The 57671-nt window shown below is 41.8% G+C and carries 47 protein-coding genes, 1 pseudogene and 1 riboswitch (1 of these 49 running past the window's edge); of the genes and pseudogenes, 16 read left to right on the top strand and 32 right to left on the bottom strand.

Annotated features, from left to right (window positions below; translation table 11 throughout):
* From ppsA to MUS1_RS06085, 4 genes are all read left to right on the top strand, one after another.
* Positions 1–1662 carry the 3' portion of a phosphoenolpyruvate synthase gene (gene ppsA, locus MUS1_RS06100; protein ID WP_036160230.1) on the top strand. Its footprint begins 738 nt before the window's first position, so only the last 1662 of its 2400 coding nucleotides appear in the window; its start codon lies off the left edge, out of view; it ends in the stop codon at positions 1660–1662.
* 487 nt (positions 1663–2149) lie between these two features.
* The gene (gene nspC / locus MUS1_RS06095; RefSeq protein WP_036160228.1) at positions 2150–3247 is read left to right on the top strand and encodes a carboxynorspermidine decarboxylase; all 1098 of its coding nucleotides are present in this window, start codon (positions 2150–2152) and stop codon (positions 3245–3247) included.
* A gap of 33 nt (positions 3248–3280) precedes the next feature.
* Positions 3281–4519 carry a saccharopine dehydrogenase family protein gene (locus MUS1_RS06090; RefSeq protein ID WP_036160226.1) on the top strand — a complete coding sequence of 413 codons (1239 nt, stop codon included), beginning with the start codon at positions 3281–3283 and terminating at the stop codon, positions 4517–4519.
* Between the two features lie 276 nt (positions 4520–4795).
* Entirely contained in the window at positions 4796–5581 is a 786-nt protein-coding gene (locus MUS1_RS06085; protein WP_036160225.1) for an SHOCT domain-containing protein, read from the top strand.
* A 180-nt stretch (positions 5582–5761) separates the two neighbouring features.
* On the opposite strand, the pseudogene MUS1_RS16375 reads toward MUS1_RS06085, so the two are convergent.
* Positions 5762–6025, bottom strand: a pseudogene (locus tag MUS1_RS16375) (LysE family transporter); the annotation flags it as partial.
* A gap of 622 nt (positions 6026–6647) precedes the next feature.
* Between MUS1_RS16375 and MUS1_RS06075 the strand changes: the two are divergent.
* The 3 genes from MUS1_RS06075 to MUS1_RS06065 all read left to right on the top strand — a co-directional run bounded on the left by MUS1_RS06075 (position 6648) and on the right by MUS1_RS06065 (position 12012).
* The gene (locus MUS1_RS06075) at positions 6648–8258 is read left to right on the top strand and encodes a glucan biosynthesis protein G (protein ID WP_245595762.1); all 1611 of its coding nucleotides are present in this window, start codon (positions 6648–6650) and stop codon (positions 8256–8258) included.
* A gap of 2 nt (positions 8259–8260) precedes the next feature.
* Positions 8261–10390, top strand: coding sequence for a glucans biosynthesis glucosyltransferase MdoH (gene mdoH, locus MUS1_RS06070; protein ID WP_036160223.1), 2130 nt, complete (start codon positions 8261–8263; stop codon positions 10388–10390).
* Positions 10391–10749: 359 nt separating this feature from the next.
* Positions 10750–12012 (top strand): hypothetical protein, encoded by a 1263-nt coding sequence (locus MUS1_RS06065; RefSeq protein WP_036160222.1) that lies wholly within the window; start codon positions 10750–10752, stop codon positions 12010–12012.
* 52 nt (positions 12013–12064) lie between these two features.
* Here the strand turns inward: MUS1_RS06065 and yccS are convergent, their stop codons facing one another.
* From yccS to MUS1_RS06025, 8 genes are all read right to left on the bottom strand, one after another.
* The gene (gene yccS, locus MUS1_RS06060) at positions 12065–14266 is read right to left on the bottom strand and encodes a YccS family putative transporter (RefSeq protein ID WP_036160221.1); all 2202 of its coding nucleotides are present in this window, start codon (positions 14264–14266) and stop codon (positions 12065–12067) included.
* Positions 14267–14536: 270 nt separating this feature from the next.
* Entirely contained in the window at positions 14537–15355 is an 819-nt protein-coding gene (locus MUS1_RS06055) for a M23 family metallopeptidase (RefSeq protein WP_051436136.1), read from the bottom strand.
* Between the two features lie 349 nt (positions 15356–15704).
* Positions 15705–16931, bottom strand: a complete 1227-nt coding sequence (locus MUS1_RS06050) for a sirohydrochlorin chelatase (protein WP_036160220.1) — start codon at positions 16929–16931, stop codon at positions 15705–15707.
* Positions 16932–17002: 71 nt separating this feature from the next.
* Positions 17003–20914, bottom strand: coding sequence for a cobaltochelatase subunit CobN (gene cobN, locus MUS1_RS06045; protein WP_036160219.1), 3912 nt, complete (start codon positions 20912–20914; stop codon positions 17003–17005).
* A gap of 14 nt (positions 20915–20928) precedes the next feature.
* Positions 20929–22011, bottom strand: a complete 1083-nt coding sequence (gene cobW, locus MUS1_RS06040) for a cobalamin biosynthesis protein CobW (protein ID WP_036160218.1) — start codon at positions 22009–22011, stop codon at positions 20929–20931.
* Between the two features lie 2 nt (positions 22012–22013).
* The gene (cobM, locus tag MUS1_RS06035) at positions 22014–22805 is read right to left on the bottom strand and encodes a precorrin-4 C(11)-methyltransferase (protein WP_036160217.1); all 792 of its coding nucleotides are present in this window, start codon (positions 22803–22805) and stop codon (positions 22014–22016) included.
* 32 nt (positions 22806–22837) lie between these two features.
* Positions 22838–23614, bottom strand: a complete 777-nt coding sequence (cobJ, locus tag MUS1_RS06030) for a precorrin-3B C(17)-methyltransferase (protein WP_036160215.1) — start codon at positions 23612–23614, stop codon at positions 22838–22840.
* A 120-nt stretch (positions 23615–23734) separates the two neighbouring features.
* Complete coding sequence (locus MUS1_RS06025) at positions 23735–24115, bottom strand: MliC family protein (RefSeq protein WP_036160213.1); 381 nt, start codon at positions 24113–24115, stop codon at positions 23735–23737.
* A 272-nt stretch (positions 24116–24387) separates the two neighbouring features.
* A riboswitch (FMN riboswitch) is annotated at positions 24388–24574 on the top strand.
* Positions 24575–24694: 120 nt separating this feature from the next.
* On the opposite strand from MUS1_RS06025, the gene MUS1_RS06020 reads away from it, so the two are divergent.
* A complete protein-coding gene (locus tag MUS1_RS06020) occupies positions 24695–25183 on the top strand; it encodes a 6,7-dimethyl-8-ribityllumazine synthase (RefSeq protein WP_051436135.1) in 489 nt (162 codons plus the stop codon).
* A gap of 107 nt (positions 25184–25290) precedes the next feature.
* Here the strand turns inward: MUS1_RS06020 and MUS1_RS06015 are convergent, their stop codons facing one another.
* Positions 25291–26532 carry a leucine-rich repeat-containing protein kinase family protein gene (locus tag MUS1_RS06015; protein WP_036160210.1) on the bottom strand — a complete coding sequence of 414 codons (1242 nt, stop codon included), beginning with the start codon at positions 26530–26532 and terminating at the stop codon, positions 25291–25293.
* A gap of 408 nt (positions 26533–26940) precedes the next feature.
* On the opposite strand from MUS1_RS06015, the gene MUS1_RS06010 reads away from it, so the two are divergent.
* A complete protein-coding gene (locus MUS1_RS06010; protein ID WP_051436134.1) occupies positions 26941–28437 on the top strand; it encodes a methyl-accepting chemotaxis protein in 1497 nt (498 codons plus the stop codon).
* 66 nt (positions 28438–28503) lie between these two features.
* Here MUS1_RS06010 and rsmS read toward each other — a convergent pair whose 3' ends face one another.
* Positions 28504–28653 (bottom strand): pleiotropic regulatory protein RsmS, encoded by a 150-nt coding sequence (rsmS, locus tag MUS1_RS15870; protein WP_084035566.1) that lies wholly within the window; start codon positions 28651–28653, stop codon positions 28504–28506.
* A 144-nt stretch (positions 28654–28797) separates the two neighbouring features.
* Between rsmS and MUS1_RS06005 the strand changes: the two genes are divergently transcribed.
* On the top strand, positions 28798–29436 hold the full coding sequence (locus MUS1_RS06005; protein ID WP_036160208.1) for a class I SAM-dependent methyltransferase: 639 nt from the start codon (positions 28798–28800) through the stop codon (positions 29434–29436).
* 125 nt (positions 29437–29561) lie between these two features.
* Positions 29562–31832, top strand: a complete 2271-nt coding sequence (locus MUS1_RS06000; protein WP_036160207.1) for a YgiQ family radical SAM protein — start codon at positions 29562–29564, stop codon at positions 31830–31832.
* Between the two features lie 95 nt (positions 31833–31927).
* Here MUS1_RS06000 and MUS1_RS05995 read toward each other — a convergent pair whose 3' ends face one another.
* The 19 genes from MUS1_RS05995 to iscR all read right to left on the bottom strand — a co-directional run bounded on the left by MUS1_RS05995 (position 31928) and on the right by iscR (position 50187).
* Positions 31928–32551 carry a hypothetical protein gene (locus tag MUS1_RS05995; RefSeq protein ID WP_036160205.1) on the bottom strand — a complete coding sequence of 208 codons (624 nt, stop codon included), beginning with the start codon at positions 32549–32551 and terminating at the stop codon, positions 31928–31930.
* Positions 32552–32815: 264 nt separating this feature from the next.
* The gene (der, locus tag MUS1_RS05990; RefSeq protein ID WP_036160204.1) at positions 32816–34153 is read right to left on the bottom strand and encodes a ribosome biogenesis GTPase Der; all 1338 of its coding nucleotides are present in this window, start codon (positions 34151–34153) and stop codon (positions 32816–32818) included.
* A 93-nt stretch (positions 34154–34246) separates the two neighbouring features.
* Positions 34247–35380, bottom strand: a complete 1134-nt coding sequence (gene bamB / locus MUS1_RS05985; protein WP_036160203.1) for an outer membrane protein assembly factor BamB — start codon at positions 35378–35380, stop codon at positions 34247–34249.
* Positions 35381–35382: 2 nt separating this feature from the next.
* On the bottom strand, positions 35383–36024 hold the full coding sequence (locus MUS1_RS05980; protein WP_036160202.1) for a YfgM family protein: 642 nt from the start codon (positions 36022–36024) through the stop codon (positions 35383–35385).
* A 59-nt stretch (positions 36025–36083) separates the two neighbouring features.
* Entirely contained in the window at positions 36084–37358 is a 1275-nt protein-coding gene (gene hisS, locus MUS1_RS05975) for a histidine--tRNA ligase (protein WP_084035565.1), read from the bottom strand.
* Positions 37359–37367: 9 nt separating this feature from the next.
* Positions 37368–38480: a flavodoxin-dependent (E)-4-hydroxy-3-methylbut-2-enyl-diphosphate synthase gene (gene ispG, locus MUS1_RS05970; RefSeq protein ID WP_036160201.1), complete on the bottom strand. Its 1113-nt coding sequence runs from the start codon at positions 38478–38480 to the stop codon at positions 37368–37370.
* A gap of 8 nt (positions 38481–38488) precedes the next feature.
* The gene (locus MUS1_RS05965) at positions 38489–39619 is read right to left on the bottom strand and encodes a RodZ domain-containing protein (protein WP_245595760.1); all 1131 of its coding nucleotides are present in this window, start codon (positions 39617–39619) and stop codon (positions 38489–38491) included.
* A 1-nt stretch (position 39620) separates the two neighbouring features.
* Positions 39621–40340: a hypothetical protein gene (locus MUS1_RS05960; RefSeq protein ID WP_036160198.1), complete on the bottom strand. Its 720-nt coding sequence runs from the start codon at positions 40338–40340 to the stop codon at positions 39621–39623.
* Positions 40341–40379: 39 nt separating this feature from the next.
* Positions 40380–41495 (bottom strand): dual-specificity RNA methyltransferase RlmN, encoded by a 1116-nt coding sequence (gene rlmN, locus MUS1_RS05955; RefSeq protein ID WP_156924865.1) that lies wholly within the window; start codon positions 41493–41495, stop codon positions 40380–40382.
* A gap of 143 nt (positions 41496–41638) precedes the next feature.
* Positions 41639–42046, bottom strand: coding sequence for a nucleoside-diphosphate kinase (gene ndk / locus MUS1_RS05950; RefSeq protein WP_024022239.1), 408 nt, complete (start codon positions 42044–42046; stop codon positions 41639–41641).
* A 152-nt stretch (positions 42047–42198) separates the two neighbouring features.
* Positions 42199–43356, bottom strand: a complete 1158-nt coding sequence (locus MUS1_RS05945) for an IscS subfamily cysteine desulfurase (RefSeq protein WP_036160196.1) — start codon at positions 43354–43356, stop codon at positions 42199–42201.
* Positions 43357–43453: 97 nt separating this feature from the next.
* The gene (locus MUS1_RS05940) at positions 43454–43879 is read right to left on the bottom strand and encodes a SufE family protein (RefSeq protein WP_036160195.1); all 426 of its coding nucleotides are present in this window, start codon (positions 43877–43879) and stop codon (positions 43454–43456) included.
* A gap of 121 nt (positions 43880–44000) precedes the next feature.
* Positions 44001–44531 (bottom strand): putative Fe-S cluster assembly protein SufT, encoded by a 531-nt coding sequence (gene sufT, locus MUS1_RS05935; RefSeq protein WP_036160193.1) that lies wholly within the window; start codon positions 44529–44531, stop codon positions 44001–44003.
* Positions 44532–44537: 6 nt separating this feature from the next.
* Positions 44538–44888, bottom strand: coding sequence for a HesB/IscA family protein (locus MUS1_RS05930; RefSeq protein WP_036160191.1), 351 nt, complete (start codon positions 44886–44888; stop codon positions 44538–44540).
* A 9-nt stretch (positions 44889–44897) separates the two neighbouring features.
* A complete protein-coding gene (locus MUS1_RS05925) occupies positions 44898–46115 on the bottom strand; it encodes an aminotransferase class V-fold PLP-dependent enzyme (RefSeq protein WP_036160190.1) in 1218 nt (405 codons plus the stop codon).
* Positions 46116–46126: 11 nt separating this feature from the next.
* A complete protein-coding gene (sufD, locus tag MUS1_RS05920; protein ID WP_036160187.1) occupies positions 46127–47386 on the bottom strand; it encodes a Fe-S cluster assembly protein SufD in 1260 nt (419 codons plus the stop codon).
* 3 nt (positions 47387–47389) lie between these two features.
* A complete protein-coding gene (sufC, locus tag MUS1_RS05915; protein ID WP_036160185.1) occupies positions 47390–48175 on the bottom strand; it encodes a Fe-S cluster assembly ATPase SufC in 786 nt (261 codons plus the stop codon).
* Between the two features lie 13 nt (positions 48176–48188).
* A complete protein-coding gene (gene sufB, locus MUS1_RS05910; RefSeq protein ID WP_036160184.1) occupies positions 48189–49625 on the bottom strand; it encodes a Fe-S cluster assembly protein SufB in 1437 nt (478 codons plus the stop codon).
* A 73-nt stretch (positions 49626–49698) separates the two neighbouring features.
* The gene (gene iscR / locus MUS1_RS05905) at positions 49699–50187 is read right to left on the bottom strand and encodes a Fe-S cluster assembly transcriptional regulator IscR (RefSeq protein ID WP_036160183.1); all 489 of its coding nucleotides are present in this window, start codon (positions 50185–50187) and stop codon (positions 49699–49701) included.
* Positions 50188–50488: 301 nt separating this feature from the next.
* On the opposite strand from iscR, the gene MUS1_RS05900 reads away from it, so the two are divergent.
* Positions 50489–51013: a hypothetical protein gene (locus MUS1_RS05900; RefSeq protein ID WP_036160182.1), complete on the top strand. Its 525-nt coding sequence runs from the start codon at positions 50489–50491 to the stop codon at positions 51011–51013.
* A gap of 75 nt (positions 51014–51088) precedes the next feature.
* On the opposite strand, the gene MUS1_RS05895 is transcribed toward MUS1_RS05900, so the two are convergent.
* Positions 51089–53110, bottom strand: a complete 2022-nt coding sequence (locus tag MUS1_RS05895; protein ID WP_036160181.1) for an NADPH-dependent 2,4-dienoyl-CoA reductase — start codon at positions 53108–53110, stop codon at positions 51089–51091.
* Positions 53111–53198: 88 nt separating this feature from the next.
* Here MUS1_RS05895 and MUS1_RS05890 point away from each other — a divergent pair, with 88 nt between their 5' ends.
* Positions 53199–53810: a TetR/AcrR family transcriptional regulator gene (locus tag MUS1_RS05890; RefSeq protein WP_051436133.1), complete on the top strand. Its 612-nt coding sequence runs from the start codon at positions 53199–53201 to the stop codon at positions 53808–53810.
* Here the strand turns inward: MUS1_RS05890 and MUS1_RS05885 are convergent.
* On the bottom strand, positions 53796–54704 hold the full coding sequence (locus MUS1_RS05885; RefSeq protein ID WP_036160178.1) for a DMT family transporter: 909 nt from the start codon (positions 54702–54704) through the stop codon (positions 53796–53798). The genes MUS1_RS05890 and MUS1_RS05885 overlap by 15 nt on opposite strands.
* A 111-nt stretch (positions 54705–54815) precedes the next feature.
* On the opposite strand from MUS1_RS05885, the gene MUS1_RS05880 reads away from it, so the two are divergent.
* The 3 genes from MUS1_RS05880 (at position 54816) to MUS1_RS05870 (ending at position 57565) form a co-directional block, all read left to right on the top strand.
* Positions 54816–55748 (top strand): LysR substrate-binding domain-containing protein, encoded by a 933-nt coding sequence (locus MUS1_RS05880; protein WP_036160177.1) that lies wholly within the window; start codon positions 54816–54818, stop codon positions 55746–55748.
* A 244-nt stretch (positions 55749–55992) separates the two neighbouring features.
* Complete coding sequence (locus MUS1_RS15865; RefSeq protein ID WP_036160175.1) at positions 55993–56151, top strand: YqaE/Pmp3 family membrane protein; 159 nt, start codon at positions 55993–55995, stop codon at positions 56149–56151.
* A gap of 433 nt (positions 56152–56584) precedes the next feature.
* Positions 56585–57565, top strand: coding sequence for an IS110 family RNA-guided transposase (locus MUS1_RS05870; protein WP_036160173.1), 981 nt, complete (start codon positions 56585–56587; stop codon positions 57563–57565).
* Positions 57566–57671: the final 106 nt, after the last annotated feature.

Raw genomic sequence — 57671 nt, 5'->3', positions numbered from 1 at the left:
AACCGTCCATCGGTTGTACGCAAAAGCCTTGGCAGTAAAGCTCAAAAAATGGAATACGCAGAAGTCGGCAGCGATGACGAATTTGTCAAAATCGTTCCAGTAGCACTAGATGACCAAAATCGCTTCGCGTTAACCAATGACGAGATCGAAGACCTTGCTCGACAAGCTTGCATCATCGAAGACCATTACAAACGTCCTATGGACATTGAGTGGGCGAAAGACGGCATCGATGGAAAAATCTACATTGTTCAGGCTCGACCAGAAACCGTCCGCAGCCAAGGCAATGCCCAAAGCATGGAACGTTACAACCTAAAACAAACCTCACAAGTGATGATTACCGGCCGCGCTATTGGTCACAAAATCGGCACAGGTGAAGTGAAAGTACTGTCTTCTATTGCTGATATGGATCGCATCAAACCAGGCGACGTATTAGTTACTGACATTACTGACCCAGATTGGGAACCTATCATGAAACGGGCATCCGCGATTGTTACCAATCGTGGCGGTCGAACCTGTCACGCGGCAATCATTGCACGTGAACTTGGTATTCCAGCGGTCGTTGGTTGTGGCGATGCTACTGAAGTTCTGAAAGACGGACAAAAAGTCACCGTGTCTTGCGCACAAGGCGACATGGGCTTTGTTTACCAAGGTGCATTGCCATTTGATGTCATTACATCGGAAGTAGGCAACATGCCAGAACTACCAGTGAAAATCATGATGAACGTGGGCAACCCAAACCGCGCGTTCGACTTCGCCATGCTACCAAACGCGGGCATTGGCTTGGCACGCTTGGAATTCATCATCAACCGCATGATCGGCATTCACCCTAAAGCACTGCTTAACTACGCTGACATGACGCCAGCATTGAAAGAAGAGATTGACCACAGAATCGCTGGCTACACTGGACCGGTCGAATTCTACGTCGACAAATTAGTTGAAGGTGTCGCCACATTGGCTTGTTCTTTCTCTAGCAAACCAGTGATCGTGCGTTTATCTGATTTTAAGTCGAACGAATACCACAACCTTGTTGGCGGCCCTCTGTTCGAACCAGACGAAGAAAACCCAATGTTGGGTTTCCGTGGTGCGGCTCGTTACATCGACGACTCCTTCCGTGATTGCTTCGCCCTAGAATGTGAAGCCATTCGTCGAGTTCGAAATGAAATGGGATTAACCAACGTCCAAATCATGATTCCATTTGTACGTACGTTAGAAGAAGCACAACAAGTAACCGAATTGCTTGCGGAACAAGGCTTGGCTCGTGGCGAGAATGGCTTAAAAGTCATCATGATGTGCGAACTACCTTCGAACGCATTGTTGGCGGATGAATTCCTTCAATACTTCGACGGTTTCTCAATCGGTTCAAACGACTTAACCCAATTAACCCTCGGACTTGACCGCGATTCAGGATTGATCGCAGACAAATTCGACGAACGAAATCCAGCAGTGAAAAAACTGCTAACGATGGCGATACAAGCCTGCCGTGAACAAGGAAAATACGTGGGAATCTGTGGGCAAGGCCCATCCGACCACGCTGACTTCGCAGATTGGCTTGTGGCTCAGGGCATTGAGAGCATGTCTCTTAACCCCGATACCGTTGTCGAAACCTGGCTGCATCTTGATGAAGTGTTGAAAGGCACTTCATTAGATCAGAATGCTGTGTAACCACAGCATGTGACCTTATTGTTATGTCACTCTCTAGTTTGATAGCCCCGCATTTGCGGGGCTTTTTTTTGCCTTTAGGAGGGGATTCTTTGTTGACTACGTCGCACTGTTTAGAACAAGGTAAAACCCAACACTCGACACTATCGTTTGACCTCACTCAAGGGACCCACTTTGATCTAAAAATAAGAGCAAGCATATAAATGAGCAGTTGGGTGGGGAATGGTCTGTTAGATTCTCTCATTCATACCAACAAAACCTACCATACGGTTGTTGCAGGTGGTGAAAACTGCGTTTTCAGTGTCTGATTGCGGTCGTTCCTCCCTTATCATGACCTTATTTTTATGTTTGGCGGGTATTCGAACTTTGACGGCAGCCGCAAGCACTGAAAAAAGTGCAGTAAAAGCTTCATTAAAATACTTTCGTTTACGCTAGAAAAAGCCCCCTCCTTTCACTAGAATACAGCGCTTTCACTAGCGGGCAGGTTGCCATGATTAAGACTCCTTATTATCTCATCGACAAAGCAGCTCTTTTAAAGAACTTAGAGAAGATCGCTTATGTACGCGAACAGTCTGGCGCTAAGTCTTTGCTCGCTCTGAAATGCTTTGCAACTTGGTCTGTGTTTGATCTTATGCAGGAATACATGGACGGCACAACGTCTTCTTCTTTGTATGAAGTGAAGCTGGGTAAAACCAAGTTCCAAGGCGAAACTCATGCTTACAGCGTGGCGTATGCAGATGATGAAATCGCGGAAGTGTTAGAACATTCCGATAAAATCATCTTCAATTCCATTGGTCAGTTCACTCGTTTTAAAAAGGCCAGTGAAGGTAAAACGCGCGGTTTACGTGTAAACCCTCAAGTAAGTACGTCTGAGTTTTTAATCGCCGATCCAGCGCGTCCATTTAGTCGTCTTGGCGAATGGGATCCTGAAAAAATCGAAACCGTCATTAATGACATTTCTGGCTTTATGTTCCACAACAATTGTGAAAACGATAACTTCGACCGTTTCTCTGACATGCTAACGCTAATCGAAGAGCGTTTTGGCCACCTTATCCAACAAGTGAAATGGGTCAGTTTAGGCGGTGGCATTCACTTTACAGGCGAAGGTTATCCGATTGATCAATTCTGCCAACGCTTAAAAACCTTTTCAGAAAAGTACGATATTCAAGTTTATTTGGAGCCAGGCGAAGCCTCGATCACTAAGAGTACAACTCTTGAAGTGACTGTTTTAGACACCTTATTTAATGGTAAAAACTTGGCGGTGGTAGACAGCTCTATTGAAGCCCACATGTTGGATTTATTGATTTACCGTGAAAATGCTAAAATGGCGCCCTGCGATGGTAAACACGAATACATGATCTGCGGAAAATCCTGTTTAGCAGGGGATATTTTCGGCGAATTTAAATTCAAGCAAGCATTAAAAGTGGGTGACCGTTTGTCTTTTGAAGACGCAGCGGGTTACACCATGGTGAAAAAGAATTGGTTTAACGGCGTAAAAATGCCTTCTATTGCCATACGTCAATTGGACGGTAGCATTGAACTCGTTAGAGAATTTGATTACAACGACTTTGAACAGAATTTATCTTAATTCTGTCCGACTCAAACCTTGGAGAATAGTTTAATGAAAAAGAATGTCCTAATAATTGGCGGCGGAGGCGTGGCTCGTGTTGTAGCCCACAAATGCGCCCAACACAATGACACACTGGGCAATATCGCAATTGCTTCGCGCAGCGTTACGAAATGCGACGATATTGTATCCAGTGTCCTCGACAAAGGCAGCATGAAAGTAGAGGGCCGCATTCAAGCATTCGCCCTAGACGCTCTTGATGTCACCGCTACGGTTAAATTGATCAAAGAAACTGAATCTGAAATCGTGATCAATGTGGGTTCCGCTTTTATCAATATGTCTGTATTGGAAGCGTGTCTTGAAACAGGCGCTGCTTACCTAGACACAGCGATCCACGAAGACCCAGCGAAAATTTGTGAAACGCCACCTTGGTACGCAAACTACGAATGGAAACGCCGCGAATTATGTAAAGACAAAGGCGTAACCGCTATTCTTGGCGTAGGTTTTGATCCAGGTGTTGTAAACGCGTACGCGGCACTTGCGTACAATGATTATTTCGACACTGTTAGCGATATCGATATTATCGACATCAACGCTGGCAGCCACGGCAAATACTTCGCGACGAACTTTGACCCAGAGATTAACTTCCGTGAATTTACCGGTCGTGTTTACTCTTGGCAGAATCGCGCTTGGCAAGAAAACAAAATGTTCGAGATCAGCCGAACTGACGATCTACCGGTTGTTGGTAAGCAAACGGCTTACATGACAGGCCACGATGAAGTGCATTCTATTTCTCAAAACCTAGACGTGCCAAACGTACGTTTTTGGATGGGCTTTGGCGAGCATTACATCAATGTATTTACTGTATTAAACAGTCTAGGTTTGCTTTCTGAGCAGCCAGTAAAAACGGCTGAAGGTTTAGAAGTTGTGCCACTTAAAGTAGTAAAAGCCGTACTTCCTGATCCTTATTCTCTTGCGCCTGATTACACAGGTAAAACGTGCATCGGTGATGTTGTGAAAGGCATCAAAGATGGCAAAGAAAAAGAAGTCTTTATTTACAACGTAGCGGATCATAAAGATGCGTACAACGAAGTAGGCAGCCAAGGTATTTCTTACACTGCGGGTGTGCCACCTGTTGCAGCAGCAATCCTTGTCGCTAATGGTACTTGGGATACAAAAGAAATGCGTAACGTCGAGCAGCTTGATCCAAAACCTTTCCTAGGTTTGCTTAACGACATGGGTCTTCCGACTCGTATTAAAGATGAAAATGGTGACCGCCCTTTTACGCTTTAAGCGTTAGTTTACAACAAGATAATGATAAATAAATAACCTCGTAACCTGTTAAAGGTTGCGAGGTTATTTTTTATACATCAGCTTCGTTATCGTGTTTACACCCATCATATTCACTTTTATTTTCAATATTATAAAGCCAATCAAAACTGTTCGAAAAATAAACAATTAAGTCGCATTTAGTTCATCATCATTATGATAGACTGCACGCACCGCGGAACCTGCTAACACACGAAGCTGAACAGCTCTCCGTTAATCAACTTATTTAGGGAGAAATGCATGCAAAACCTTACTCAAAGTGGCCAACAATTGGTTAATAGTCTTTGTAGTAAATACAACCTTAGTTACGACGCTGTCGTTCATATGCTGATCGCAGTCAATAACGGTTCTGGTAGCATGGCTCAATTTAACTGCCAAGAATTAGGTGGTGGTGGTCAATGGATGCGTGGTGGCATGACCATGGTTGGCGATATGTTTAATAATGGTTTAAAAAACACGGTAGACAACCTTTGTAATGACTTATCGAATGGCCTTGCGACTCTTGAAATATTTGTTCCTATTCCACAAGGGACACCAGGCAGTAGTCTATGGTGGCCAGAAGATTTAGGACAACCATTCAGCAGTGGTGCACAAAATAATATTCGCTACGCTGTATTTCCAAATCGTTTAGCGGTTGAACTTAATGGTCAAGTGACCGTTTATAATACCTTAGACAATAATATTGGTGGCGTAAGCCAACAACAAGGTGGTGATACGTCACTTACTTTTAGCAGCCAATACGGCACCATCTCTGTAAACAGTTTACCTATTATCTCAGGAGCTGGTATTGCACAGGTACCACAACGTAATTTCGCTGAACCAATGCAAAATACCTTTACGCCAGAGAACAACAGTGTGTCTCAGACAAGTAACCATGCCCAGCAAATAAACAGCAATATGCCTAATACATCTTCTGTTGATGAAACCATACAATTAATAGAAAAACTGGCTAAATTAAAAGACGCTGGTGCCCTTTCTGAAAACGAATATAACGCGAAAAAAACAGAACTGCTTAACCGAATTTAACGATAACAAGCATTGTGTAATCGGTTCTTTGACGCATTGGTTAAATCGTTTACTGTACTGAAAGCCATATTATCTATTGGGTTTTAATATCAGATAATATGGCCTTTTAATCAAATTATTTGATCTACGACGCTCTGGATTCGACGTCGTTAATCTACTATCTAAAACGCAATTCACTATCTAAAAAGCAACCCTATAAGCTCCCATCAATAACATGGCGCCGCCCAATATTCTGTCTATAAAGTGAATATAGCGATTGAATATAGGTCTTACCTTTGGAAGAGTAACAACGAAAATAAAGGTTAAGTACCATGCCATTTGAAGACAAATAATCAACACGACTACCAGTATTAGATTTGAAATTGACATATTTGGTGAAAGAACCACAGAAAACAAAGATATAAAATACACAGCGGCTTTAGGGTTCAATGCGTTTACAAAGAAACCACTCCAAAAAGCAGAGTTAGAGGTGCTATCGTTTTTTTTCTCACTTTCTGTAGCTGATTTTTTTAAAAGACCCCTTCACAATAGAGTATCCAAGATAAAAGCGGTTTGTCTTTTATCAAACCAGACGACGATATTGCGTTTAAACACTTTCAATGAATGAACAATGGTTATCACTCTTTTTTATCTGACTATTCCACTCCCGGCAACAGTGCAGAGCTTATTGAACTAAGAGATAAAATCACAAAAGTGCTTTTATATTCGATTTATTGGCGCGTTGGAGACAGCTTGAGCAATAAAAAATTTCGATCCGACTATAAAAATGAACTACAACTTATTCTAAGACAAATTAAGCAAACGATTACTCTTTTAGGCTCTCAAGAATAATTCAGATGACTTCTACTCGTCTCACTTAGACAAACAACGTAAAATCCCATGCTATCTGTTTGATAATGTGGGCTTTATTTCATCTTCCTTCTAAGAAAACACCGTGTACGCTCACTCTTTACAATTAACTGAAACTCCCCATCCCCAACCTTACAAATAGCTAAGATATGATAACTCTTAATTAAGTAGCCCTAATAAATGGCGAAGATTAAATACGGAATAAGGGAGTTTCATCTTGAAGTCATCTATTGCATTTTCTAGCTATCATTCTGTCAAATCATTGTTTGTTACTGTCTTTTCTATACTTGCGTCCTTCATGATCAACATATCAGTCCATGCAGAATCCTCGAGCACTGATATTTCAACAAGTACCAAGAGCACGGCAAATACAAAATCAACTGAAAATATAAAACCGATAGGGTCACCGTTTTCATATCAAACCGTGATTGACCTGGCCAAAAAACTGTCACAGGCACCAATGCAGCCCATCGGCAAAGCGCCACAATCTTTAATCGATATGGATTACAGCACTTATCGCCAAATCAACTTTCAACAAAACCAAGCCGTGTGGGGAAATACTCCAACTAAGTTTTCCGTACAATTGTTTGCGCCCGGTTTTTTATTCAAAGATTTAGTGTCAATTAATGTGGTTGAAAACGCGCACTCTTTTCCATTAGCAATGTCACCAGATTCTTTTTCTACACCAAATGAAGAAATCAGAAAGTTAATTTCTGAGGTCGGAAAATACGCCGGATTACGTTTGCATTACCCTATTAATCGCGAAGATTACAACGATGAATTTGTGGTTTTTCAGGGCGCAAGTTACTTCAGAGCCATTTCAAAAGGCCAAACATACGGTTTATCTGCTCGTGGTCTTGCTGTAGATGTAGCACAACCAAAAGGTGAAGAGTTCCCTATGTTCACACAGTTTTGGATTGAGCGCCCAGCATCAAGTCAAGACGCTATTGTTGTTCACGCATTGCTAGACAGCAAAAGCATTACCGGTGCGTATCGTTTTGGTATTTATCCAGGTAAACCCACTCGCATGGAAGTGAAATCTACCCTCTTTCCTCGAGTGGATTTACAGCATGTCGGGATTGCCCCTTTGACGTCGATGTTTATGCACAACAGCTCGCTTGATGCATCAGACATTCCTGATTATCGTCCAGCCGTTCATGATTCTGACGGTTTGCAAATCCTTACAGGGAAAGACGAAATGCTATGGCGTCCGTTAAATAATCCAAAAGATTTACAAATCAGTGCATTTTCAGACAAATCACCAAAAGGTTTTGGTTTGATTCAACGCAGTCGAAGCCTGTCTGACTATCAAGATTTAGAAGCACATTATCAAACACGCCCTTCCGCTTGGATTAAACCAATAAACGATTGGGGAGATGGGCATATTGAATTGGTTGAGATTCCTTCCGCTGCAGAAAGTAATGACAACATAGTCGCCTTCTGGCAGCCAAAAGATGGTTTGAAAAAAGACAACGCCTACACTTACCAATACTTGATGACATGGTCAAATGACACACCTGTATCACTTAACTTCCCTCGTATTGTTCGCAGCGCAAAAGGCACCAAGCTGTTTGGGAAAGATCCAGAAGTCGTTATTGATTTTAACAAGATGCCAGACGTCAACATTGATGATTTAACAATAGAGGCCAGTACGAGCCAAGGTAAAGTCGTTGAAGCGCACCTTACAAAAAACCCTTACAACAATGGCGTACGAGCTTTTTTCACCTTTGACCCTGAAGGCGCAAGCAGCACAGAACTACGCGTTCAACTTAAACAAGATGATAAAGCCGCAGCTCCCACTTGGTTATACCGCTGGTTAGAGGAATAACAATGTTGACTAAAGCGAAACTCGCATTACCGCAGGAGTCCCCTCTTAACATGCCTCGTCACGCAGTGAATGAGTCAAGTAAACCTCTTGGGACCATGTTTCAATCTTTTGCACTAACCACTTTTTTAGCACGATTATTTGTTGTCCTTATGACTATCGCGTTGTCTTGGTATGGCGCGACTGAAATGTATTTGGTACTTAGTATCAATGGCATCGCTGGATTACAGTGGTTATTTCTATTACTTTTTTGTATTAACTTTAGCTGGATTTCTTTTGCTTTTTCTCAAGCAACTTTAGGGTTATTCAGTCAGCTGTCTCCTTTTTCTCGTCGTCGAAAAGAGCAAGAAGTAGAAAATGTTACTGCCATTTTGTTACCTGTTTATAATGAAGATCCGCTTCGTATTCGCGCCAGTATTCAAGCAATGCATGAAGACATATCCAAAAAAGCACCGGGTAAGTTTGCCTTCTTCATTCTCAGCGATACGAATAAAGCCGACGCTTGGATAGCCGAAGAAGAAGCCTTCAACTCATTACTAAATAACGACCAGTCTATTTGTCCAATTTATTACCGTCGTCGTAACAACAACAAAGAACGTAAAGCAGGCAATATTGCCGATTGGGTCACTCGATTTGGTGGTGCGTATGAATGCATGATTGTTCTGGATGCAGACAGCTTAATGAGTGCTGATTGCTTCCAAAGCTTAACTCGAAGAATGAAAGCAGAGCCTTCTCTTGGTCTCATTCAAACCTTGCCAACATTGATTCGAGCAAACACTTTATACGGTCGTATTCAGCAGTTTGCTAATCATTGTTTTGGCCCTGTTTACGCCTCGGGTTTAGCGGCATGGCATGGCAGTGCCTCAAATTTTTGGGGGCACAACGCCATCATTCGAACCAAGGCCTTTTCTCAAGCTTGTGGTCTGCCAATTCTTGAAGGTAAAGCACCTTTTGGTGGTCATGTAATGAGCCATGACTTTATGGAAGCCGCTTTGTTACGACGTGCTGGTTGGGGGGTACGATTTGACACGGATTTACAGGCATCTTATGAAGAAGCGCCACCGTCACTTATCGATGTCATTGTGCGTGATAGACGCTGGTGTCAGGGAAACTTACAACACAAAGCCTTCGTATTTGCCAAGGGCTTTCATTTTGCTACGAGACTGCATTTAATCACAGGCATTATGTCTTATTTAAGCGCGATATTTTGGCTTTTATTGATAGCCGTAGGCTTTGCTTTGGCAGTACAGGCTTATTTTGTTCGCCCTGAATATTTCGCCAACCCCTCTCTTTTTCCGACTTGGCCAGTATTCGACTTCGAAAAAGCACGCTCTTTATTTGTGTTGTCTATGTCTCTGGTGTTAGCGCCTAAACTCTATGGCTGGTTTGCGGCCCTATTAAATATTCGCCGTTGCTTTGCATTTGGCGGTCCGATATTGCTGACATTAAGCATTATTGTCGAAACACTTTTGTCTGCTTTATACGCTCCGATTCTTATGTTCTCTCAATTCCAAGTGGTTTACGACATTCTACGAGGCCGTGACAGTGGCTGGAAACCGCAATCTCGTGATGATGGCGCTAACTCTTGGAAAGTCGTCTGTCGAGCCCACTATAGCCACACAGCATTAGGTTTAGCTTTGGCGAGTAGTGCTTTATTTCTAAGTCCTGAACTCTTCTACTGGTCTCTACCTATTACCTTTGGATTAACCTTTTCTATTCCTTTGTCTTGGCTAAGTGGTGGTAAAAACAGAGGCAACATTATTCGTTATCTAGGCTTACTAAGAGCACCAGAGGAAAAGCATACAAATGCTATTATTACTGCACTCAATAAACACGACAATGCTCTTAAACCACTTATTTCAGATGTGGAAATACCATCTTTGATACGCCTTACCTCTAACCCAGATTTGTTTTATTGGCATCTAGCGCAACTACCAGACGCCAATTTAGCGTCATCAAAACAAGAAGAATCTCAAAAAGAATTTTGCCGAACATGGATTTGTGCAGAATGGCAGATTATCCACAACCAAGACATTCACGGTTTGCTAAACCACCTAAAAGAAGACGAATGTTTAAGTATTTTACAACACCGCTCCTTATTGGAGTCCATGGAAAAATTTGTAGTGAAGGTTTAAAACACTAACGCTCAGTTTTAAACTATAAAAAATAACCCCATCATTTTATCAAATCATGGGGTTATTTTTATTAAGAGCCAAACGAAGGTTTTCATTTCTTATTTCTCTGACTATGATAGTCAAAGAGTTACTATCCAATAAACATTTACAACCTTCATCTAGAACTACCTGATGCCTAGGCCTAGCCTTTACCAAAGACCCAAACGATGACTAAATTAAAATATTCTTAGCTCAAAGCCTCATCGACATAACGTTTACATAAACAATAGAAATTGCACTTATTATGCGAATCTAAAACATAAAAGCTGAATCGCTTTCGCTTTTATTAGCAGACCTCAAACAAGGATTTTTTTCAAGTAGTGGACATTTTAAAGAAATACACTGGTTGGTTTGTACTCGGCACATTGATTTTTTACTTATTTTCAGTCACTCAATTCACCTCTGTACTGATACCGACTTTACTCGCTTGGTTCGCAAATACGGCCATGTGGCATACATTAGCACCGAGTGCGAAGCGCCAAGTGTCATGGCTAATGGGAATTGGCGTCGCCGCACTATTATTTGCAGCGACTCAAGGCGTGTGGATGTCTTGGCAACAAGTCTTTGCTGTCAATTTGCCTATGCTGGCAATGTTCGTCGCCGTGTCTTTTTTGGATCTTACCAGTTCAAAAGATGAAAGTAGACCACTACCCAAAGGCTTAAGTGCCATATTTAACACCGCTATCGGTGTTAATCTGTTAGGTGCTGTGATTAATTTATCAGTTATCATGGTATTTGCAGATCGCATGAAAGGCGCTCTTAAACTCACCCCAATACAGCAATTTATTTTAACGCGTAATTTTGCGGCAGCGGCGTGGTGGTCACCTTTCTTTGTAGCGACAGGCATAGCCTTAATTTACGCTCCCGGCATGGAATGGCAGAAAACACTTATTCCAGGAATAGCGATGGCTTTCGTCGCGATTGTATTTTCCAGCGTAGAAGCCTACCAACGCACAAAAGGCGATTTTCTCGGTTACCCGATTAGACGAGAAAGCCTATTTATTCCTCTTTTTATGGCGCTGGCAATTATATTGCTGCATTTTATTTGGCCGGATGTCAGCATACTGGTGCTGATTTGTCTCTTAGCGCCTAGTGCGTCTATTGCACTGATGCGCACACCCTCAAGACGACAAACCTTAACGCACTTTGTAAATAAGAAACTGCCACAAATCGGCAGCCAGTTTGCTTTATTTTTGGCCGCAGGGATTTTTTCAAATGGTATCAGTGCCATTATTCTGAGTTACCCAGAGTTTTTCAACTTAGATAACTTCACCTTCAGCCCAGTGTTATTTGCATTGACTTTAGCTGGCATGATTATCATCGGTCTTGTTGGCGTACATCCTGTTGTCAGTATTGCCATCGCCAGCCCAATGCTTCTGCCTTTAAATCCAGACCCAACTCAGCTGGGGTTCTTATTTTTAAGTGCTTGGGCCATTTCAGCAGGCAGCAGCGGTTTAACCGGTTTAGGCTTACTCATGACAAGTCGGTACCAAATACCAACCAAAGACATAGTCACCAACAGCGCGCCATACGCTATTGTTATGTGGTTACTCTGTTCGTTGGTAAATGGTTTTTTCCTATAGCTAGGAGCTCACTCTTTTTCAAAAAAAAGATTAAGCCAAACACCGTTCCCAATTAGTTTAATGCTTTTACTTTATCGCCATGAACCTGCACTTGCAGTTCATGTGTTAAGCGTCGAATCTCTTTTAATTGCCCAAATAAAGACTGTAATTGAGACTGTAAAAAATAACGTCGTTCGTCTTCATCTGATGCACAGTCTTCCAGTGTTTTCTGCCACAATTCAAACTCCGCTAGGCTAAATGCCACAGAATGCCGTTGCTCAAGACTCTCAGCCACTTCAAGTAAACTCTCAACAATATAATCACTCGCCTCCGCCAGTACTTGATTACTGGATTGCTCTATCAACATGCCGCGATGCGCACTAAAGGCCGCAATATAGTTAAACAAAGTATGACTACGAATCACCAAGCGTTGCCACAGTTCCGTGTCTGTTCGATAATGCCCCGGCTCTTGTTGCATATTCACCAAGGTAGACGTTAACAAAGCATCCGCATTGTAAGCACGACGGCGAGTATGCCGGTAAACCTGTTCATCTACGTTTTCTTCTTGATAAAAGCGCATTAGCTCTCGTAAATATTCCGCACTGCGTCGCATTCCTTCAGCAAAGGTCATTGGCAATTGTCGATACGCCCAATCCGGTAAAATAAAGAACACCGCCAGCCAAGAAATCGTACTGCCGATTAAGGTATCAATGAGCCTCGGAAAAATCACATTATAGCCATCCGATACCTGATTAAAGCAACAAACAACCATGAGCGTAATCGCCGCCGTCGCCAACACATAACGATGGGTACGAGTAATAAAAAACACCACGCCAGCAACGACCGCCAACACAAGCTGAACCGACTCCATCGGGAATAACGTAATCAAAGACCAAGCCGCAACCAAACCCACTATGGTTCCCGCAATCCTTTCATAAAGTCGTTTTCGAGTGGAACCAAACGTCGGTAAACAAACGAACAAAGTCGTTAACAACACCCAATAACCCACACTAATATTCATATTTTGGATGATGACATAGCCGCATGTCAGTGCAATAGACATACGAACGGCATGACGAAACACTTGAGATTTAGACGTTAACTGATCCGTTATTTGTCCCCAAATAGAACGTAACGTTACTCTAGGTTGAGGGATTTGAAGAGAAGCATCCGTCACAGATTCATCCTCTAGCTGGGGTGTCTTATCCAACTCTTTTTGCAGTTCAAGTACATTGTCTGTCAGCTGTTTTAAAGAACGGAACAAGCGCCACTGAACGGGTTGCGCTTCGCTTTCCAAATGCGCCATCGACTTTAAAACACCGGCAACCGCTTCTTCACTGTCGCGCAAATCAATCGAATGTTCACCCCGAATCGCTTCTCCTATTTTTCGACAACTTGTGCCCGATTCTGAAAGCTGGCGCTGCAAGCGGAACAAGATGTCGCTGTGAAAAAAAGTGTCTGCTAAATCGGAATAATTATAGTGGGAAGAACTCGCCCGCTCATGAATACTTTGCGCGATAAAATAGAAACGAATATAACGGCCTAATCGTGGATTACCTGGACTGCTACCAATACGGCTCACTAAAATCTCGCGCACTTTATTCAACGCCACTACCACTTGGCCATGTTGCTGCGCCAATTCTAGACGTAAAGTATCGACGGCCGCAGTAGAAGGCGGTGGAAAAAACTTAGACTTAAGTTTTAAGTACAAACCAATTTCAATATACAGAGAAGCCAATGCTTGACGTAACGTCACATGAACAAAAAAGGCCGCCCAAATCACTGACAAAATCCCGTACCACAACGCACCAGAGGTCAGTAGAACAGGCTCATACCAGATTGGCATTTCATGAGTTGATTGGTTGAGGCCAATCATGGTGTACACAGACAAAATGAGCGTCGCCTGAGCAATCACCGCATAACGACGACCCAGAGCGCCACCCATCGTCAATGAAAAAGCCATAACCGCAAGACAGCTACCAAACGCCCACGGATACGGCATCAAAGCTTGTACACCGAAAGCCGTCATCATAAACAGAACCAAGGTAATCAATAAGGTGCGAACCCGCCCTTTCCACCCATCTTCCGTTTCCGCTAACGCACTGGCAATAACCCCCAAGAAAAGAGGAATAATCCAATCGATATGATCAATACTCCAGCTCAATGCCATTGCACCACACAAAGCGATAAACACTCGAATACCATAAGATAACTGGCTTATCCCACCGACTTTACGCAATGCTTTTGGAGAAAGCTTAAAAGGATTCGTGGTCAAATTGCGTCTCCTAATCGACAGCAATTAATAGTATGTAACTAGCTTACTTGCAACAACATCATATCAAATAAGATCTTATTAAAAATAAGCCAAGTCATGATTTAAAAAGAATTCATCTTTTATTGTGAATTTTTAAGAATGTATTGCAGCTTACTAGGGTTGGATCACATAGTGATTTGTTTTAGGTGAGGTTTGGGAACAGAGTTGATTTGAATTTAACTCTGCCCCGATTTTTTCGATTTACTAATAATCCATTCTAATCCTTAGAAATTACTCTTTGATCCACAAAGCCGCGTCTACTCGGACATCACGAATATTCATTCGCCAATCAAGATGAGGACCGGTAGATCGACCAGTAGAGCCAACAGCTGCAATATGCTCGCCTTTCTTTACGAACTGCCCCACTTTTACATCAACACTAGATAAGTGCAAAAAAGTACTAAAGACCCCAGCACCATGATCTAAAATAATGGTTCCGCCGCTGTAATATAAATCCTCTTCCGCCAATACAATCTTGCCGCCTGCTGGCGCATAAACAGACTCGCCTTTCGGTGCAGCGATATCAATTCCCCAATGTGGACTGCCCGCTTTGCCATTATAAAAGCGCTCACTGCCATACACACCAGTAATCCGACCTTGTACTGGCCACTGAAACACATCGGTTCGCCAATAATCATAATCACCAATCTTAGCGCGCACATCTCGTACTTTTTTCGCTTCTGCCTGAATACGTTTTACCACCTCTGCAGGTGGCGTCACACGAGAAGTAGGAACACCGTTGACTCTTTGCACCTTATATTTTCGTGGTGTAATACGAAGTGTCTTGCGTTCAACCTCACCAGAAGGCGAAGTAATGGAAATACGCTTGTTTCCTGAGACTTCTCGGCTCAAACCAATGGAAAGATAACCTTTTGCATCTAACGTATAAGAAGTATCGAGGAACTCAACCATTGAATAAGGCGCCGCTTGAACAACAAGATAACCACCGCTCTGATATTGCTTTTCAGTAATCGTGATCAACTTCGCACTAAGCGGTAAACACACAAAGATACAACACAACGTAAAGGCGCACTTTAGATAATTAAGCATTCTTCCTCTTTCATTTTTTGATTTTTGACCTTTCAATGACCTCTTGAACCATCACTACAGGATACAAGAAGTTAATTTTATATACATTATATGCCTATAAAAACAGTCCAAGAGGAAACAATTGCAAAGCGATAAAGAAACACTCTTATCAGGGTTTCAAATGGTAGATTACGCTTCGCTAATCGCCCCTACAAGAGCCAGATATAACCCCATCTTCCGTCTTCCCCTTCCAAGACAAAGGGGAAGGAACTAGTGACAACCCTTGTCGCGATAAATCACGGCCTACAATTTGAAGACAAAAAAATGCCCAGCAAGCTGCTAGGCATTTTAGTTTTTATGTCACAAAAGTCTACTTGTGGGCAAAGGCCGTTTTCGTGCAGTCGCCGTCTATTTTGTCTTTTTCTTCTTCTAGGATTTCATCGGTGAATTGTCCCATGAAGCAGCAGCAGATGCCTTCTCCTATCATGGTTCTTGGTCCCATTGGGTGGCCGATGTGTTTGTAGATGCCGTGGGAATGTCCGTGGCTGTGGTCATGAGAATGACTGTGACCGTGCGAATGGTCATGGCTATGATCATGTCCGTGAGAATGTGAATGCGCTTGTGGTGTCAGTACAGACGATGGTTTGTTGTCCGTTGCTGCGAAGGTGGCGTGTTTCACGTCGAAGTCGGATAAGCCTTGTGTGTCGTCTTGTGGATCAACGAATTCAGCATGGTGATGATGAATGTCTACTTCGCCTGCGGCTAGGCGGCGTTTGAAGGAGTTCATTAGGCTTTCTTCGCCTGTTGGTAGTTCTGATTTCATGATTTCTTCGACGCGGTTTTGGAAGGCGTCGATGACTCTTGGGTGGTCGCTGAGGTAAGGCGTTTGGATAAATTCAATCGCTGGGTTGGCTTGAGCCACTTTGTCTACGTAGCCTTGGATGCGTTTGATTAATCGCCCTGTGAATAAGAAGTAAGGCGCGACGACGATGCGTTTGTAGCCAAGCTTCATTAGGTTTTCTAAGCCAACACCAACCGATGGATAAGTGACGCCAGAGTAAACCGTGTCTGCCCAACCAAAGCCCATGTTTTCATTGACGATTCGCGTCAGTTTAGCGGCTTCGGCGTTGGCGCCTGTGTCTGATGTGCCACGACCAACAACCACCAATAATGTGTCGTATAGGTTTTCTGGTGGGTTTTGTGGATCAAGTCCAAGGGATTCATAAATGCGCGCTTGGAAGGCTTCGATCATGTCGTCTTGTAAGCCAAGTTCACGACCATAGGTGATGTGCAAGCCTTCGTTTTTTTCTTCGTACGTGGTCAATACAGAAGGAATGTCATTTTTCGCATGGGTTGCAGCGAATAACATTCCCGGTACGGCGTAAATTTCTTCTACACCTTGGGACAATAAGCTGTTCAATCCCATGTGAATGTTAGGTGCGGAAAATTCTAGAAAACCGTATTCAACAGGTAAGTGAGGAAAGCGCTCTCTTAGACCTTTTGCGACCAAGCCGAATTCACGTTCTGCGTCTTTATCACGACTGCCGTGGCCACAAATCATGATGCCCTGTTTTTTCACTGATTCTGTATTGCTCATTATCTTGCTCATTGCCTCTCTCTTTGTTGACTCTAACGCTTGTAAGGGTACCAGTAACGCTCTGCCCAAGGTTACTGGCGTTTATCTTCTTGTTCCTGTTGCTGATCTAAATCAAGCAACAAAGACTGTATTTGTTGGCGATGTTGTTCGGCATTTTGCCACATGCCGCGCTGAATCGCTTCTAATAAGCGTTCGCCCATTTCTTCTAATGCGTGAGGGTTATTATCGCGCATAAAGGCTTGGTTGTCTGGATCGAGTAACAAACGGTCGGTGACCATTTCGTATTGGTAATCGGACACCAAATCGGTCGTCGCATCGTAGGCAAACAAATAGTCTACCGTGGCTGTCATTTCAAACGCGCCTTTGTAGCCATGTGTTTGCATGGCGTCGATCCATTTCGGGTTCAATACTCGCGAGCGCACCACTCTGTTCAATTCTTCTTGTAACGTGCGTATCTTCGGCGAGCTCGGGTTCGAGTGGTCGTTGTGATAGACGCTGGGCGCTTGGCCTTTAAACTCTGTCACGGCGTTGGTCATGCCGCCTTGGAATTGATAATAATCGTCGGAATCTAAAATATCGTGTTCGCGGTTGTCTTGGTTTTGCACCACGGCGTCGAGTTGAGACAAGCGTTCAACAAAGGCGGATTTCGCTTCGACACCATCTTGCTCTTTGTTGTACGTATTACCATCGTAGGCGTAACCGCCCCAATTTACGTAAGCTTCCGCTAAGTCGGCTTTGGTGTCCCAACAGCGTTCGTCGATTAAGCCTTGTAAACCTGCTCCGTACGCGCCGGGTTTGCTGCCAAAGACTCGATAGGTCGCTTGGCGATTAGCCAAGTCTTCGTCCATGCCTTGGTCAAGCAAGGTTTGTTTGCGTGCTTGCACATTGGCTCGAATGGTATTGCCTGTGCCCGGTTCTTCAAAGTCGGCAATGGCTTGAACCGCCGCATCGTAAAGTCGCATGACGTTGGCGAAAGCATCACGGAAAAAGCCAGACACGCGCAGAGTAACATCCACCCGAGGACGACCCAGTTGCATGCATGACAAGATTTCAAAATCGGTGACGCGGTTTGATCCCGCTGCCCAAATAGGACGAACCCCCATGAGCGAGAAGGCTTGGGCAATATCGTCGCCGCCGGTTCGCATGGTCGCGGTTCCCCAAACGGACAAACCTAAGTCTTTCGGGTAATCGCCGTGTTCTTGTAAATGTCGTTGCACCAAGGCTTCTGCGGATTGCTGTCCAATCGCCCACGCGGCTGGTGATGGAATCGCACGATTATCAACCGAGAAGAAATTACGTCCTGTTGGCAAGGTATCGAGGCGCCCTCGTGTTGGCGCGCCACTTGGCCCCGGTGGAATAAAGCCGCCTTCTAATCCCATTAACAAGGCTTGAATTTCGTCTTGTGCGCTTTGTTCTAAGGCGCGCATGAGTGTTTTTTTACTGTGCGATAACAGTATCGCCGTTTGTGGATAAGGGCCCATTAAGTCCACAGTAGAATTATTTTGAATTAAATAACTCAGTACCAATTGCTTGGCAAACAATTCCAGTCGCTCTTTGGTGTCGGCGTGGGTTCGCCATGCTTCGTCGCTGATCGCCAACAATTCATCTGGTTTTTTAGCAAGCCAAGGTGTGCGAAGGCTTTGCATTGGATCGAAATCGTTTTCACTTTTCAGTGCTGAACCGTCCAACTCAACGTCTTTAAGCTCAAAATCTTTGACTAAGGCATGAAGAATGCCTTGGCTGGTTGTTTCGTTTCCTCGCGGTAATCGCAATAACGCCACCAGCGTATCGGCGAGTTTGTCGTCTTCTGGTAACTCGCCAAGGCGATGTAAACCATGACGAATTTGTGATTCTTTTATCTCACATAAATAGGTATCTAAGCCTTCCAATACGGAATCGTCATCGCTGTTTTTATCGCCAGTGGTTTCGATTCCTGACAACTCTTCTAATAAATGAGAGCTTTGGACTTTTTCTAATATCTGTTCGCGCAGCCAGGTTTCTCGACGAATATCCATTCCCATGGCTTGGTAATATTCGTCTACTAAGTTTTCTAATTCCGCCATCTCGCCGTAGGTTTCAGCGCGTGTCATAGGTGGCATTAAATGATCAATAATCGTGGCTTGGGTTCGGCGTTTGGCTTGCGCGCCCTCGCCCGGATCATTGACGATGAAAGGGTAAAAATTCGGCATGGGGCCAAGCGCGATGTCTGGCCAACATTGATCAGATAACGCGGTGCCTTTGCCCGGCAACCATTCCAAGTTGCCATGTTTGCCAACATGAACAAAGGCGTCCACTTTATAAACATGACGAAGCCAGAAATAAAACGCCAAGTAACTGTGCGGCGGAATCAAATCTGGGTCGTGATAGTTGGCGAGTAAATCAAGGTTAAAGCCGCGCGCTGGTTGAATACCAACAAAGGTTTCACCAAGGCGAATGCCGGCTAACATAATGCGACGTTCGCCGTTTTGTTCGCGGCATTTATGGTCGTCTTCTGGTGGCCCCCAACGATCCCAAACGGCGTTTTGGCTTTCTAAAGGCAACTGGTAAAAATAATGAAGGTAATCTTCCAACGCCAAACTCTGCCAGCAACCGCGTTCGTGCAAGGTGTTTGGATTGTTCGTTACCGCGCCAAGCAATTCCTCAATCAAGGCGTTGCCGTGATCTGGCACATTAGCGATTGGATAACCCGCGCCTTCTAAGGCCTTGAGCAAGTTAATTGTCGATGCTGGCGTGTCTAAACCCACGCCATTGCCAATGCGTCCGTCTTTGGTTGGGTAATTCGCCAAGACAAACGCGATGCGTTTTTCGGCATTGGGTTTGTTCGCTAAGTTTGCATAACGGTTGGCGAGTTGCGCCACAAAACGCGCTCGCTCTGGGTGAAGTTCATAACGAATCAAATCGATTTGCGCTGCGTCATTGTAGTGGCTCAAGGCCTTAAAGCTGACGGCGCGGGTAATAATACGGCCATCCATTTCGGGCAAGACGATTTGCATAGCAACATCACGACTGCGCAAACCTTGTGTTTGGTTTTCCCAATCGTCTTGCGTACTGCCCGATAAAATAAGCTGCAACACAGGAATGGATAAGTTAAACGCCGATTGAAAATCGGTTGGTTCGGACGCCAAATCTGGACTGCCAACACGATTCGCGGCAAAACCTGTGGTGTTTAAAATGACCTTGGCTTGGGTTTGTTCTGCAAGAGTTTCGACCAGTTCAACAGAGACCTGGTCTTTTAGCGAGCTGACCGCAATCGCCAGCGGCAACATGCCTTCTTCTTCAATGATCGACAACAAATCATCAAACATTGTCGTGTTGCCACTTTGCAAATGGGAGCGATAAAACACCACCAGCACAACAGGATGAGTCAATAAGGCGGCTTCATAATGGCTTTGCCATTCAATCAAGCTGGAGGCTTTGCCGTTATGGTAAATCAGAGCTGATGGTAAAGGTGCTGGCTCTCGCCATTCTGTGCTTAGACGAAAGTATTGACTCGCAAGGAAATGGAAAAGCTGTTCGCTGTTGTCTTGTCCACTTTCTCGAAGGTAACGCCATACTCGATGGGCGTTTTCCATCTCGGTATTAGACGCCGCCATTAAGGCAGGATCTGGCGTGTCATCACCGGGAACCACAATCAAGGTGCGATTGGGTTTGGCTTTCGCCCAGACTTGTAACTGTTGAAACCCGTAGGACCAATAATGCTCGCCGCCTAACAAGGAAACCACGACGACAGTCGCGTGTTCCAACACTTTATGCTCGTACAAATCATAAGCGGCAGGTTTCACCAGCTGCATCCAATTCGCAAGGCGAACAGTCGGAAAGACGTCTTCTGAAACATTTTTCACGACCTGATCAAGCGCATTGCCTAGCGCGCCTAAAACAGAATCGGCCGCGGCCAATATCACCAAATTCGCTGGTGATTGCCCGAGATCGACAATGCCTTCATCGTCTACGAATCCACCCGGTTTGGCCGCCAATAAATGCATATTTCGACTCTTTCTTACGCGCTTAACGCATCATATAGAATGTTTTCAATTTCTTCTTTTTTGATGCCTTTACCAATGAAGACTAATTGCGTTTTACGAGCTTCTTCTGGTTGCCATAGACGGTCAAAGTAGCGATCTAAACGCGTGCCAACCACTTGAAATACTTGGCGCATTGGTTTGCCATGAACGGCAGCAAAGCCTTTTACGCGGAAGATATTATTTTCTTCCACCAGCTGAGTTAGGGTTTCTTGCAACAAGTCAGATTGCACTTCGCCTAAGGTAATGACGAAGGAATCAAAGTGATCATGGGCGTGATCGTGATGTGCGCCGTGTGCATGATGATGGTCGTGATGATTATGGACATGATCAATATGCGCTTCTGACGCGGCATCAATGCCAAGCAAAACGTCTAACGCCGCTTCACCGTTTTCGATATAGACCGTTTTTACGGTGTTTGGCACTTTATGGGCGATGATTTTTTGTACCCGAGCACGAGCGTCTTCGTCGAGTAAATCGTTTTTACTGACAACGACTAGATCCGCTGCGCTGAGCTGATCATCTAATAATTCTTGTAGGCTTGGGTCGTGATCAAGGCTTTCGTCTGCTTGGCGTTGGTCTTGAACCTTGTCTTCATCATGGGCAAAACGACCGGCGGCAACAGCCGCACCATCAACTACGGTAATGACAGCGTCGACGGTGCAATGTTCTTTGATACCCGGCCAGTTAAAGGCTTGTACCAAAGGTTTTGGTAAGGCCAATCCGCTGGTTTCAATTAATATGTGATCGATATCGCCACGGCGCGCGACAAGTTGTTCCATCACAGGTAAAAATTCTTCTTCTACCGTGCAGCAAATACAACCATTGGCTAATTCGTAAAAGCCATCGTCGCTGCGTTGTCCGCTTTCTTCTTCGCCTTCTGGGCAATCAAGTGGACAAGAACGCAACAAATCGGAATCGATATCCAGTTCGCCAAACTCATTAACAATAACGGCGATTCGTTTGCCTGCCGCTTGTTTCAATACATTGGACAATAAAGTGGTTTTACCACTGCCTAAAAAACCTGTGACAATCGTTGTTGGAATTTTATTAAGTTGCATGATTAATCCTGCTCTTTTGGCTTTTTGTTTTTCAAATTATGGATTGGACGAAAAATATGCGCTTGGCCTTTGTCGTATAAATACGAATCATCAAAGTCTTCAGTGTCTAAAACTTTACCGACAAGAATCAAGCTGGTGCGAGTGAATTTTTTCTCACGCACTTTCACGACAATGTCGGACAAGGTGCCAACCACGTAATCTTGGTCTGGCCAGCTAGTGCGATAGCACACCGCGACAGGACAATCTTCGCCATAATGAGGAATCAATTCCTCGACGATTTTATGAATACGTGTGACACCAAGATGAATCGCTAAGGTCGCGCCACTTTGTGCCAATGCAGGTAAACGCTCTCTTTCTGGGAAAGGTGTTTTGCCTTCGTAACGCGTCATGATGACGGTTTGAGATACGCCAGACAGCGTTAATTCTTTTTTCAACATCGCCGCCGATGCAGCAACCGCGCTCACACCGGGAATCACTTCGTAATCAATATCGAGTGCTTCCAAGCGACGAATTTGTTCGCCAATGGCGCCATACAAAGCAGGGTCACCACATTGCAAACGCGCAACGTCTTTACCTTCTTTGGCGGCTTTTTCAATCACGGCGGTGGTTTCGTCTAGATTCATTTCTGCCGTGTCATAAATGCCTTCGGCTGAATCACGAACACTGTCGATGACTTGCGTTGGAATCAAAGAACCTGCGTACAAAACAACAGGACAACGTTCCATGGTTTTGACCGCTTTCACTGTCATCAAATCCGGGTCACCGGGACCTGCGCCGATAAAATAAACTGTCATTTGTTGTCACTCTTCGAGTTTTTAAAAAGATATTAGAGCTTTTTAGAGTAACCGCGAGGTGTGTAAATCCACTCTTTCTCGCCATTCACTATGTGTTTAGTATCCGAATTACCGACGCTGACCATGGTAAACATGTCCACGTCTTTGGCGTCTAATTCGCCCAATGTGATGAAGGTAATCTCTTCTTCTGGGCGCGTCAGTTGGCGACCTATCATCACTGGCGTACTAGCGGGACGATATTGCAGTAAGACATCACGTGCGTGATTCAGCTGCCAATCGCGTTTTTTCGAAACAGGATTATAAAAAGACACAACAAAATCCCCTGCGCCACAAGCATGTAAACGTTTGTCGATGGTTTCCCAAGGGGTTAATAAATCAGACAGAGAGATAGTACAGAAATCGTGACCTAGCATAGCACCAACTCGGCTGGCTCCCGCTTGCATTGCAGAAATACCAGGAATCACTTCAATATCAACATCCAGCCATTCAGGATGGTTTTCTTTACCCTGTAACTGTAAATCGAGCAATTCAAACACCAAGGTCGCCATGGCATAAATTCCGATGTCACCACTGGAAATAAGCGCAGTTGTTTTACCTTCTGCCGCAAGTGACAAAGCCAAACGTGCTCGGCCAATTTCTTCGCCTAACGGTAAATCATGGAAGGTTTTACCTTCGCTCAATTCGCCTAGCAATTCTAAATAATAGCCATACGCCACCCAATCAGTACAGGCAGCTAATGCTTTGGTTGCATTGGGTGCAACCAAGCCTAAATCACCGGGCCCCATGCCCATTACAAATAACTTGCTCATTCTATCTCTACATTAAGTCTGGCGTCATGCAACGCGAATGGCGCTATTGTACACGGATTACCAGTTCGACGAGATGAAAACACCAAGATTTAACGTGAGATATGTTCAGGTGAAAATGGGTTAAGAATCGACGCGAATCAAACGGCAGGCCGTTTTATCCATATTATTTAGCGCTAACTCAGCTTTGTTATCATGAATCCAGAAAGAGATGCCTTCCCCAAGGTAAAAAGCGCCTGATGCACTTACCGCATGATTGAGCTTGTAGGTTTTATCTTTCCAATTAATCTGTGCTTGTTCTGCGTGAAAGAAAATACCGAGAGGATGGTTATCACATGAATAAACAGCTGAATTTGTTTGTACGACATCGTCTATTTCGTAATTTTTTTCATCAAAGAAATCCTCTTTCTTTGATGAACTACAGGCGGTAATTACCACGACAGAAGAAATGATAAGTAATTTTTTTAAAAATAAGATTGTTAAAGGTAATGTTTTAATCTGCATTATATGAGACTCCATTCTTATTAAATCCAACGACATTAAAATTCTAGATGAACAATATGATTTCAACAAACATATATAGTTTCACCATACTATATCGGCCGTATTTATATCCTCTACACCCAAAACAGTGCGATTGGTTACTTTTTGTTACTCAAATGTTCACTGTGTTTACTATTTGTAAGGTTTCCTTAAAAAGACCACATTTCAACACTGATTACACTTTGACAGCCAATTATAAAAGCAAGTATATTCGCCGCATCGGATAATTCCGATTTCGTTCTCGGGGCGGGGTGAAATTCCCCACCGGCGGTAAAGACTCTCTTTATGTATATTAATACATAGATAAAGTTTAAGCCCGCGAGCGCCTTTAAGCCTTTTTATATTAAAGTGCCTTTAGGGTCAGCAGATCTGGTGTGATTCCAGAGCCGACGGTTACAGTCCGGATGATAGAGAGCGTGTCAGACAAAACCTCAAACAAAGTTGTATTTATGCACCTTTGTATAATAGGTATGCCATGTAAATATGGTGTATTTGCCTGTCCGTTCGCCCTGATTCACCTTATATTTATAGGATTTTAAAATGAATCAGAGCTCAACGAATCACATTGATTTCACACCAGCAACAAAACGCATCGCGATTCTTCACGCTACCTGGCACGAAGAAATTGTCTTAAATTGCGTCAACAGCTTTAAAGCTGAATTGGTTTCTCGCGGTTATGATGCATCATTGATTGATGTTATCCCTGTACCCGGCGCTTATGAAATCCCTCTACAAGCAAAGCTATTAGCAAAAAGTGGTAAATACGCTGCGATTGCTGGCAGCGCATTGGTTGTGGATGGCGGTATTTATCGTCACGACTTTGTTGCTCAAACTGTCTGTAATGCACTCATGCAAGTTCAATTGGAAACGGAAGTACCGGTTTTAACCGCTGTGCTGACTCCGCATAACTTCCATGAACATGACGAGCACAAAGATTATTTTAGCCGTCACTTCGTTAAAAAAGGTGCCGAGCTTGCAAACGCATGCGACCAAGCGATTCGCTTGACTGAAAGCGCGAAAGCTTTATAAACCTTATCTTTTGATAATGCGTTTTAAAATGGAAATGCCCGCTCCTCTCTTGAAGAGCGGGCATTTTTTTAAAACTCACTATATAACCGCTTCTTTTCAACTGGCTTTTAATTTAGACGACGAGACTCTAAGGCTTTATAAACAGGACTCTCTTTATCCTTTTCTTCGCATAAACTCAGCATGTCACCAATAAAGAAACCAAGTGCCCTCTGCTCTATCTTCTCAATACCTTGTTGCTGCTCTACTGATAGATTTTCATATTTTGACGCCGCACCGAAGTCACCGAACAAAACATGACCTTCTTCACTAATCAATACATTGTGTGCGTACAAATCACCGTGACTGACTTTTCGCAGACGAAAGTGTGCAACCAAATCATCAACTTGCTTAATAATATGAGCAATTTTTTCGATTGAAAAAGACAAACCATCCGTAAAGGTATCTCGTGTGCAAGACACCAAACTCGGCGGCATTCCTAGATTAGTATAATGGGCTGGAATTAATTCCATCACCAAAGCAGAACAATCTGTCTCCTCTAATTTTGCTAATGGCGTCACTAAGTTGTCATGATGACCAACCGCTAAACAAGCATCCAGTTCATCTTCTGGATAACCGTCACTGGTGACTTCGCCTTTGAAAACCTTTACAGCAACCTCTTCAGGAAAATCGAATTCACTATGCTTCCAAGTTGCTAAAGAAATAACACCGGAGGCACCCTGCCCCAACACTTGATGCAAAGCGAGATCGCGAAAGGCTACTGTTTTAAATTCATTATGTGGGTCTCGGCTGGCGCAAAATGGATTCCCTGAAAACGCGAGCCAAGCCAAACGAGGCAAGTTTAAAATCTGCATTGGAAAGGAAGTTAATTGATTCGCGGCAAGACGTACAAGTTCTAAGCTTTCGCACTGCTTTATGGAATCAGGTAAAGATGTCAGTCGGTTTCCCGCTAAGGCAAGTTTTTTCACTCGTGTTAGTCGTCCGAAATCTTCTGGCAATGACGTTATTTGGTTATCAGTCAGTATTAACCAGCGCGTCCAAGTTGGCAAAGACTCCGAAGACACCGTCTGAATTTGGTTGGATTTAAAACCAATCATCTCAAGCTTTTGGCACTGCCCTAACACCTTGGGCAACTCAGTAAACAGATTATTTGAACAAAAAATAATACGAAGATTGATAAGGCGATAAAGGTCGTCTGGTAATTCATTGAGTTGATTATTTGATAAATCCAGAATTTCTAACGAGTCCGCAAGATCAAAAATAGCGACTGGGAAAGTCGTTAGGCTTTCTGATAATTGAAGTCGTGCCACACCCTTTAATTCGCCATTATTAAGTTGAGATAGTGTCTGCAAAGTTAAGCTCTTCCATTAAATGTTCTGTCATTCTAATACCTTACTGTTATAAGCACTATTCACTTCTCAAAAACCACTTGATTAATCGTTAAGTAATCTTTTTCCCTTCCATGACGCACCAAAACCCACTATTAAAGATAATGATTACAAACTAAAAAATATGATATAGGTCATTATTTATCCCATTACTGTTGAAAAACTTTTTTATTACACATTTTGAGTGTCTTTTTCTATAAATAACTATTGGCTAATATATGATCAATCAATATAATCCTGACCGATCGAACAACTATTACAAACCCCTACAGCTCCTTACAAAAATAAGACATTATACAATGAAATATTTTATAAAATAGGGTTTGGCTAAAAGCTAGTGTTTACACTTTAATAACTCAACTTGGATTCACAATGACCGCTCAGCAACAAAACACTCTTAAAAACGATGCCTTTATTTATCGATTCTTAATGGCACAAGCTCCTGTTTTATTAATCAGTGGATTGATTGGCGCTAACTTATTTTCTTTTACTCTCGTTGCTGCCATCATTTTGGTTGTTATCACCCAAATAGCTTACAGTCTATTCAAAGGTACTTTGGCTTTCTCTATTTTAGCCGGCGTATTTATGATGCTGGTTTCATCCTCTCTGATTCAAAGTCAGCTAGGCATGATTGAAATGCATTTCCATATTTTCGCCTCGATGGTTATTTTTCTAATTTACCAAAAATGGCAGCCTATTCTTGCAGCACTCGTGACGACAGCGCTTTATCATATTGGCTTCATGTTTGTTCAAATGGCGGGTGTTCATATTGGTGATATGCCAATTATGATATTTTCTGGTCACCATAATATGGGCGTTATGATTGTGCATTGTGTGTTTGCTATTTCGGAAGCAGCAGCATTAATTTATATGGCTTTCTTGATGAAAAAAGAGACATCAACCAATATAAATATTGCCAATACTATTGAGAAAATATCAAAAGACAATGATCTTTCTATTCGAGTAAACAACCCTACATCAAATGCTGAAATCTCTCTTAATAGCTTGCTAGACAAGTTGTCTACGCTGTTTTCTGATTACCGTAATATTGCTACTGTTTTAGTCAATTCTAGCAATCAGATTCAAACAACAACGAAAGAAGCAAATATTAGTGTTGAAGCAAGTAAGTATCGCTCTCAAGACACTGCTATTGCTTCTGAGCAAGTGTCTCAATCGATCCAATTAGTATCACAAAAAAGCACACAATCTGCCGATGTTGTTCGAATCTTAGAACAAGATACGATTCAAGACAGTGAACAAGCCTTGACCATCATGAAAGACATGGAGCTTTTAGCAAAAGACACCTCTTCTGTTTCCGATTCACTGCAAGCTTTAACAACAGATGTTGATGCGATTACTCAATTACTCCAATCGATTCGCAGTATTTCAGAGCAAACCAACTTACTTGCGCTAAACGCTGCAATTGAAGCCGCACGAGCGGGTGAAACAGGCCGTGGTTTTGCCGTCGTGGCAGATGAAGTTCGTACATTAGCGAAACGTTCTAGCGACTCAACTGATGACATTGAAAAGGTACTGATTAACCTAAATGAAAGCGTAAATAAAACCGTTGAGTCGATGGCTTGTGGCCAAGAAAGGACCACACTTAATGTAAACCATACGTTAGAGATTTCTGAAGGCTTAATGAAACGAGCGAAAGATGTGGCCAGTATTATGCAATCTAGCCAGAGCATCGCCGAAGATTCAGCGGAACAAGAACAAGTAATGACTTCTATTAGTAGTAGAGTCAGCGAAAACGCACAAGCGATCCAATTACTTGCTGAGCTGATGCAAGAACTTACGAAAAATAGTGAAGAAATTCATTCTGTTACTCAAGAATATCAAACAAAAGCGAATGTATTTAAAATCTAAATATTCGTTTTAAATACGTTACCTCTAAGCCCGATGCTTTCTTCATTAGGAAACATTCGGGCTTTTCTATTTTATATCGTTCAACTTCCCTTCAAAATCCGATAGCACAATTTTCAACGCTTCTATCGCAATGTGCGTCTCTATTTCATTGGCTTCTAGCAACTCGATCAAATCAACTGCTAATTGGACATGAGCTGGCGCTTCTTCTAAAGACATAATAAAACCACACTTAAAATGAAGTAATTGATGTGTAAAAATAGTCTATAAATGACTTAATACATATTAATCTAAGTCTATACTGGGATGGGTCTTATCAAAAGACTCTTTACTCCATCACTTATTTTCATATATGAGGTTACTGTGATTACAAATGAATTTTGGTTAGATCGATGGCAAACAGGGCGAATTGGTTTTCATCAAGAAGGCGTCGATCCAAAACTTGTTGAGTTCTGGCCCACTCTGCCAAAAAACAGCCGTGTACTTGTTCCTCTCTGCGGAAAATCAAACGATATGATTTGGTTAGCCGAGCAAGGCTATCAAGTAACTGGCATTGAACTCTCTTCTTTAGCCGTTATTCAATTCTTAAGTGATAACGACTTAGCTTACGACACCTATCAAGAAGGCGAATTGAAAATCCATACTGTTCAGGATTTATCGCTTCGCATTGTTGAAGGCGATTACTTTCAATTCACCGAAAACAACTTTGATGCTTGTTATGATAGAGCAGCCATGGTGGCTATGCCGAATTCTAAACGCGCAAATTATGTATCTCACACTCTAGAACGCTTAACACCATCGGCTACTGTGCTATTAATTTCGCTGCAACATGATGGCGATGATCAAACGCCACCATTTTCAATCGATGAGCAAGCTGTAATATCTTTATGGGGAGACAAAATACAAAAAATTTCCTCTGAGAATTTAGTACAAACCATGCCTAGATATAAAGAACGCGGACATACACTATTTGAAGAAAGTATCTGGCATATCAAACCCTAGATTAGACTGTCTACCGAGACGCTTTTCTGGGATAATACGGCACAATTTTTAATCGATAAACCATGTATCCCCATCATCTGCTGTTTATATTCATTCAGTGGTGATAACGATACCAAGAGTAGACAATGATCAAACGACATAAAACCGCCAAACAGCTCTTTTCATATCCATTATATTGGGCTGAATGTTATGGTGTTTCACCCTTCCTCCCAACCACTCGGGAAGAAATGGACGCGCTTGGCTGGGATAGTTGTGATGTCATTATTGTTTCGGGCGATGCTTATGTAGACCACCCAAGTTTTGGTATGGCGGTATTAGGTCGCTTATTAGAAGCGCAAGGTTATCGAGTGGGAATTATCGATCAACCTGATTGGCGAAACACAGACGATTTTATGCGTCTTGGTCGCCCTAATCTGTACTTCGGTGTAACCGCCGGTAATATGGACTCTCTAATTAATCGTTACACTGCTGATTTAAAAGTACGTAATGATGACGCTTATACACCTTATGGTGTTGGCGGAAAACGCCCAGACCGTGCTGTTATTGTTTACTCTCAGCGCTGTAAAGAAGCCTTCCATGATATTCCTGTGATGATTGGTGGTATCGAAGCCAGCCTTCGTCGTATTGCTCAATACGATTACTGGAGTGATGAAGTTCGTCGTTCAGTTCTGGTTGATTCTACTGCCGACATTCTACTTTATGGCAACGCTGAACGCGCCATTATTGAAGTCACTCACGAAATGGCGATGGGAAAAACGCTGGACGAATTAACGAACATTCGCGGCACGACCATTATCAGAAACACACCACCGGGCGGTTATACCGAAATCGATTCAACACGTGTTGATTGGCCGGGAAAAGTAGACCAAATTTACAGCCCTTACGAATACATTCCTGAAGGTAAATGCCAAACCAAAGATGGTGAAGAAGAATCCGATGTGATGCCAATTCGCGTTATTCCTGCGCCTTTACGTCGCGGCGAAAAGCTTGACCCAGAAAAAACTTACATTCGTCTTCCCTCTTTTGAGAAAGTATCAAAAGATCCTGTTTTATACGCCCACACTTCACGTATTTTACATCTTGAATCAAACCCACATAACGCTCGTGCTTTGATTCAAAAACACGGTAAAAAAGAAATATGGGTAAATCCACCACCAATTCCATTGGAAACACCTGAGATGGATGGTGTGTTTGATTTACCTTATGCCCGAGTGCCACACCCGAAATACAAAAAAGCACGTATTCCAGCTTATGACATGATCAAGACATCAATCAATATCATGCGTGGTTGTTTTGGTGGCTGTACTTTTTGCTCGATCACAGAGCATGAAGGTCGTGTCATTCAATCTCGTTCACATGAATCTATTCTGAATGAAATTGAAGATATAAAAGCCAAAGTGCCCGGTTTCACAGGTCATATTTCTGACCTTGGTGGACCGACATCAAACATGTACACATTGAATTGTAATGATGATGAAGTTCAAGCCTCATGCCGTAAGCTATCCTGTGTATACCCAACTATTTGCTCAAACTTAAACACAGATCATAGCCCGACAACTCAGCTATACCGTAAAACACGAGCGGTAGAAGGCATTCATACCGTATCTATTGCCTCTGGCTTGCGTTATGACCTCGCGGTGGAAGACCCAGAATACGTTCGTGAATTGGTGACCCATCATGTTGGCGGTTTGTTAAAAATTGCGCCTGAGCATTCAGAAAACGACACCTTGTCGAAAATGATGAAACCCGGCATGGGAACCTACGATCGTTTCAAACGTATGTTTGATACTTACTCGAAACAAGCGGGCAAAAAACAACATTTGATTCCGTACTTCATCGCCGCTCACCCTGGCAGCTCAGATGAAGACATGATGAATTTGGCGCTTTGGTTGAAAACCAACGACTTTAAACCTGATCAGGTACAAACCTTTTATCCGTCACCTATGTCACTGGCAACGGCCATGTATCACTCTGGCAAAAACCCACTGAAACCTGTGACTTATAAGAGTGAAGACGTGTATACGCCAAAAGACGCCAAGCAACGTGTCATGCAGAAAAGCTTCTTGCGCTATCACGATTCAAATAACTGGCAAGACTTGCGTAATACGCTTATTCAAATGGGTCGCCCTGATTTGATTGGTAATGGTGAGAATAAATTGGTGCCATCCGCTGACAAAGATATTCAAACGCCTCGCCGCCCTAAAAATGCTAAACCGGGACAAGCTACAGGCGCTTCCCATACATCGAATCGTCCAACGATGGCGAAAAATGCGACTAACGAAAAAACACGAGCAAAAAGAAACAACAGCACAACAACAGCAACTGGTCGAGCATCAGGTACACCAACAAATGGCAACACAGCCAAACGCCGTAAGCCAAAAGTCAAATCTCGCTAAATACCTGCTATCACATACCGAATAGACAAAAAAATACTTCACGCTTTAACAGCGTGAAGTATTTTTTATTCAGATAAAAGAAAACGATTAAAATATTAACTATCAGAGACGAGCAAATCTGCTTGCTTTTTTCGCTTTAGGCAAACAAATACAAGCTCTATTGCTGCGATTAAAATCAGACTATAACCAAAGGTCTCAATACTCTCTTCCACTATATTTTTCACAATACGCATATAAGAGTCACCCATAACCGCTTGCCAAAAAGATGATCTTCCCATCATTCTTGAAAAGGCTAACAAAGTAACAAAACCGGCTAAGAAAATCCCAAAACTAACCTCTAAAGAGTATTCTTTTAAAGACGCATAGATCTTAGAGAACCGTCCTATTAAAAAAATCATAACACAGGCAAAAATCAACAAAACAATACTTTGCCATGCACCATCAAAGACATAATGATCTAACAAAGAATCCGATTCACGAACAAACATCATACCTAATAAAGCGGCAAGCAATGTTGAGGCTATCTTTAATTTAGCATCTAAACGAGATGCATATAGAAACAACATACAGCTTAAAAAGCTCATTACATCTTGCATATACTCAGTTAATGAATGTTCACTGTATTCAGAAAGAGTTAATGAGCGATAACCTTCTAAAGAAACAAGCTGTGCAATACCTGCTACTGCAAAAAGATAAATCAGACCACGAAGAATAAACATGAAGAACCTCAACTAATGAAGCCGAGATTTTAGTGAAAAAAAAGTAAAAAAACGATATAACACAGAGCAATGACACGGTTGTTACTTACTTTGTCCTGAAAGCATCCTAGATATAATTAAAGTGTCATTAATTGCAACTCAATGATTGCTTATTCTTAGCTAAATTATAAACATCATGAATTGAAAGCAAAAAACCCCTAAGAATCTTCAACTTAAGAAGACACTTAGGGATCTTAATTCTTAAAAACCTTACAGCAAAAAAGACTACTTTTTCGGCGCGTATGGGTTTTCAGAAGATTTAAATTCAAAAATAATTGGTGTACCTGTAATGTTCAGTACCGTTCTGAATTTATTCTCAAGATAACGCTTGTAGCTACCCGGCAAAGCATCAGTTTGATTGCCATGAACGACGATACGTGGCGGATTCGATCCACCTTGGTGTGCGTACCTTAGTTTGATTCGACGACTATTCACCATTGGCGGTTGATGCTCAGAAACAGAGTCTTCTAAAATGCGCGTTAAACGGTTTGTAGACCATTTTGAGTAACAAGACTCATACGTGCTTTCAATTGTGTCGTACAAATCACCAACGCCTGTACCATGCAAGGCTGAGATGTAATGAACCTTAGCATAAGGAACAAAGCCCAGACGGCGTTCAACCTCACTTTTGATGTGCTCGCGCTCATCTTTCTGAAGTCCATCCCATTTGTTAATCGCCAAGACAACGCCACGCCCGGCATCTAACACATAGCCGATCATATGAAGGTCTTGCTCTACCAAGTCTTCATGCGAATCGATAACAACTATCACTACATTGGCATCTTGAATCGCTTGCAGTGTTTTGACGATAGAAAATTTTTCTACCGCTTCTTTTACATGCTTTCGACGACGAACACCTGCGGTATCAATAAGTGTGTATTCTTTTTCATTACGTGTGTAAGGAATATAAACACTGTCACGAGTCGTTCCTGGCATGTCAAAAACAATGACACGATCTTCACCTAGCATACGGTTAACTAAAGTAGATTTACCAACATTTGGACGACCAACAACACCAATACGAATACCACGAGATTCCAAATTAATTTGGTTTCTAGCTTCCTCTATTCTTTCTGCAAATGGCAGCATGACAACATCAATTAGGACATGCACACCTTTACCATGTGATGCCGCAATCGGATGCAATGCACCAAGACCTAACGAATAGAAATCCGCTAATGCGATATCTTCATTAATACCGTCCGTTTTGTTTACAACAACAAAAATAGGTTTATTGGACTTCCGCAAATGATTAGAAATCATTTCGTCTGCTGGGTTTAGGCCATGACGACCATCAACCAAGAATAAAACAGCATCTGCTTCTTCAATAGCGAGCATAGATTGGCGCGCCATTTTTTCATCAATACCCTGCTCATCACCACTGATACCACCGGTATCAATAACAATAAATTCATGCTCACCAATCTTTCCGTCACCGTATTTACGATCTCGAGTAAGGCCTGGGTAATCTGCTACCAAGGCGTCACGAGATTTCGTCAATTGATTGAAAAGTGTTGATTTACCAACATTGGGTCTACCTACCAATGCAATAACTGGAATCATTTTTTTACCTATAATAAATACAAAGCGGCTGCCACTTCCATTAAAGAAGTGGCAGCCCCTAAAAAATCGCTAAAAAGAAATCAAAAACTGACTTTAATAGCTTAATGCCGTCACATTAGATTTCGGCGTAAGAATAAACAACTGCTTATCGTTCGCTACCATACGGCTACCAGGTGAAACCTCGTTATCAGCTACTTTATGCGCTGCGACTTCACCAGTAGTTAAGTCAAGTAAATGAACATAACCAGCACGATCTATAACCGCAACATAATCGCGGAAAAACTCAGGAGAAATTAAGTCACGTTCAACAAGTGTTTCGTTTTCCCATATTTCTGCGCCATTTCTGGCATTCAGAAGAATTACTTTGCTTTTCATATCAACAACTGCCAAGAACCCACCTTTAACGGCAACGCCAACTGAACTTGATATATTACGTTGCCATAATAAACGGCCATTTTCGATAGAAATTGCGGAAAGAGTACCATTATAGGCAACAGAATAAACAACACCATCTTTAACAACTAAACGACCATCAATATCACTTAATCGCTCTATTTCATACCTACCCTCAGGTTTTCCGACTTCATATGACCACAATAAAGTGCCCTCCTCTAAAGAGAAAGCTTTTAGTTGGCCGTCAGCAGAACCCGAGATAACTTTACCATTTGTAATAATAGGAGCGCTTGTACCACGCACAGTTAACGATGGCAAATCTTCTTTAGCTCGCCACAAAACGTCACCTGTACTAGCGTCAAGCACATTTAACCAACCATCCGCTGTTTGGACCGCTACTTTTCCTGCTGCATAAGAAGCTTCTGCTAATATTTCAGAGCTTAGTGTTTTTTCCCACAAGACAGACTGATTATCTAAAGAAACAGCAACCAGTTGAGCCTCGTAGGTACCAAAATACAAGACATTACCATTACGAGTTACACCAGCACTTGGCTTATATTCTGTTGAAAGCTTTCTTTTTTCTTTACCATTTTCTTGATTAAGCTCATAAAGCGTCCCTTTTTCCGTCACAAAAAATAAAGATCCATTTTCTGCTATTAAACTAAAGCGCTCGCTAGATTCACCAAAGTTGCCATCAACACCTTTTCGCCATGACGTGTGCAAGTCCACCTTACTGTCTATAGAAGGAGGACTAGACAATGATGGACGAGCATTAGAACAGCCTTGGATCAGCAGAGCTGTAAATAATACGACAACAAAAAGAGACTTACTCATAATTAGCTTTTCACCAAGTCTTTAAGTTTAATATCTAATAAAGGATGATTTACACCAGCGCTCAAGGCTTCACTTGCTTTTTCATAAGCAGTACGAGCATCGTCACGCTTACCTTGTGATAATAAAATATCGCCAATTAGCTCTTGTTGCTGCGCAGTAAATTCTTCTTCAGAAACTTTTTCAGCACGTGCCATTGCCTTTTCATAATCTTCTTTTTGAAGCATTAAACGCGCAACACGCAAATTTGCAATCGCAATAAAAGCAGTATCTTCAGTATTCTCAATCGCAATATCTAATGCTGTAATTGCTTCATCATAATTGCCTTTTTCAGCATCAACTCGCGCTAAAAACAACTGGCCGAACACTGCATAACCTGTGTCAGCATACTCATCAGTAAGTAGATTCGCGTTAAAAACAACCGTTTTCTGGTTATCTTCATCACTTAAATCCGTCGAAGCCTGAACCAAATCTTGGTAAAGTGCCGATGCACTATTTATATGGTTAGCTTGGCTTGTTTGCCAGCCTTGAAAGCCAAAGTAACCACCCGCAACAACAGCAATAGTAGCAACTAATTTAACGCCATTCTTTTTCCACCAAGCTTTAAACGCTTCAATTTGTTCTTCTTCAGTCTTTAATTCAGACACTTTTACTTCCTCATTCAAGGTGGAACTTATTGTTTAAAGCGCCACTCTGTTAAATCCAATTATAATTTATCATCGATATAGGCAGGAACATCAACCAGGGAACAAGTTTGCTGTTCACCTGTGGACATATCTTTTACCTGACATACGCCTTGATCAATTTCATCTTGACCTAAAATAATGGTAAAGCGAGCTTCTGATTTGTCCGCTTTTTTCATTTGATTCTTAAAGTTTCCGCCTCCACAATGACGCAACACAACACGACTAGAATCAATTTCTCGAATATGTTCAGCCAAAACAAAGGAAGCAATTTCTGCTGCATCACCCATACTAACGATGAATACATCAGTTGAAAACTTAGCGCTATCTGGGATTAAATCTAAGGTTTCAAGAAGGAGCACTAAACGCTCTATTCCCATCGCGAAACCTACACCAGGTGTTGCTTTACCACCCAACTGCTCAACCAAGCCATCATATCGACCACCGGCACAAACCGTCGCTTGAGAACCAAGATGACTTGTCACCCATTCGAAAACGGTTTTTCCATAATAATCTAAGCCACGAACTAGGCGATGATTAATAACAAACGGAACGTTATTAGCCTTAAGTATTGCCTGCAATAGATCAAAATGCGTTTTTGACTCCTTACCAATGAAATCATCAAGACTCGGTGCCGCTTTTAATACAGACTGAGTAGACTCATCTTTTGAATCTAGTATACGTAATGGATTCGTTGTTAAACGACGCTGGCTGTCTTCATCAAGTTGATCTTTAAACTCAGTTAAATACTCAACTAAGGCGACTTTAAAAGCTTCACGCTCAGACGCTAAACCAATCGTGTTTAACTGCAATTCAACATGTTCTAGAAGACCTAACTGTTTCCACATTCGTGCAGATAGAATAATCAGTTCAGCATCAATATCAGCAGAGCCAATACCAAAGGATTCAACACCAATTTGATGAAACTGTCGATAACGTCCTTTCTGTGGGCGCTCATAGCGAAACATAGGACCTGTATACCACAAGCGCTGAACTTGATTGAACAACAATCCAGCTTGATCAGCAGCACGCACACAACTTGCCGTTCCTTCAGGTCGTAAGGTCAAAGACTCACCGTTACGATCATCAAAGGTATACATTTCTTTTTCTACGATATCGGTTGTTTCACCAACACCACGCTTGAACAAGTCTGTATTTTCAACAATGGGAAAACGAATTTGTTGATACCCATAAGACTTAACAACGTCTGCTACTGTTTTTTCAAGGTATAACCAAACAGAAGATTGATCAGGCAGAATGTCATTCATTCCTCTGATCGCTTGAATTTTACGAGCCACAATGGATCCTTAGCTTTTTACAATAATATTGGCTAGCTCTTTTTCTTTAAGAGCGGCTTTACCACGAATCATTTTTTCTAAATCATCAACCAGAGTTTCATTTTTCGTTTTACTGTTTGGCTTACCATCTTGATAGATCAAGTTATTTGGAGAACCTCCAGCAAGACCAATGTCCGCTTCTTTCGCTTCACCTGGACCATTAACAATACAGCCAATAACTGCAACATCCATTGGCACCACGATATCTTCAAGACGCTCTTCTAATTCATTCATGGTTTTGATTACGTCAAAATTCTGACGAGAACAACTTGGGCAGGCAATAAAGTTAATACCACGATTACGAAGTTTTAAGCTACGTAACATATCCCAGCCGACTTTAATTTCTTGAACTGGATCAGCGGCCAACGACACACGCAAGGTGTCACCAATACCATCCATCAACAACAAGCCAAGGCCGATCGAAGATTTAACTGTTCCTGAGCGCAAGCCACCCGCTTCTGTAATACCCAAATGCAACGGATTATCAATCTGGCTGGCTATTTTTCGATACGCTTCCACTGTCATAAAGATATCAGAGGCTTTTAAACTCAACTTATATTCATGAAAGTCTAACTCATCAAAGTATTGGATCTGGCGAAAAGCCGATTCGACTAACGCATCAGGTGTTGGTTCACCATATTTCTTTTGAAGGTCTTTTTCCAACGATCCTGCATTAACACCGATTCGAATTGGAATATTTTTATCTCGGGCGCAATCAACGACAGCACGAATACGATCTTTATTACCGATATTACCAGGATTGATACGTAGGCAATCAACTCCATATTCTGCAACTTTAAGTGCGATTTTATAATCAAAATGTATGTCTGCTACTAAAGGAATAGAAACAGACTCACGAATTTTCTTAAAAGCTTCAGCCGCATCCATGGACGGAATAGAAACGCGAACAATGTCTGCTCCAGCGTCAGCAATGGCATGAATTTGTGCAACGGTGGCATCCACATCACAAGTTTCCGTATTCGTCATACTTTGAATACTAATTGGCGCTCCACCACCGACAGGAACATTCCCAACCATAATTTGACGAGAGTGACGACGTTTAATTGGTGATTCAAAATGCATAAAAGTCTCTACTTGAGCTCAAATCGAGCCAAATCTTTACGTGTGAAAGGAGAAAAATCGAATTGCTCGCCTTTGTATATCAAAGAAGAAACGCCTTTGGCGTAACCTAATACAACGCGGTATGGTGCATCACCTGTTAGCGCCAATGAGCTACCCGCTGACTTCACACCTGAAAATAAAATAGTTCCAGATGCATCACGAATTTCTGCCCAGCAGTCTCCGCTAAAAGCAATTTCAACATCATCTTGATACGCTACTGTTTGCTGTACAACAGATGTTTCAGTAGCTGGCACAACTTTAGTTGCTCTTACCACTTCATCCGGGCTTACTCCGGCTTCTTTTAAAATAGCGACAGTTTCAGCAGACAACCCAGTTACAACATCATTTTCGTTCACAGGTTTCTCATCCGCGTCCGCAATCGCCTTAGAAGGTATTGCGTTTGCAGCAGGAGCTATTATTCTTTGATCTACAGACGACTGAACATCGACTTCTTTATTGTTAGTTGGCTCTTCTAACTCTAGAGTTTCATTCGCTGTAGAAGACGTTTCTGGATCGGCTATAGTTTCAACTGTTTCATTAACAATATCGTCTAAAGAAGTTACGCTTGACGTACTTGGCCACCAAAAAACCAAAAACACTAAAACAGCCACAATAACTACAGAAATGAAGATAACAATTGGATCGCCTAGATGCGTCTGTTTATGAACTTTATCAACAGGCTTAATTGTTGTCTCAGCACCAGCTCGTTCTTTGTCAAACGCAGCGACCATAACAACATAATCTAATTCCAATAGGCGGCAATAACTTTTGAGAAAACCTCGAGCAAAAGTAACTGACCTAAAATAACTAAAATCACTAGACTCAAGCGCACGAACTTGATCGATCGGAATTTTCAGCTTAGTGGCAACATTTCTTTCATCAAACCCTAGCTCTAACCTTTTTTCTTTTAATTCGTTACCGATATCAATTACTTTCATTACATCGCTTTCAATAACGACATTATCAATAACATTCTCTGTATTCTCATCATTTGGAGCATCATTTACACTAGTATCATCAGCAATAAGATCCGCATTGCTATCATTAGTATTCGTACTAGTTTTATTTAGAGAAACGTCAGTTTTAAATTCAGTTGTCATGTCAATACCTTGAGCCATTCAGGCATATAAATTTACTCGCAGATGAATGCAGTGTAGGGTCAGTCTCGCGTGCAATTAAGTGCCACGACAGACAATTGTATTCATCAAAATGCACCGATCCTCGGGCAATTTTTTTACCAGCCTGGATATTATTAAGAATTAAGCGAGCTTTTTCATTATTACCTTGTATTAAAACAAGATTGAGCTCTGTCATCAAACCAATCAGAGGTAAATCAGCAATTTCTTTTGCTTGTTTTAAGTAGAATGAAGCTAAATTTACGTCATTCTGACGTATTGCGCATCTGGCCAGGTTTATTTGCACTGTTTGGCGTTGAGGAAAACCATTTTCGCCTGCTTTTTCAAAAGCGGCACAAGCCTCAACCCAGCGTTTTTTTGCACCCAACAGCACTCCATAATTATTCAAAATAAAATCATCATTAGGATAATTTAACAGCGCTGCTTCATGGATTAATACGGCCTCCTCATGATGCTCAACACTCAACCAATATAAGCTTAATAATCGCCAATATTCTCGACCTTGGTTTGGCTCATCTATTTGATCAAGTTGCTCTTTCGCTAACGGCCACTGCCCAAGTAAAAGACGCGCCTGAATAAATGACAGCCGTTTAGCTGCAGACACTTCCAAAGGTTGAGGCTGAACAGCCTGATAAGCACAGGATGTTATAAAAAAACCACATACTATAAAAAACAATAACCGCATACTGACATCCTTGTCGTATATAAAAGTGAATAATTTAAATTAGCTTTTCACTTCTCTCAATTCAATGTATTTCTGACTACGGCGAGTTTTATCATGAAAGTCTCCAACTAACTGACCACATGCAGCATCAATATCATCACCACGTGTCGTCCGAACCGTGACCGTGTATCCCGCATCAGCTAAGATTTTCTGAAAGCGGCGAACACGATTATTTGACGGTTTTTCATAACCTGAATGTGGAAATGGGTTAAACGGAATTAGATTAATCTTGCATTCTAAGTCTTTAAGCAACTCAGCCAGCTGATGTGCTTGCTCTTCATTATCATTTACACCAGACATCATTGTATATTCGATGGTGATGTGCCTCTTATCGGGTAGATTAGCCAAATAATGCTGACAAGATTCAAGCAACTCAGCGATTGGATATTTTTTATTAATTGGTACCAATACATCACGCAAAGCATTATCTGGCGCATGCAGAGAGATGGCCAAAGATACATCGGTACGTTTAACCAGTTCATAGATTTTAGGAACCACACCAGACGTACTCAATGTGACACGACGCTTAGACAAACCATATGCATGGTCATGCATCATCAGAATCATTGAATCGACGACAGGTTCGAAGTTCATCAATGGCTCACCCATTCCCATCATAACAACGTTTGTCACACGACGAGGACCATTAGGATCCATCGGACCAAACGATTTAATAGCAATCCAAACTTGGCCAATAATTTCAGCTGGAGTCAGGTTACGATTAAAACCTTGCTTACCTGTTGAACAAAAACTGCAATCCAAGGAACAACCGACCTGAGAAGAAACACATAAAGTTGCACGATCACCATCAGGAATTAAGACGGTTTCTACGCAATCATTTTTTCCACCATCAGTACGGATGATCCACTTACGAGTACCGTCTTTAGAGATATTCTGAGAAACAACTTCTGGCCCACGAATCTCACAAATCGTTTCTAACTTCGCTCGCAACGCCTTACTGACATCTGTCATTTCATCAAAATTTTCTGCGCCTTTTTGATGAATCCATTTAATCACCTGAGTCGCTCTGAATTTTTTTTCACCTATCGACTCAAAGAATTCAATCAATTTTTCTGGTGATAAACCCAACAGGTTTACTTTTTTAGTGTCAGTCATAATCAAGATCGCTTGCTATTTTTAGCATTAAGTTAAACGAAAAAAGCCTCTGAAAAGATAGTGTCTTTTCAGAAGCCTCTGCAAAAAAGCGGGCTAATGCCCGCCTTCTCTATATCGGGTGGACTAGAAGCCCTTCCGATCAATTACTTACCGAAGAAGTAAGCAATTTCACGTGTTGCAGATTCAACAGAATCAGAACCATGAACAGCATTTGCATCAATAGATGTTGCGTAGTCTGCACGCAAAGTACCAGCAGTCGCTTCTTTAGGGTTAGTTGCACCCATTAGTTCACGATGACGAAGAACAGCGCCTTCACCTTCAAGAACAGAAACAACAACAGGACCAGAAGTCATGAAAGCAACCAAATCTTTGTAGAATGGACGTTCTTTGTGCTCAGCGTAAAAACCACCAGCCAATTCGTCATCCAATTGAATCATTTTTGCTTCAACAATTTTAAAACCAGCACGTTCAAAACGAGTGTAGATTTCACCGATTACATTTTTTGCAACAGCATCAGGCTTGATGATAGATAGAGTGCGTTCTAACGCCATGATATAACTCCAAATTAGATTTTAAAAGGCGATGCTTTAGCATGGCCTAGGACATAAAAGTTCAGCGCGTGGATTATACGCATCAATTGATGAAAATTGTATGCTCCAATCAAGATTATTTGCACTGAATAGAATAAAAGAAGGTTTTACTCTTATTCATTCATCAATCTAAGACGAGTAACCGCATTTTTAATTGTCTCAGCAGCAAAATCCACCTCTTCTTCCGTAGTGAAACGACCAATAGAAAGGCGTAATGAACTATGCGCTAAGTCATCTTTTAAACCGATCGCACGCAATACATAAGATGGCTCTAAACTTGCTGAGGTACAAGCAGATCCTGAGGACACAGCGATATCACTCAAAGACATTAATAGCACTTCACCATCTACATCATCAAAACCAACATTAATCACACCAGCGACACGCTCTTCCGAATCGCCGTTTAAATGAATATCAGGCAACTCATTCAAGGATGACCATAAATACTCACGAAGTTTCAATATACGAGTGCAATCCACAATCATATCTTTAGAAGCTAAACGAAAAGCTTCCCCCATACCAACAATTTGATGTGTCGCCAATGTACCTGAACGCATTCCACGCTCATGGCCACCACCGTGTATTTGCGCTTCCAACTTCACTTTAGGAGAGCGTCTAACGAATAAAGCTCCAATACCTTTAGGTCCATAAGTTTTATGGGCAGTAAGTGACATCAAATCGACTTTCATGGCATTTACATCAATCACTACTTTACCCGTTGTTTGCGCAGCGTCTACATGTAAGAACACACCACGAGATCGTGTTAGCTCTCCAATTTTAGCAATATCAGTCAGTACGCCTAACTCGTTATTACCATGCATCAAAGACACAAGAATAGTGTCATCACGAAGTGCTCCAGCCACTTGATCAGGTGAAATAACACCATGCAAATCGGGCTCAAGGTAAGTCACTTCAAAACCTTCTTTTTCAAGCTGTTTACAAGGATCAAGTACCGCCTTATGCTCGATCATTGATGTAATAATATGACGACCTTTTTGACGATAAGCGTGAGCAATCCCCTTCAAAGCAAGATTATTTGCTTCCGTCGCACCTGACGTCCAAACAATTTCACGCGAATCGGCGCCAATAAGATTAGCCACCTGCAATCTAGCCTCTTCTACCGCTTCCTCTGCTCGCCAACCGAAAAGATGGGAGCGCGACGCAGGATTACCAAAGTTGCCATCTTGCGTTAAGCACGCCATCATTTTTTCAGCAACTCTTGGGTCCACCGGTGTAGTGGCGGAATTATCTAGATAAACCGGGGTATTCATTCAAAACGCTCCAATAACAGTTTCGGATAACAAAAATATCTCAGGCAAAAATAAGCGCTGACAAAAAATTATTTTAAATCATAAAGAGCACTCTAAATTAAGCCGCAGCCTGCGCAATACTTTTAATACGATTAACAATAGATCGCAGTCCATTCCCACGAGTCGGACTTAAGTGACGTTCAAGATCCAATTCTGCAAAATAACTCGAAATATCAAACGCCAGAATTTCTTCGGGTGTTTTATGATTCAAAGCGGATAAGACAAGCCCCAATAAACCACGAACAATAATGGCATCACTGTCTACAGAAAAAACCAGAACTTCACCTTTTGAAGCATCCTGTTCACTGCCAGGCTGAATCCAAACGCTACTCTGACACCCTTTAACTAGACGCTCAGGTGTACGCCAGTCATCATCAAACGCAGGCAAAGATTTACCTAGATCGATTATGTACTTGTATTTGTCTTCCCAATCATCGAAAAACAATAGATCATCAACGATATCTTCTGTACTAGGTAAGGACATGACTCCCCCTCTTTTGTATTAAAACCATAAAAATAGAAAAACGGCTCTTAGTAAGTTACCAAGGCCGCTTATTATATTCGACTTCACCTATCTATAGGGATTGGTTACAACTCCAAAGATATTAGAAGAAAAGACCCGCTTCTAATTGCGCTTCTTCACTCATCATTTCACGGGACCAAGGTGGATCAAATACCAACTCAACCTTAACGTCCTTAACATTGGGGACTTTTGCCACGCGATATTTTACATCGCCCACTAAAACCGGCCCCATTCCGCAACCCGGCGCCGTTAGCGTCATATCAATCAATACCGTTTTGGCATCTTGATCTAATTCGACTTTATACACTAAACCGAGAGACACCAAACTGATTGGAATTTCCGGATCAAAAACCGTGTCTATTGCTTGCCAAACTTGCTCTTCATTAATATCGCTTGAACCTAAGTCTGCAAACTCTAATATTTCTGGCTGCTGGCCAATGGCTTCAGCATCGGTACCATCAATCCGTAGCATATTCCCTTGCCACGTCACTGTGTAATTACCACCGAGACTTTGGTTGATAGTAATAAATTGACCTTCTGGAATGCTAACCGGCTCACCGCTTGGCACTCGACGTGCTGGACAAGCACGCTGTGTTACGACCATTTTTTGCATGAAAGATTAACTCACACTAAAGCTTTCGCCACAGCCACATTCAGCCACAACGTTAGGGTTATTAAACTTCACAACTTCGTTAACGCCTTCACGCACCAAGTCAATCTCTGTTCCAGAAAGCATAGTAATCGACTGCGAATCCACCGCCAAAGTCACGCTATCAAAAGACAGCACAGAATCTCCTGCTGATGGTCCATCAACGATATCTAATACATAGGCAAAGCCCGTACAGCCACTTGCCTTGGTACTCAACCGAATCAATTTCTCTGGTTGCTTAACCAATTTAGAGGCAAAATATTTCTGCGCAGAAGCGGTTAGAGACACGCTAGAGGCAGGGTCAAATGTTGTTGCTGTCATTGAAACCTCCTAAGCCAACATTGTGCGCACTTTTTTCAGTGCAACAAACAAGGCGTCAACTTCTTCTAATGTATTGTAAATTGCGAAAGATGCACGGGCCGTACCCGGCACATTAAAACGAGCCATTAGCGGTTGTGCGCAATGATCTCCAGTACGAACAGCAATGCCTTGACGATCTAATAAGAAGCCAATATCCGCTGGATGCCCGTGATCCATGATAAAACTCAAAACACCAACTTTTTCTTTCGCTGTACCTATGATAGTCAAACCCTCAAACGCTTCCGCCAACTCAGTAGCATAATCCAATAAGGTTTTTTCATGCGCCGTAACGGCCTCTTGATCCAATGCACTAAACCAACGAATAGCTTCTCCTGTCGCGATAGCGTCGCCCACATTTGGCGTGCCTGCTTCAAAGCGATAAGGCAAAACGTTCCAAGTTGCTTCTTCTAAAGTTACCGTGGAAATCATTTCTCCACCAGTGCGCCAAACAGGCCAGCTTTCAAGAACAGATTCACGCCCCCAAAGCACACCAATACCCATTGGCCCATACAACTTATGAGCCGAGAAAGCATAAAAATCACAACCGATATTTTGCACATCAGCCCAACCATGAGCTGCACCTTGCGCTCCATCGACTAAAACCCAAGCACCAAATTTCTTGGCTTTGGCGGTCATTTCTTTAACTGGATTAATCGTACCTAACGCATTTGAGACATGAGGAAAAGCCACAAACTTGGTTTTTTCATTCAACATCGCATCGTAGGCGTCTTGATCTAATTCACCTTTATCTGTCACAGGAACCGTTTTCAAGGTCGCACCAGATACTTTACAAGCCTGCTGCCATGTCACCAAATTCGCATGATGATCCATTCCCGTCGCAATAATTTCATCACCAGGAGAAAGCAATGAACCCAGACCATTGGCAACAATATTAATGCTTTCTGTTGTGCCACTTGTCCAAATCACTTCTTCACGTTTTGGCGCATTAATAAATTCTTTAACAATGTCACGCGCCGCTTCAAATCGACGAGTGGCCTCATCCGCAAGACGATGTGCGCCACGATGTACGTTAGAATTACACGTCGTATAATAATCAACCAAAGCATCAATAACACATTGTGGCTTTTGTGTCGTGGCTGCATTGTCTAAATAAACCAAAGGCTTACCATCAATTTCACGTTTCAAGATAGGAAATTGATCACGGATAGCTGCTACATCAAAACTCATTCGATTCTCGCTTAGTTCACTTCCATCTGCGCAAAACGCTCACGAATAACAGGACGAATCCATTCCGCTAACGCCGCATTTGGCATTAAATCAATCAACTCATTAATGAAACCAAAGTTGAGCATCACCTGTGCTTTTGAACGACTTACACCACGGGTTTGCAAATAGTACAAAGCCTGCTTATCAATCTGAGCCACTGTTGCACCATGAGCACAACGTACGTCATCAGCATAAATCTCAAGCTCAGGCTTGGTGTTAATTTCCGCTGTATTCGACATCAATAGATTACGATTATTTAGCTCGGCTAATGTTTTCTGAGCATCACGATGAATATGAATGCGACCATTAAAAACAGCACGGGCGTGATCAGCTACGATACAACGAACGTTTTCTTCCGTTGTGCCGTTTGGCATCGCATGCTCAACCGTCGCATGAAGATCAAAAAGTTCTTTGCCATCTAGCAAATACATAGCATTTAACTTAGCATCAGCAAATTCGCCGGCATGAATAATGTCTGTATCCAAGCGAGATAAATCACTACCAAAAGCAACTATCGTACTGTGCATCGAGGCGTGATCTCGTAGATTAAAATGACTACCGCCAATCGCAACATTTGAACCTGTCTGCAAAGCAAAACGATAATGTTCAAGATGCGCTTTTTTAGCAATGTCATATTCTACAAAAGCGGTATTTAAGGTATCACCAGAAGCTTGAACATCTTCAATAACCGTTAGTCGAGAACCTTCAGCCAAACTTACTTGAACGCGAGTGTGAGACTCTGCACCTTGACTCAATAAAGAACTAATTCGGATAGGCTGTGTGATCTCAACACCCTCAGTAACTGAAATAACAATCACATCTTGTGCAAGCGCATCATTCACTAAACCAAACAAATGACGTTCTGGTTTAATCGTTGAAAACACGTCTAGTGCTTCTGCTTTTTGCACACCCTCCAAGTCTTGCCCAAGAGAAATAGACAAACCTTCTGGCAATATTTTGCTTAATTGTGAAGCATCATACTTGCCATTCACAAAAACCAATTCAATCGCAGATAAACCAGTCACTTCAACGGGAGACAACCCAATCACATCAGTGATGACTTTAGCGTTAGAGCGTTCAACAGAACGAAGTGGTGTATAACGCCATGCTTCTGTTTTACGCGTTGGCCAGTTAGTATTTGATAGCAACTCAACAGCATTCGCTCGTTTTGGAGCGAGCCAATCATTTACATCTTGCGCTCGAGTAATGGCGCTTTCTAACCATTCACTCATGCATTACCCCTCAAGTTCGTCTTCAGCTGGCTCTTTCTGTAACCAAGCATAACCTTGCGCTTCTAACTCGTGAGCAAGAGACGCATCGCCACTTTTCACGATCTTGCCGTCAGACAAAACATGAACAAAATCAGGCTTAATATAATCAAGCAGACGCTGATAATGCGTCACAACAATAAAGCTACGATCAGCTGATCTTTGGCTGTTTACACCTTCAGCAACCACCTGTAATGCATCAATATCTAAACCTGAATCAGTTTCATCAAGAATACAAAGTTGCGGCTTAAGTAATAGCATCTGCATTAGCTCATTACGCTTTTTCTCGCCACCTGAGAAACCTTCGTTCACGCCACGCTTAAGGAATGAAATAGGCAAGTTAACTTGCTTACAAGCCGCTTTTGCTTCTTTCAAAAAATCAGCGGATGTAATCGCATCTTCGCCACGCGCTTCACGTTGAGCATCAACAGAGGCTTTCAAAAATTCTAGATTACTTACACCTGGAATCTCTACTGGATATTGAAAAGCAAGAAACAAACCGGCACGAGCACGCTCTTCTGTTTCCATTTCAAACAAATCTTCACCGTTTAATGTAACGCTACCATCGTCTACGGCATAACCATCACGGCCAGATAAAACATAACCTAAAGTACTTTTACCTGCGCCATTTGGCCCCATAATGGCATGCACTTCGCCAGGTTTAATATCCAGACTTAATCCTTTAAGGATCTGCTTTTCTTCTACGCTTGCGTACAAATCTTCGATCGTCAGTAAACTTTTGGTATTTGACATCTTTAACAATTCCTTAACCTACAGAGCCTTCAAGGCTAATTTCTAGTAACTTGCCAGCTTCTACGGCAAATTCCATTGGTAATTCTTTAAATACTTCCTTACAGAAGCCATTCACTATCATAGAAACAGCTTTTTCAGGGTCTAGACCACGTTGACGACACAAAAACATTTGCTCATCACTGACCTTAGACGTAGTCGCTTCATGCTCAATAATCGCAGATGGATTACGGCTTTCTACATAAGGAAAAGTATGAGCACCACATTGATCACCAATAAGTAATGAATCACACTGAGTAAAGTTACGTGCACCATCGGCTCCTGGATTCATTCTAACAAGACCACGATAACTACCATTACTTTTACCAGCGGAAATCCCTTTGGCAATGATCGTCGATTTGGTATTTTTACCAATGTGAATCATTTTGGTGCCAGTATCGGCTTGTTGACGCCCACGAGTAAGAGCGACTGAATAAAACTCACCAACACTGTTGTCACCTTTCAAAATACAACTAGGGTATTTCCAAGTAACAGCTGAGCCTGTTTCTACTTGTGTCCAAGAAATTTTTGCACTGGTGTGGCAAATACCACGCTTAGTTACAAAGTTATAAATACCGCCCTTGCCGTTTTCATCACCTGGATACCAGTTTTGAACAGTCGAGTATTTAATCTCAGCGTTGTCCATAGCAACTAATTCAACAACCGCGGCATGCAATTGATTTTCATCGCGCTGAGGTGCCGTACAACCCTCCAAGTAACTTACGTGGCTGCCTTCATCGGCAATAATCAAAGTACGCTCAAACTGACCGGTATTTTGCTCATTGATACGGAAGTAAGTTGATAATTCCATTGGGCAGCGAGTGCCTTTTGGAATATAAACAAAAGAACCATCCGTAAACACAGCACAATTCAATGCAGCGTAATAGTTGTCTTTCTTAGGAACAACACTACCGATGTATTTTTTGACAAGCTCTGGATGCTTTTTAATTGCTTCGGAGATTGGACAAAAAATAACACCAGCTTCTTCTAATTTATCTCGAAAGGTTGTTACAACAGAAACAGAGTCGAAAACAGCGTCGACAGCAATACCCGCCAACATCTGTTGCTCAATCAGAGGTATACCAAGCTTTTCATAGGTACGCAGTAGCTCAGGGTCAACCTCATCCAAAGATTTAGGTTTATCCTTCATACTTTTTGGTGCGGAATAATAGGAGATAGCCTGAAAATCTATTTTTGGATAATCGACCAATGCCCAATCAGGCTCTTCCATTTTAAGCCATTCACGGAATGCACTTAAGCGCCATTCAAGCATCCATTCAGGTTCGCCTTTCATTTCAGAAATACGCTGGATGACACTCTCATCCAAACCAGGCTCAAACGTCTCCGATTCTACATCAGACACAAAACCAGCTTCGTATTCCCTTGCCAGCGCCTTATCTATCTGCTCAGTCATATAAAAACCCACTTTTGCTAGGAACAAACACACTGAGCATCAGAGCATTTGTTCTACTAAATTTATTCTTTACCTAATCAACAATCGCCGCACTAATTTTGTCATGTTCAAACTGACTTTGTCGGCCTTCAAAACTTTGTCTTTCGGCCACTTGTCGAACATCTTCTCGACGAACCAATTGTTCTAAACTAATGTTATTTAAGAAATCATGTATCTGATCACTTAGGTCACACCACAAGTGATGGGTAAGGCAGGTATTACCACCTTGACAATCACTACGACCTTTACATCCTGTGGCGTCAACGGATTCATTCACTGCATCAACTATCTGCGCAACAAAAATATCATCATTTGAACGACTAAGACGGTAACCACCACCTGGACCTCTTACACTGGTCACCAGTGACTTTTTGCGAAGCTTAGAAAACAACTGTTCAAGATAAGAAAGTGATATTTCTTGTCGATTCGAAATATCCGATAAAGACACTGGCCCTTGATCCGAATGCAACGCCAAATCAAGCATGGCGGTGACTGCATAACGACCTTTTGTTGTCAGGCGCATAAGCTATCCAATTAAGATTATTCTGTGAGGGTAAATAGTACACAAAACCTACTGTTTCTATCAAGTATTTACCTGACTATTTTAGTAGGTTATTACAACCTCTAATAATCGAGCTGTATTTTACGTGTACCGAGAGGAAAACTAAACCGAAGAATGTGGTTTCATAATGCATCATTGGCAGAAAACATAGCACTACCCAATCAATACAAAACACACACAGAAAAAAACGAGGCGAAACTTGTTCTTTTTCTGTAAACAAGCAGACTACTGGTTACATACATAGATTAAAGTACACACAATCATGAAATCAAAACCCGACAACGAACAATTATTCGAAACAGAAGCACCAAACAAAAAATCTAAAGGACTTTTGATCGCCTTCTTTTTGTGTTTCATATTCAGTGTAGCGACCTCTTCTGGGGTTACTTTTTTTCTTATGCAGCTTCCCGAAGAAGACAAAATTACTGATAAAGATAATGAGCAGGATGCTCTACTCCTTAGCTTTAAGGAGTCCATTGAAGAGCAAAATACAAAACTAATAATAATGAAGGATCAAAATAATGTCTTGCAGCTTTATCTCAGACACAGCAGTGCAACAGCATTAAAAAATATTCTCATCAATCAAGAGCAAAACATTCAGGCTTATCTAAAAGTAATGAAGTTAGCAATGAAAGATTTATCTGACATTGTCCCAAGAACAACAGATTGGAATGATGAATACCAGTATCAATTAGATCTTGCCCAAAAAGGCAGTATGAAAAGGGAAGACTTACTTAAGCTATTGAAAACTGGCGAACCAAACGATACAAGATCAGCTGGACAATAAAAATTTAGGCTATCAAACCCATAAAAGAGGTTTGATAGCCTAAGATCATTAGATATAAGTCTCTATTGTAAAAAATCAAATCTCCGCAGCCAGCACAGTCCCTTGCTTAATCGCGCGCTTTGCGTCCAATTCTGACGCAACATCAGCACCACCAATCAAATGAACTTTTTGGCTGATCTCATCCTCCAACAATCGATTCGGCTCTTGACCCGCACAAACAACAATAGTATCAACATCCAAACAGCAATCTTCACCATTAATAGAAAGATGAAGCCCTTGATCATCAATACGTTGATAATCACAGTTAGAGTGAAACTCAACGCCTTTCGCAAGTAACTCGGCCCTATGTATCCAACCTGTTGTTTTACCTAATTTCGACCCTACTTTACTTTTCTTACGCTGCAATAAAAAAACATTTCTTTCAGCCTTCTCGAACACAGGTTTCACCCCTTCGATACCACCTCGAGCCGACAAAGTCATATCAACACCCCATTGATACATAAAATCTTTAATGCTTTGCTGCTTTGGTACCTCTTTGTGTATTAAGTATTCAGAAACATCAAAGCCAATACCGCCAGCGCCAATAACAGCGACACGCTTTCCAACAGAAGCCCCGTTCATCACATCCAAATAACTCAGTACTTTTTTATGTTCAATACCTTCTATAGCTGGCGTTCTTGGCAAAATCCCTGTCGCTAAAACCACTTCATCATATTGAGCCGCCTTGAGATACTCGCCATCAACCCGTGTATTCAACTGAAGGTCTACACCTGTAATTTCAATTTGACGTTGAAAATAACGCAAGGTCTCAAAAAACTCCCCTTTACCAGGAATACGCTTAGCAATATTAAACTGACCACCAATTTCACTTAATGCATCATATAAGGTTACAGAGTGACCTCGTTTTGCCGCCGTTGTGGCGAATGCCAATCCTGCAGGCCCAGCACCAATAACAGCAATTCGCTTTGATTTCTCAACTGGAAAAATAACTAATTCTGTTTCATGACAAGCTCTAGGATTAACAAGACAAGACGTTAATTTGTTTGCAAAGGCGTGATCCAAACAAGCCTGATTGCAACCAATACAAGTGTTAATTTCATCGGAACGGTTTTGTTCAGCTTTTAAAACAAACTCAGGATCTGCAAGAAACGGTCTGGCCATAGAGACAATATCAGCATCACCCCGAGCAAGAACCTGCTCAGCAACATCAGGCGTATTAATTCGATTTGAAGTTACCAAAGGAACCGTTAATGATTTACGCAATGCGGCGGTAACCCAAGTAAATGCTGCTCTAGGAACCTTGGTAGCAATGGTTGGAATTCTAGCCTCATGCCAACCAATCCCAGTGCTGATAATGTTTACTCCCGCTTTTTCGATTTCTAAACCAAGCTGTACCACTTCCTCTAGACTGCTACCACCTTCAACTAAATCCAACATAGATAAGCGATAAATAATAATAAAGTGTTCACCAACCGAAGCCCGAATACGCTTAATAATTTCAATGGGCAATCGAATCCGGTTAGCATACTCTCCACCCCACTCATCATCCCGATGGTTGGTTTTTGCGGCAATAAACTGATTTAAGAAATAGCCTTCAGACCCCATCACTTCAACACCATCATATCCAGCTTTTTGAGCTAAAATGGCTGTATTTATAAAATCCGATATTTGTTTTTCAATCCCCTCTTCGGTCAATGCTTCTGGCTCAAAAGGATTTATTGGCGCTTTAATCGCAGATGGCGCAACAGATTTAGGATTGTAGGCATAACGACCTGTGTGCAATATTTGCATACAGATTTTTCCACCTTCTTTATGAACGGCATCCGTAATGAGGCGATGATTTTCTGCATCATGTTCTGATGTCATTGCAGCTGCGCCAGCATAAACCGCACCTTCAGAATTAGGTGCAATACCACCTGTCACAATAAGCGCAACGCCACCTCGCGCACGTTCTGCATAAAAAGCAGCCATACGTTCGATTCCACCCTTCATCTCTTCTAAGCCTAAATGCATAGACCCCATTAACACTCGGTTTCTTAATTGTGTAAAACCTAAGTCTAACGGTTCAAATAAGTGCGGATAGGTACAATGACTCATAGTAACAACTCTCTTTATTTTTTATTTTGACACCGTCAAGATAAATTTAAATTTTGACACTGTCAAGATAAGAGGTTCTAATAAAAAAATGTCTACTCTAAAAAAGCAATATCATCATGGCGACTTAACCAAGTCGCTACTCGAATCAGCCGCTTTGATCATTAAAGAACAAGGTGTAGAAAGTCTCAGCATGCGTAAACTTGCAGACGTCGTTGGCGTATCAAGAACCGCCCCCTATCATCACTTTAAAGACAAAAACGCCCTACTCTGCGCTTTAGCTGAACAAGGATTTTACGAACAAGAAAAAATTCTCAATAACTTAATCGCACAAAAGCAGTCGGGGGAAAAGTCTTTTACTCAATATGTTCATTTATACCTGGGGTATGCCCAACAACACTCTGAAACTTATGACCTAATGTATGGCAGAGCAATTTGGAAAGCAGGTGAGCCAAATGATGCATTAAAAGCAGTATCAAAGCGCACATTTAAAGTATGGATTGAGTGGGTAGAAGTCCTACAAGATCAAAAAGTATTAACAGATACTAATACTCCATTAAGAATTGGACAAACAACATGGGCAAGCCTACACGGGCTCGCAAGACTCATTATAGATGGCATTTATCTAGAGCAATCTGACCTATCAGAAATGATAGATCAAATGGTGAAAAACCTATGCATTGACAGCTCAACCTGCGCCTAGGTTAGCTCGAGTATTAGACAATGATTCCTCTTTTCGTAATCTTCTAACATCTTGATGACCTAAATAAAGTAAAGGTAAGATAACAAAAAGAGCTCCAATAAATAGACCTAAATCAGGCACTTCCCCAAATATTAACCAACCAATCAGAAAAGCAAAAATGAGGCCTGAATATTCAGCACTGGTCACTTTGCTCGATGCAATATAACGATACCCTATCAAACAAGACACTGCATATAAAATAGAGCAAACTGAAGACAAAGCGGAGTAAAGCAATAGATCAACCTGAAAAGCCTCTCCCTCCCAAATGGCCAACCCAGCAGCCATGGGCAAAGCAAAAAACTGTGTGATACATAAGCCACAAAGCATACCTTGATTCTGTGGTAACTTTTTAATTAGCAAACTGTTCGTTGCCAACACAATTGCAAAAAGAACAGCGCTGATCATTCCTGAACTAATTTCAGTAGGTCTTAGGATAACCAATATACCAATGAAGCCGAGCACAGCTGAAACAACTACTTCAAACGACAAACGCTCTTTATAGAAGAAAGCACCAAATAGCATAATAAAAATTGGCGCCGTATAAAATACTGAGTTTGCCGTTGCCAAAGAGAGCTCAGACAAAGATAAGGTAAGAAGAACCCCAGCTAAAACCCACATATTTCCACGAAGAAAATGAAGCTTCAAACCTACAAAAACAACAGATTGAGGACGATATAAATGCCTGATATACACTATTGGGAATAGAATCAGAAACATGAAAGCAGCACGTAAAAAGGTGAGTTGAAAGACAGCAACATCAGGACCAGCTAACTTAATAAATACGTCGCACAAGGTAGCAAAAAAACTCCCCAACACTAGGACAAAAATAGCGCTGGCGACAGTGCGTCCTGACATAACATTTCCTCTTGAATAGCATTTAATATTTTATACTTGTAGTTTAATCAGTTATATATATTAGTTAAAATGATATATTTAGAGTAAGCATTAGTTATTTGGATGATAAACATGTTGCCACCTCTAAAATCACTCCCTGTATTTGAAACTGTAGCCAGATTGAATAGTTTTTCGTTGGCGGCAAACGAGTTAAACGTCAGCCAAAGTGCGGTATCTCATCAAATACGAATTTTAGAAAATCATCTTGGGGAAACACTTTTTCATCGCCAAGGCCGAAATTTAGAATTAACAGCTGAAGGGAGGCATTATCTAGATGTAATCAGTAACTCACTTCTACAAATAGCTCAAGCAACAAACCAGATAAAAGGTGAGCAAGAAACCCATATAAGATTGGCTGTATATAGCTCATTTGCCGTTTACTGGTTGATCCCTCGACTACCTGAATTAAAACGTTTATATCCAAATTTAGAATTAAGCATTGAAATGAGCCATGGATCACCTGATTTATCAGATCGTACCGCCGATCTTTTCATAACTACAAAACAAGAAAAAAGAGGGTTTTGCTTTAAACCTCTTTATAAAGAAGAACTATTTCCTGTTTGCAGTCAGCATTACCTCGAGACGATTAAAAACAAATTAAATGTTACTTCACACAAAGAACTCACAGATAAACTAAATACAATACCCAGCCCTTTAGCTAAATTCTCATTAATTACCTCTTATAGTATCTACGATCGTCACACAGAGGATTGGAAATGTTGGTTTTCAAGTCAAAAACAGTCACTACCAAGCACTGTACAATTCCATCGATTTAGTCATCTCATGCTGGCTTATGAAGCAGCAAAGCACTCCCTTGGCATTGCACTTGTCAATGACTATATGATGAATGAAAAAAATGACGAGCAAGCACTGGTTAAACTACCTTGCAATGCTTTTGAGACAGGTGACAATTTTTATTTGGCTTATAAAGAAAGTCGAAAAAATGAAGACGCCATTCAATATTTAAGAAAGTGGTTAGCTGAAGAAGCCAAAGCATTAGCCTAAATATTGTTATATAAAATCTATAAAAAATACCTCATCTTGTCTTACTCCAGGTAACCCTCTCCCTTTTTTAACAGCATTTAACCTGAAATAAATCACTAAAATAAAAATAACAGCACCATTATTGTTCACTGTATTAGGTAAACCCCAAGGATAAAGTTTAATTAATTAGTAAATTGATTTGAGAGTTAGACGCTTGAAACGTTAATGTAAAAGTGAAGTCATTATTAAATTAAGGAGTCATCAGATGGATTTAATTAGAATCATTTTTTCAATTTTACTGCCACCTTTAGGTGTATTTTTACAAGTTGGTATCGGCGGCGTTTTCTGGCTAAACATACTATTAACTTTATTTGGTTATATTCCGGGCGTCATCCACGCAATATATATTATCGGAAAACGCTAATAAACAATTAACAGCTCAAAAAGGTCATGATTTATCACGACAGGTGGCTTTTTTCTTGACCTTAAAACCGGCGGTTCACGCTTCGCTCACCCAATAATTTGGATAGAGTCTGATTGGGTCTTGTAGATTTAATGAGGGAGGCACGACCGTGATCAAACGGCTCTTGTTGTGGTTTTAGATGATGCGTAATTTCATTGTGTCACATCACTTTTATCGTCGGATCACGCTTCGTACCTCATCTCATCCGACCTTGTATCTCTCCTAGAGTTTCTGTTTAGCTAATAGAGGCTCTAAGAATCCGGTGAAGCCGTGTCCGACCTTAGCATTAAATGCTGTTTTGTAGATTACGCTCCCGGGTTCTTCATCTTGTTATATTGAATGGTATCCAGGTGCCTATTTATTAGTGACGCCGTATGAACAAGGGTAATAAAAGATGAATAATATTGGGATAGATATCAGTAAACATAAATTGGATTGCTTGTGGTTAAAAGACCCTGAACTCAATAAAGTAAAAACGAAAGTATTTAAAAATACGTCTAAGGAACATCAGCTTTTAGGACGTTGGCTATTAGAGCAAACACAGGCAGATGCATCTGATATAAGAATCGTATTAGAAGCAACAGGTGTTTACCACGAAGCCGTTGCGTATTCACTTCACCAGCAAGGTTTTATCGTATGCGTGGTAAACCCAGCTAGAGCGAAGGAGTTTGCAAAGAGTTTAGGCCATCAACATAAAACGGACACTAAAGACAGTTTGGCTCTAGCCTTATTTGGGCAGGCTATGAAGCCTGACGTATGGGAACCTGAACCATTAGAAATCAAAGAGTTAAGATCTTTAATTTCTCGCTTACAAGCACTTGAAATGGATTATCAAAGAGAGTTTAACCGCTTAGAGAAAGCGCAAGTGAGTCAAGAATCTAATCGTATTATTGAGTCTTTAGGCTTAATGATGAAGCATTTAAAAGATGAAAAATTAAGATTAGAACAGGATATTGATGGTCACATTAACCGCCGTCCTCACCTAAAAAAGAACCAGGAATTACTTTGTAGCATACCTGCAATTGGACCTGTTTTATCACGAATAATGGTCAGCATTATTCATAGTGATCGATTTAAATCTGCAGGGCAAGTGTCGGCTTTTCTTGGTCTTATTCCTAAGATTCAAGAGTCAGGTTTATGGAAAGGTCGGAGCAGATTAAGTAAAAGAGGCCCAGCAAAAGTCAGATCAAAACTGTATATGGCCGCCATTGTTGCCATAAGATACAACCCAGATATTAAAAATCAATATGAACGATTATTGGCAAATGGAAAGACTAAAATGCAAGCTTTAGGTGCCGCTATGCGAAAGCTTGTACAAATTTGTTTTGGTGTTATTAGGCACCAAAATGAATACTACCCACAGCTTAAAAATTAAGTTGCGAGTAGTTAGGAGAGATGGTATCTACTATTGACTAGCGCCTGACAGGTTTCGCTTTTAAAGAGAAGCGCTTCTTTATTGGCATTTGCGCTGACGCGTTGAG

Origin of the sequence: Marinomonas ushuaiensis DSM 15871, from assembly GCF_000521805.1 — a bacterium.
Classification (GTDB): Bacteria; Pseudomonadota; Gammaproteobacteria; order Pseudomonadales; family Marinomonadaceae; genus Marinomonas; species Marinomonas ushuaiensis.
The sequence above is the reverse complement of the archived record's forward strand: the minus strand, read 5'-3'. Positions and strand labels throughout refer to the sequence as shown.

What these genes read in the sequence shown, in the direction of transcription:
- MUS1_RS05885 (WP_036160178.1), bottom strand. Translation starts at nt 54,704, where the DNA reads ATGTCAGGACGCACTGTCGCCAGCGCTATTTTTGTCCTAGTGTTGGGG.
- MUS1_RS05995 (WP_036160205.1), bottom strand. Translation starts at nt 32,551, where the DNA reads ATGTTTATTCTTCGTGGTCTGATTTATCTTTTTGCAGTAGCAGGTATT.
- MUS1_RS06050 (WP_036160220.1), bottom strand. Translation starts at nt 16,931, where the DNA reads ATGAGCAATACAGAATCAGTGAAAAAACAGGGCATCATGATTTGTGGC.
- MUS1_RS05890 (WP_051436133.1), top strand. Translation starts at nt 53,199, where the DNA reads ATGTCTACTCTAAAAAAGCAATATCATCATGGCGACTTAACCAAGTCG.
- MUS1_RS06055 (WP_051436136.1), bottom strand. Translation starts at nt 15,355, where the DNA reads ATGCTTAATTATCTAAAGTGCGCCTTTACGTTGTGTTGTATCTTTGTG.
- MUS1_RS05895 (WP_036160181.1), bottom strand. Translation starts at nt 53,110, where the DNA reads ATGAGTCATTGTACCTATCCGCACTTATTTGAACCGTTAGACTTAGGT.
- ndk (WP_024022239.1), bottom strand. Translation starts at nt 42,046, where the DNA reads ATGGCGTTAGAACGCACTCTATCTATCATCAAGCCTGATGCTGTTGCA.
- MUS1_RS15865 (WP_036160175.1), top strand. Translation starts at nt 55,993, where the DNA reads ATGGATTTAATTAGAATCATTTTTTCAATTTTACTGCCACCTTTAGGT.
- MUS1_RS05960 (WP_036160198.1), bottom strand. Translation starts at nt 40,340, where the DNA reads ATGCGGTTATTGTTTTTTATAGTATGTGGTTTTTTTATAACATCCTGT.
- bamB (WP_036160203.1), bottom strand. Translation starts at nt 35,380, where the DNA reads ATGAGTAAGTCTCTTTTTGTTGTCGTATTATTTACAGCTCTGCTGATC.
- ispG (WP_036160201.1), bottom strand. Translation starts at nt 38,480, where the DNA reads ATGCATTTTGAATCACCAATTAAACGTCGTCACTCTCGTCAAATTATG.
- MUS1_RS06010 (WP_051436134.1), top strand. Translation starts at nt 26,941, where the DNA reads ATGACCGCTCAGCAACAAAACACTCTTAAAAACGATGCCTTTATTTAT.
- sufT (WP_036160193.1), bottom strand. Translation starts at nt 44,531, where the DNA reads ATGCAAAAAATGGTCGTAACACAGCGTGCTTGTCCAGCACGTCGAGTG.
- sufC (WP_036160185.1), bottom strand. Translation starts at nt 48,175, where the DNA reads ATGTCAAATACCAAAAGTTTACTGACGATCGAAGATTTGTACGCAAGC.
- cobN (WP_036160219.1), bottom strand. Translation starts at nt 20,914, where the DNA reads ATGCATTTATTGGCGGCCAAACCGGGTGGATTCGTAGACGATGAAGGC.
- iscR (WP_036160183.1), bottom strand. Translation starts at nt 50,187, where the DNA reads ATGCGCCTGACAACAAAAGGTCGTTATGCAGTCACCGCCATGCTTGAT.
- MUS1_RS05900 (WP_036160182.1), top strand. Translation starts at nt 50,489, where the DNA reads ATGAAATCAAAACCCGACAACGAACAATTATTCGAAACAGAAGCACCA.
- MUS1_RS05925 (WP_036160190.1), bottom strand. Translation starts at nt 46,115, where the DNA reads ATGAGTTTTGATGTAGCAGCTATCCGTGATCAATTTCCTATCTTGAAA.
- MUS1_RS05965 (WP_245595760.1), bottom strand. Translation starts at nt 39,619, where the DNA reads ATGACAACTGAATTTAAAACTGACGTTTCTCTAAATAAAACTAGTACG.
- MUS1_RS06025 (WP_036160213.1), bottom strand. Translation starts at nt 24,115, where the DNA reads ATGCAGATTAAAACATTACCTTTAACAATCTTATTTTTAAAAAAATTA.
- mdoH (WP_036160223.1), top strand. Translation starts at nt 8,261, where the DNA reads ATGTTGACTAAAGCGAAACTCGCATTACCGCAGGAGTCCCCTCTTAAC.
- MUS1_RS06085 (WP_036160225.1), top strand. Translation starts at nt 4,796, where the DNA reads ATGCAAAACCTTACTCAAAGTGGCCAACAATTGGTTAATAGTCTTTGT.
- sufD (WP_036160187.1), bottom strand. Translation starts at nt 47,386, where the DNA reads ATGAGTGAATGGTTAGAAAGCGCCATTACTCGAGCGCAAGATGTAAAT.
- MUS1_RS05945 (WP_036160196.1), bottom strand. Translation starts at nt 43,356, where the DNA reads ATGAATACCCCGGTTTATCTAGATAATTCCGCCACTACACCGGTGGAC.
- sufB (WP_036160184.1), bottom strand. Translation starts at nt 49,625, where the DNA reads ATGACTGAGCAGATAGATAAGGCGCTGGCAAGGGAATACGAAGCTGGT.
- MUS1_RS05880 (WP_036160177.1), top strand. Translation starts at nt 54,816, where the DNA reads ATGTTGCCACCTCTAAAATCACTCCCTGTATTTGAAACTGTAGCCAGA.
- MUS1_RS06090 (WP_036160226.1), top strand. Translation starts at nt 3,281, where the DNA reads ATGAAAAAGAATGTCCTAATAATTGGCGGCGGAGGCGTGGCTCGTGTT.
- cobM (WP_036160217.1), bottom strand. Translation starts at nt 22,805, where the DNA reads ATGACAGTTTATTTTATCGGCGCAGGTCCCGGTGACCCGGATTTGATG.
- MUS1_RS06020 (WP_051436135.1), top strand. Translation starts at nt 24,695, where the DNA reads ATGAATCAGAGCTCAACGAATCACATTGATTTCACACCAGCAACAAAA.
- MUS1_RS05930 (WP_036160191.1), bottom strand. Translation starts at nt 44,888, where the DNA reads ATGACAGCAACAACATTTGACCCTGCCTCTAGCGTGTCTCTAACCGCT.
- MUS1_RS05870 (WP_036160173.1), top strand. Translation starts at nt 56,585, where the DNA reads ATGAATAATATTGGGATAGATATCAGTAAACATAAATTGGATTGCTTG.
- rlmN (WP_156924865.1), bottom strand. Translation starts at nt 41,495, where the DNA reads ATGACTGACACTAAAAAAGTAAACCTGTTGGGTTTATCACCAGAAAAA.
- cobW (WP_036160218.1), bottom strand. Translation starts at nt 22,011, where the DNA reads ATGCAACTTAATAAAATTCCAACAACGATTGTCACAGGTTTTTTAGGC.
- nspC (WP_036160228.1), top strand. Translation starts at nt 2,150, where the DNA reads ATGATTAAGACTCCTTATTATCTCATCGACAAAGCAGCTCTTTTAAAG.
- MUS1_RS05940 (WP_036160195.1), bottom strand. Translation starts at nt 43,879, where the DNA reads ATGTCCTTACCTAGTACAGAAGATATCGTTGATGATCTATTGTTTTTC.
- der (WP_036160204.1), bottom strand. Translation starts at nt 34,153, where the DNA reads ATGATTCCAGTTATTGCATTGGTAGGTAGACCCAATGTTGGTAAATCA.
- rsmS (WP_084035566.1), bottom strand. Translation starts at nt 28,653, where the DNA reads ATGTCTTTAGAAGAAGCGCCAGCTCATGTCCAATTAGCAGTTGATTTG.
- cobJ (WP_036160215.1), bottom strand. Translation starts at nt 23,614, where the DNA reads ATGAGCAAGTTATTTGTAATGGGCATGGGGCCCGGTGATTTAGGCTTG.
- MUS1_RS06000 (WP_036160207.1), top strand. Translation starts at nt 29,562, where the DNA reads ATGATCAAACGACATAAAACCGCCAAACAGCTCTTTTCATATCCATTA.